The 57,671-nt window shown below is 71.4% G+C and carries 42 protein-coding genes and 2 pseudogenes (2 of these 44 only partly in view); 25 read left to right on the forward strand and 19 right to left on the reverse strand.

Annotated elements, in window-relative coordinates; translation table 11 throughout:
* Window positions 1–660, forward strand: the 3' portion of a protein-coding gene (locus AC07A4_RS09200; RefSeq protein ID WP_478595121.1) for an XRE family transcriptional regulator. Its footprint begins 348 nt before the window's first position; the window shows 660 of its 1,008 coding nt (coding positions 349–1,008); its start codon lies beyond the left edge, outside the window; the stop codon is at window positions 658–660.
* On the opposite strand, the gene AC07A4_RS09205 is transcribed toward AC07A4_RS09200, so the two are convergent.
* Window positions 644–1,432, reverse strand: a complete 789-nt coding sequence (locus AC07A4_RS09205; protein ID WP_478595124.1) for an NUDIX domain-containing protein — start codon at window positions 1,430–1,432, stop codon at window positions 644–646. The two genes, AC07A4_RS09200 and AC07A4_RS09205, sit on opposite strands and share 17 nt — an antisense overlap.
* 113 nt (window positions 1,433–1,545) lie before the next feature.
* Window positions 1,546–3,141, reverse strand: a complete 1,596-nt coding sequence (locus AC07A4_RS09210; RefSeq protein WP_478595127.1) for a hypothetical protein — start codon at window positions 3,139–3,141, stop codon at window positions 1,546–1,548.
* A gap of 1,171 nt (window positions 3,142–4,312) precedes the next feature.
* Between AC07A4_RS09210 and AC07A4_RS09215 the strand changes: the two are divergent.
* The 9 genes and pseudogenes from AC07A4_RS09215 to AC07A4_RS09255 all read left to right on the forward strand — a co-directional run bounded on the left by AC07A4_RS09215 (window position 4,313) and on the right by AC07A4_RS09255 (window position 17,023).
* Window positions 4,313–4,529: pseudogene (locus AC07A4_RS09215) on the forward strand (hypothetical protein).
* 1,516 nt (window positions 4,530–6,045) lie between these two features.
* Complete coding sequence (locus tag AC07A4_RS09220) at window positions 6,046–6,870, forward strand: zinc-dependent alcohol dehydrogenase (RefSeq protein WP_478595130.1); 825 nt, start codon at window positions 6,046–6,048, stop codon at window positions 6,868–6,870.
* Window positions 6,871–6,912: 42 nt separating this feature from the next.
* A complete protein-coding gene (locus AC07A4_RS09225; RefSeq protein WP_478595132.1) occupies window positions 6,913–7,311 on the forward strand; it encodes a 6-pyruvoyl trahydropterin synthase family protein in 399 nt (132 codons plus the stop codon).
* A gap of 12 nt (window positions 7,312–7,323) precedes the next feature.
* The gene (locus AC07A4_RS09230; protein WP_478595135.1) at window positions 7,324–8,010 is read left to right on the forward strand and encodes a RibD family protein; all 687 of its coding nucleotides are present in this window, start codon (window positions 7,324–7,326) and stop codon (window positions 8,008–8,010) included.
* A gap of 186 nt (window positions 8,011–8,196) precedes the next feature.
* Entirely contained in the window at window positions 8,197–8,508 is a 312-nt protein-coding gene (locus AC07A4_RS09235) for a trypco2 family protein (RefSeq protein ID WP_478595137.1), read from the forward strand.
* Entirely contained in the window at window positions 8,498–11,455 is a 2,958-nt protein-coding gene (locus AC07A4_RS09240) for a trypsin-like peptidase domain-containing protein (RefSeq protein WP_478595139.1), read from the forward strand. The genes AC07A4_RS09235 and AC07A4_RS09240 overlap by 11 nt, the downstream gene beginning before the upstream one ends.
* Window positions 11,456–11,744: 289 nt before the next feature.
* Window positions 11,745–13,481 (forward strand): hypothetical protein, encoded by a 1,737-nt coding sequence (locus AC07A4_RS09245; RefSeq protein ID WP_478595142.1) that lies wholly within the window; start codon window positions 11,745–11,747, stop codon window positions 13,479–13,481.
* 151 nt (window positions 13,482–13,632) lie between these two features.
* The gene (locus AC07A4_RS09250; RefSeq protein ID WP_478595144.1) at window positions 13,633–16,098 is read left to right on the forward strand and encodes an NB-ARC domain-containing protein; all 2,466 of its coding nucleotides are present in this window, start codon (window positions 13,633–13,635) and stop codon (window positions 16,096–16,098) included.
* 367 nt (window positions 16,099–16,465) lie between these two features.
* Window positions 16,466–17,023, forward strand: a complete 558-nt coding sequence (locus tag AC07A4_RS09255; RefSeq protein ID WP_478595146.1) for a hypothetical protein — start codon at window positions 16,466–16,468, stop codon at window positions 17,021–17,023.
* Here the strand turns inward: AC07A4_RS09255 and AC07A4_RS09260 are convergent.
* Window positions 16,986–17,378 (reverse strand): HGxxPAAW family protein, encoded by a 393-nt coding sequence (locus AC07A4_RS09260; protein WP_478595149.1) that lies wholly within the window; start codon window positions 17,376–17,378, stop codon window positions 16,986–16,988. The genes AC07A4_RS09255 and AC07A4_RS09260 overlap by 38 nt on opposite strands.
* A gap of 110 nt (window positions 17,379–17,488) precedes the next feature.
* Between AC07A4_RS09260 and AC07A4_RS09265 the strand changes: the two genes are divergently transcribed.
* Window positions 17,489–17,974: a MarR family transcriptional regulator gene (locus AC07A4_RS09265; protein WP_478595152.1), complete on the forward strand. Its 486-nt coding sequence runs from the start codon at window positions 17,489–17,491 to the stop codon at window positions 17,972–17,974.
* Between the two features lie 3 nt (window positions 17,975–17,977).
* Here AC07A4_RS09265 and AC07A4_RS09270 read toward each other — a convergent pair whose 3' ends face one another.
* Both AC07A4_RS09270 and AC07A4_RS09275 read right to left on the reverse strand, forming a co-directional pair.
* Entirely contained in the window at window positions 17,978–19,897 is a 1,920-nt protein-coding gene (locus AC07A4_RS09270; RefSeq protein WP_478595153.1) for an AMP-dependent synthetase/ligase, read from the reverse strand.
* Between the two features lie 112 nt (window positions 19,898–20,009).
* Window positions 20,010–20,618 carry a TetR/AcrR family transcriptional regulator gene (locus AC07A4_RS09275; RefSeq protein ID WP_478595156.1) on the reverse strand — a complete coding sequence of 203 codons (609 nt, stop codon included), beginning with the start codon at window positions 20,616–20,618 and terminating at the stop codon, window positions 20,010–20,012.
* 428 nt (window positions 20,619–21,046) lie between these two features.
* On the opposite strand from AC07A4_RS09275, the gene AC07A4_RS09280 reads away from it, so the two are divergent.
* Window positions 21,047–22,657, forward strand: a complete 1,611-nt coding sequence (locus AC07A4_RS09280; RefSeq protein WP_478595158.1) for an arabinofuranosyltransferase AftB family protein — start codon at window positions 21,047–21,049, stop codon at window positions 22,655–22,657.
* 9 nt (window positions 22,658–22,666) lie between these two features.
* On the opposite strand, the gene AC07A4_RS09285 is transcribed toward AC07A4_RS09280, so the two are convergent.
* Together AC07A4_RS09285 and AC07A4_RS09290 are read right to left on the reverse strand one after the other, a co-directional pair.
* Window positions 22,667–23,521 (reverse strand): ABC transporter permease, encoded by an 855-nt coding sequence (locus tag AC07A4_RS09285; protein WP_478595921.1) that lies wholly within the window; start codon window positions 23,519–23,521, stop codon window positions 22,667–22,669.
* Between the two features lie 116 nt (window positions 23,522–23,637).
* Entirely contained in the window at window positions 23,638–26,358 is a 2,721-nt protein-coding gene (locus AC07A4_RS09290; RefSeq protein ID WP_478595160.1) for an alpha/beta fold hydrolase, read from the reverse strand.
* Window positions 26,359–26,515: 157 nt separating this feature from the next.
* Here AC07A4_RS09290 and AC07A4_RS09295 point away from each other — a divergent pair, with 157 nt between their 5' ends.
* Entirely contained in the window at window positions 26,516–27,787 is a 1,272-nt protein-coding gene (locus tag AC07A4_RS09295) for a threonine synthase (protein ID WP_478595161.1), read from the forward strand.
* 55 nt (window positions 27,788–27,842) lie between these two features.
* Here the strand turns inward: AC07A4_RS09295 and AC07A4_RS09300 are convergent, their stop codons facing one another.
* The 7 genes from AC07A4_RS09300 to iolC form a co-directional block, all read right to left on the reverse strand.
* Window positions 27,843–28,910 carry an ATP-binding cassette domain-containing protein gene (locus AC07A4_RS09300; protein ID WP_478595163.1) on the reverse strand — a complete coding sequence of 356 codons (1,068 nt, stop codon included), beginning with the start codon at window positions 28,908–28,910 and terminating at the stop codon, window positions 27,843–27,845.
* Window positions 28,911–29,100: 190 nt separating this feature from the next.
* On the reverse strand, window positions 29,101–30,507 hold the full coding sequence (locus tag AC07A4_RS09305; protein ID WP_478595165.1) for an APC family permease: 1,407 nt from the start codon (window positions 30,505–30,507) through the stop codon (window positions 29,101–29,103).
* A 346-nt stretch (window positions 30,508–30,853) separates the two neighbouring features.
* On the reverse strand, window positions 30,854–32,365 hold the full coding sequence (gene mmsA / locus AC07A4_RS09310; protein WP_478595168.1) for a CoA-acylating methylmalonate-semialdehyde dehydrogenase: 1,512 nt from the start codon (window positions 32,363–32,365) through the stop codon (window positions 30,854–30,856).
* Window positions 32,366–32,378: 13 nt separating this feature from the next.
* A complete protein-coding gene (iolD, locus tag AC07A4_RS09315; protein ID WP_478595170.1) occupies window positions 32,379–34,256 on the reverse strand; it encodes a 3D-(3,5/4)-trihydroxycyclohexane-1,2-dione acylhydrolase (decyclizing) in 1,878 nt (625 codons plus the stop codon).
* The gene (gene iolB / locus AC07A4_RS09320) at window positions 34,253–35,056 is read right to left on the reverse strand and encodes a 5-deoxy-glucuronate isomerase (protein WP_478595173.1); all 804 of its coding nucleotides are present in this window, start codon (window positions 35,054–35,056) and stop codon (window positions 34,253–34,255) included. The genes iolD and iolB overlap by 4 nt, the downstream gene beginning before the upstream one ends.
* Before the next feature lie 31 nt (window positions 35,057–35,087).
* Window positions 35,088–35,966: a Cgl0159 family (beta/alpha)8-fold protein gene (locus AC07A4_RS09325; protein WP_478595175.1), complete on the reverse strand. Its 879-nt coding sequence runs from the start codon at window positions 35,964–35,966 to the stop codon at window positions 35,088–35,090.
* Complete coding sequence (gene iolC, locus AC07A4_RS09330) at window positions 35,963–36,955, reverse strand: 5-dehydro-2-deoxygluconokinase (protein ID WP_478595178.1); 993 nt, start codon at window positions 36,953–36,955, stop codon at window positions 35,963–35,965. The genes AC07A4_RS09325 and iolC overlap by 4 nt, the downstream gene beginning before the upstream one ends.
* Before the next feature lie 126 nt (window positions 36,956–37,081).
* Between iolC and AC07A4_RS09335 the strand changes: the two genes are divergently transcribed.
* The 4 genes from AC07A4_RS09335 (at window position 37,082) to AC07A4_RS09350 (ending at window position 41,321) form a co-directional block, all read left to right on the forward strand.
* Complete coding sequence (locus AC07A4_RS09335) at window positions 37,082–38,020, forward strand: sugar phosphate isomerase/epimerase family protein (protein WP_478595179.1); 939 nt, start codon at window positions 37,082–37,084, stop codon at window positions 38,018–38,020.
* Window positions 38,021–38,425: 405 nt separating this feature from the next.
* Entirely contained in the window at window positions 38,426–38,626 is a 201-nt protein-coding gene (locus tag AC07A4_RS09340) for a helix-turn-helix transcriptional regulator (protein WP_478595181.1), read from the forward strand.
* 104 nt (window positions 38,627–38,730) lie between these two features.
* Window positions 38,731–38,979 (forward strand): heavy-metal-associated domain-containing protein, encoded by a 249-nt coding sequence (locus AC07A4_RS09345; protein WP_478595184.1) that lies wholly within the window; start codon window positions 38,731–38,733, stop codon window positions 38,977–38,979.
* Window positions 38,980–39,074: 95 nt separating this feature from the next.
* The gene (locus tag AC07A4_RS09350; protein WP_478595187.1) at window positions 39,075–41,321 is read left to right on the forward strand and encodes a heavy metal translocating P-type ATPase; all 2,247 of its coding nucleotides are present in this window, start codon (window positions 39,075–39,077) and stop codon (window positions 41,319–41,321) included.
* Between the two features lie 538 nt (window positions 41,322–41,859).
* Here the strand turns inward: AC07A4_RS09350 and AC07A4_RS09355 are convergent.
* Window positions 41,860–43,158 carry a citrate synthase gene (locus tag AC07A4_RS09355; protein WP_478595189.1) on the reverse strand — a complete coding sequence of 433 codons (1,299 nt, stop codon included), beginning with the start codon at window positions 43,156–43,158 and terminating at the stop codon, window positions 41,860–41,862.
* A 178-nt stretch (window positions 43,159–43,336) separates the two neighbouring features.
* The gene (recD2, locus tag AC07A4_RS09360; RefSeq protein ID WP_478595191.1) at window positions 43,337–45,634 is read right to left on the reverse strand and encodes an SF1B family DNA helicase RecD2; all 2,298 of its coding nucleotides are present in this window, start codon (window positions 45,632–45,634) and stop codon (window positions 43,337–43,339) included.
* A 203-nt stretch (window positions 45,635–45,837) separates the two neighbouring features.
* Between recD2 and AC07A4_RS09365 the strand changes: the two genes are divergently transcribed.
* From AC07A4_RS09365 to AC07A4_RS09400, 8 genes are all read left to right on the forward strand, one after another.
* Window positions 45,838–46,887, forward strand: coding sequence for a LacI family DNA-binding transcriptional regulator (locus AC07A4_RS09365; RefSeq protein ID WP_478595194.1), 1,050 nt, complete (start codon window positions 45,838–45,840; stop codon window positions 46,885–46,887).
* On the forward strand, window positions 46,884–48,464 hold the full coding sequence (locus tag AC07A4_RS09370; RefSeq protein WP_478595197.1) for a sugar ABC transporter ATP-binding protein: 1,581 nt from the start codon (window positions 46,884–46,886) through the stop codon (window positions 48,462–48,464). The genes AC07A4_RS09365 and AC07A4_RS09370 overlap by 4 nt, the downstream gene beginning before the upstream one ends.
* 55 nt (window positions 48,465–48,519) lie before the next feature.
* A complete protein-coding gene (locus AC07A4_RS09375; RefSeq protein ID WP_478595923.1) occupies window positions 48,520–50,424 on the forward strand; it encodes an ABC transporter permease/substrate-binding protein in 1,905 nt (634 codons plus the stop codon).
* Between the two features lie 92 nt (window positions 50,425–50,516).
* Window positions 50,517–51,425, forward strand: coding sequence for a ribokinase (locus AC07A4_RS09380; RefSeq protein WP_478595199.1), 909 nt, complete (start codon window positions 50,517–50,519; stop codon window positions 51,423–51,425).
* Window positions 51,422–51,826, forward strand: a complete 405-nt coding sequence (gene rbsD, locus AC07A4_RS09385) for a D-ribose pyranase (protein ID WP_478595202.1) — start codon at window positions 51,422–51,424, stop codon at window positions 51,824–51,826. Before AC07A4_RS09380 ends, rbsD begins: the two co-directional genes overlap by 4 nt.
* Window positions 51,827–52,130: 304 nt before the next feature.
* Window positions 52,131–52,538 carry a DUF937 domain-containing protein gene (locus AC07A4_RS09390; RefSeq protein ID WP_478595205.1) on the forward strand — a complete coding sequence of 136 codons (408 nt, stop codon included), beginning with the start codon at window positions 52,131–52,133 and terminating at the stop codon, window positions 52,536–52,538.
* 105 nt (window positions 52,539–52,643) lie between these two features.
* Window positions 52,644–53,558 (forward strand): DNA-processing protein DprA, encoded by a 915-nt coding sequence (locus tag AC07A4_RS09395; RefSeq protein ID WP_478595207.1) that lies wholly within the window; start codon window positions 52,644–52,646, stop codon window positions 53,556–53,558.
* A gap of 194 nt (window positions 53,559–53,752) precedes the next feature.
* Complete coding sequence (locus AC07A4_RS09400) at window positions 53,753–54,343, forward strand: hypothetical protein (RefSeq protein ID WP_478595208.1); 591 nt, start codon at window positions 53,753–53,755, stop codon at window positions 54,341–54,343.
* Here AC07A4_RS09400 and AC07A4_RS09405 read toward each other — a convergent pair.
* The 3 genes and pseudogenes from AC07A4_RS09405 to AC07A4_RS09415 form a co-directional block, all read right to left on the reverse strand.
* Window positions 54,331–56,070, reverse strand: coding sequence for a UvrD-helicase domain-containing protein (locus AC07A4_RS09405; RefSeq protein WP_478595210.1), 1,740 nt, complete (start codon window positions 56,068–56,070; stop codon window positions 54,331–54,333). The genes AC07A4_RS09400 and AC07A4_RS09405 overlap by 13 nt on opposite strands.
* A gap of 305 nt (window positions 56,071–56,375) precedes the next feature.
* Complete coding sequence (locus tag AC07A4_RS09410; protein ID WP_478595213.1) at window positions 56,376–57,236, reverse strand: sugar phosphate isomerase/epimerase family protein; 861 nt, start codon at window positions 57,234–57,236, stop codon at window positions 56,376–56,378.
* Window positions 57,233–57,671 (reverse strand): annotated as a pseudogene (locus AC07A4_RS09415) (dihydrodipicolinate synthase family protein); its annotated part runs 686 nt beyond the window's last position; the annotation flags it as partial. The gene AC07A4_RS09410 and the pseudogene AC07A4_RS09415, both read right to left, overlap by 4 nt.

Consider the following 57,671-nt stretch of genomic DNA (forward strand, 5'->3'; position numbering starts at 1 on the left):
GCACTCGCCGGAGCGTCAACGCTGGCGGCGTGGCAGGCGATCGACTCCGGGGCGGTCGAACGCGCCTGGCGTCACTACGAACTCGCGAAGCGGGCGGCGAGGGACGCTGAGGCCCCGATGTATCTCGCCCACGCGATGGCAGAGCAGGCATACGTGCTCTGCGAGGCTGGCCGGCCGTCCCTCGGAGTCGACCTGGTCCGCGATGCGCAACGCACCCTTGCCCGAGACGGGTCCCCCCGGCTCCGGGCGTGGCTGTACGCGGCCGAAGCGGAGCTTTGCGCCCACGCTGGAATGCCTGATGACTGCCGAAGGGCGCTCGATGCGGCCGGGGCGAGCATCCCGTCCGACTCCGGGGACCGGGACCCGGACATGCTGAGCATCTTCCTGAACGGCGCGCACCTCGCTCGGTGGCGGGGCAACGTCCTTGCCCTGCTCGGAGACGGCGAGGCAGTGACCAGCCTGTACACAGCCTTGGAAGCCGCGGATCCGACCTTCGTCCGCGCCCAAGGCGGCCTTCACACCGACCTCGCTCAGGCCCACTTGGCGCGCGCAGAGTACGACGACGCGAAGACCCACCTGAGGCAGGCGCGACTGCTCGCCAGCCGCACCGGCTCAGTGCGGCAGCGCCGCCGCGTCGACCTCCTCAGCGAGCGGTTGTAGCTCCTTGCCGCCCACGGCTCGCCAGGATGTGGAGCAGGGCAACGAGGGTGCCGGATCCCATCAGTTCACCGCGAGCCATCAGCCCAGGGATGTCTGCGAGCGGAACCCACTCGATGTGGCCGGCCTCTTCCAAATCCGTCGGCGGACCGACCTGCTCGGCCTGGTGCCCAACGAAGATCTCGTGGGGCGAGTCGACCATGCCCACCATGGGCTGATAGGTGACGACGTGCTCCACCGACTTCGGCCGCCACCCGGTCTCTTCGACGACTTCCCGGAGCGCCGTGGCCGCGGGTTCCTCGCCTTCGTCCACGATGCCGCCGGGCAGCTCCCAACCCCACTGCTGAGGTACGAAGCGGTACCGCCACATCATCAGGACGCGGTCCTGCTCGTCCAGAACCGCGGTGATGGCCACGTGGTGAAGCTTCACGACATGGTGCTCGAAACGCTTCAGACCGGGCGGCTCAACGTCCCAAAGCTGCAGCTTGACCCATCGGTTGTCGTAGAGGTCCCGCTCGCCATGGATGCGCCACGGTTCTAGCCCTTCAGGCGCCTTGACGCCCACCGCGCCGGGCACTCGGTATGAGCTTCTGCCGCGTACCTCCAAGGCGCCTTCCGCCAGGAGCCGGGCCAGTACTTGCCGAAGTGCCGTCCGGCCGATGCCGAGTTCCTCCGAGAGCGTTCGCTCCGACGGCATCTTGTCGCCGGGGGCGTACTCGCAAGACGCGAGCCGCGCACGAATCGTCTCGTAGACCTTCGCTGTCTTCGGGCCCATCCGCAGAGCACTCTCCCATCCTGAGGTGGTGCGTACCAGCGTAGCGGCATGCGGTACCAAGGCATCGAGACCATGAGAAGGGAGCGTGTGCCGCCAAGAGCGGCACACGCTAATCAACCAGAAAGGTATTCAAGCACAGCAATTACTGCCGCGTTCCTGATTTGCCTGGCACGCTTCGTTCCTACGTAGTAGGCGCGCATGAAGGCTTGCTCGTCTGACCTCAGCACCTCCCCGATCTTTTGGAATCCCAACTCATTCAACTTGGTTCGCTGGAAATTCGTGATGTCGAGATGCTTGATTGATCTCTCAAGTTGACTTTCGAGGGCCTGATTCCCGGTCGAGTTCACCTTATCGAGCGAGAATTTATCGATCGGACGATAGGCGGGATTGTTGGCGCCGTACTCGATCATCCGCTTGACGTACAAGTGCTTTCTGACGTTCTGCCCGAACTTGATTGGCTCGGCATCCTGAGCAAAAAGGCACCCTAGGTTAACCATGTAGCGGGTCCCGATTTCGCCACGTGTTGCGCGCATGCCTGAATCACCTTCCTGTACGATTCCGCTATAGCACAGGAGCCGAAGAGCCTCTCGCACAGCTTGGGGGGCGTCTCGGTGAATCCAGAAGTAGGAAGAAGTCTGTGATGAACGACCGACATTCCTGGAATGGAGAGCGGGAAGCACAGTTTCCTCGATGAACGTGCGCCCCCAGTCGATTAGTTCGCGATGGCCAGGGTAACGCACTGCCAGGTTCGAATGCTCGCCCCAGATATCCCCACGATAATATTCGCGGATAGTTTCCTGTGTGTTTCTGCGATTGAAGGGGGCCCGCATGAGGAGAGTCTTGATCAGAATTCGAGGATTCCCAGCTGCAGCGTAAGCGAGGGTGTCGAAAACGTCACCGTTCGGTTCGATTTGCTTCCTGAGTGACCCATCCTGTTTGTACACGATAGATCGCATGGCATTTGCATACTCGGGGTCAGTGACCTGACGATCGACCGAAAGCACGTTTGCATCATGAGTGGGCTGGAAGGAATGCCCGTAGGATGTCGCCCCCGGGTACACAGCAGCTTTCACTGTCAAATACGGGCTGCGCAGATCTCGCATGAGCGTGAAAAATTGACGTTGTTGCTCAGGGATAAAAACGTGAGCCGCCTCGTCCACGAACAGAATTACTCGCTTGATGTTCGTGTAACGACACAGGTCCTCAACTGCGTCACGTAGCACCTCCGGGTCCGGGACAGAAACCGGAAGTTCTTCCTGCTTTTCCTGTTTCCAGGATGATTCGAAGATGGCCTGCACCTTCGCCATGCCGGCGTAATTGCCCAGGGCGGATGTTCCTTGGATGGCGGTGATTGCAGAGCCGCCTGGCAGTGTCAAACCAAAGGTTGACGCAGCGCGAAGGATGCTGGTGCATAGCTTCGCCATCATCCACAACAGAAAACTATCGGGAGTGTTTTGCCGGATCAGGCTCGCTTGGGCAAATGTGACGTAAACGGGCAAGATCTTCTGTGACGCAAAATCCGCTTTAATTTCAGCTTCGGCGGCGCGCATGAGGAAAGACTTCCCGACACCTCTGCTGCCTTTTAGGATGACTGGAGAGCGCCCCTTTAGGGAATCAATCAAAGAGCGATCTGTCTCAGTCTCAACGAGGAGGCCGAGGATTTCCTCAGGTGGAATGTCCTCAGTGCGGTAGAAGATTTCAGACTGCAACTTCAAGACCCTTCTACGGGGAGCCCAAGTGTCCTTCTGACAGATTTTAGATGAGAGAACCAATGTTCAAGCGTGTGGCCAAGTTCATCGTCATCCGCAGGCAGAAATTCGGCGGAGTACCGTCCGTAAAGCAAGAAGAGTACGGCCTGTCCCGCATTCCTTCCTGTTGCGACCCAATCCGCTAGCGACTCGCGCGAAAAGCTCATATCGACAGGAGTCGTTCTCGTTGCAGTCGATTTCCCATGGATGAATTGTGAGCAGTGTCGATATGATTTTGCTGCCATTCCTGCGTAGTCTTTAGCTTCATCTACTCCATCTTGCAAGAATTCTTGCATAAAGTCCGGCGCAAGAACGCCCTTCTCCTCATGGAGCGCCTCAGACCATGAGAAATCCCTTCTGTCTGATACCCACTGTCGGCGGTGGAGTTCGTTGGCAGAGAAGTAGACTGCGGCGAAGCTGAGTTCGAGGAAGGTCCTTAGGCCACTGAATGCGAGTCTATATAGCCCTGAGCATGCAGCGTACGTGGCGAATCCCAACTCTCGACGAGCATCGGAAATTTGCTGAGCTTCAGGCTTTCCCTACATACGTGCTTCCCAGAGCCCAATGTCTGCTTCGAGTTGCAAGATTTCCCCCAGTGTTGTGGCGCACTCGGAGGTGGATTGTCGGATCGCCTCGCTACTTAGCTGAGAAAGCTGCAAAAAGTGGCCAAGGATTCCCTGCTCATCGCCGTTTACTTCCTGCACTTGTCCCCCGTTGTTAGGTGGGCATGGGGCGCCTAGGCGCTACCCTTAGGCTAAGTGGGAGTAAACACCCTAACGCCTTGTCACGCAACGCTTTTCTCCTACTACTGTTGGTAATGTGCCAGGTCTGTCCGTGGTGCGCAGCCGGCAGGGAGGCTGCACCGTGCTCTGGCGGGTGCGATCCGTTGCGGCGGACGTTTTTCGTACCCATGTGCGGTCGCGTCTGAGCGTGACGTACCGGTGTCTGGCTGTCGGGCGTGCCTGCCGACGAGGTCGGACGACCGGAGCCGATCCTGGCGCGGAAACCGCCGCCCCTGTAGGTAGGCGAGCCTTGCTATATCGGATCTTGAGGGGACTGTAAATCTGCCGGCTTCGCCTCCAGCTCGAGCCGTCGCAGGCACTGCTCGGTGTGCCGTCGAGAGATCGCGGTCATGGGCGGCAGGTTCGCCCGCCACAATCCGCCCGTCATCAGGTGGTCTCGCGACCACCTCACCGAATAGCCCTCGGACCAGCCCGTCAAGTCGGCGCCAGAGGGGGCACTTCGACGGCCCCTCGCCACGGGCCGGCCCTCGAAAGAGATCAAGCAGATTTCACTGCGGCCTAGCTTCCGAGCCGTTGCCCTATGGGCGAGATTCAGCCAAACGGTGACGAACTCAAACCCGCAGGCAGCAGAAGCTCGTAGCTTCCAACGGATACTTGCAGCTACTCGCCGAAGTCCCTTGAGCGCCCGCGACTTCCTGCGCCGTTGACGCCGCTGACCAGCGAAGCCCTCGCCAATGGCGGAAGTGTGGCGCTCGCTGCGACATCGATGCGCGGACAGGGCCTAGAGTCGATTTATTGGCCCCAGATGGCCTGGATTCTATGCCGAGTGACTGTTGTCACATGAAGCATTCTGGGTGCGCCAATGCACGCTTTGGCTACGCCCAGACGCGCTATCGCTACACTCTGCGCCACTTTTGAACTCGAAGCCGGGAAATCAAGCACTTCGGACTGTGGGACGGTTAGGGGGTAGCGGCCCGAGGCCACGCACAGCGCAAAAGGAGCCCTACATCGGAAACGGTTCCTACGCCACTATCCGAGGGCTCCTTTGCGGCCACTCAACCATCACTCAGAGGACAGAGAGGAAGCACATGGAGAAGGGTAAACCTTGCGTCAGCAGCATGTCCACGAAGGTTCGATCCCTGATCGCACAGTTCCGCATCCGGAGCCTTCAAGATCTTGGCCTGGAGGCGCTCCGAGGTGCCGCCTACAGGGCTGGCGCCGGATTCGTCACGGTTCTGTTCTTCTGGATTCAGAGCCGACGGTAGCCGCAAGGTGATCAATGAACGGGCAGGCGCCGCAGAGCCTGCCCGTTCCGCCATGCCGAGGTGAATCACCCCAACTAGGCAGCGGAACACCGCCGTCTGGTGAATACGCGGTGGCGTTGACGAAGCGGCGCAACCGCTCCGCGCTTAACCCCCAGGTCACAGATGTAATTGCTCGGGAGCGGATCAGTTTCTTCTAAGCACTTGGCCGCAGGTTCGAGTCCTGCCGGGGGCGCTCTCGATCACGCAGCGTCCGCCCCTCCCAGCAGGAGGGTCGTTTCGCCGGTCATGGGAACGCTCACGCGTGCAGCGCAGTGACCTCGCGAGCCTGCCGCGAGCATCCCGCCGGGGAGCGCTTCAGCCCGGCCAGGAGCCGTTCCACACAGGCCTTGGCTTCCCGAAGCGAGTTCCGCCCCGCCGGGTGACCCACATGGGCCCGAAGAGGGCTGCCGCCGCCGAACTCGCGGAGGTGAGCGGCGCCGGGGAGGCGCCATGGCCCTGGGCACAACAGTCGCTGCGCGTGCGTCCCGCACCACCCTGGTCTCGAAAATCTGATCGTCTAGGATCGCAGGAACTGCTCACGTCGAGGTCGGGGCCGCGCGGTGCGAGTGACGGCCTGGTGAGGTGGGCCGAGGACTTGCCAGCCGCCGTTGGAGGGCCCACAGGCGGGTCCGGTAGCAGAGGATCATCGATGTCGAGCCTCATACGCTCCTTCTGGGTCATGAGCCCGGAAACGGGTGAGATCGTGAGTTCAGGCCCGCCTGCCCGCCTGCCCGCCTGCTAATACCGACGAAGTCGTAGTAGAGACGCTGTACTCGGCCATCAGCCGGGGTACGGAGTCACTAGTCTTTCGCGGCCAGGTGCCTACGAGTCAGTACGTGGCCATGCGCGCGCCCTTCCAGGAAGGTGACTTTCCCGGGCCGGTCAAGTACGGCTACCTCAATGTCGGTCAGGTGCGGGAAGGCCCGGCGGAGCTGGTGGGCCGGACCGTGTTCAGCCTGTATCCGCACCAGACCCGTTTCCGGGTTCCGGCTGGAGCGGTCACCCCGGTGCCCGCTGAGGTGCCGCCGGAGCGCGCCGTGCTGGCGGGGATCGTCGAGACCGCGCTCAACTCGTTGTGGGACGCGCCACCGCGGATCGGCGACCGGATCGCGGTGGTGGGCGCGGGCCTGGTCGGCTGCTGCGTGGCCGCTCTCCTGGCCCGCTTCCCCGGAGTCCGAGTGCAGCTCGTCGACGTCGTCCGGGCCCGCGCCGAGGTCGCCGCGGCTCTGGGCGTCGGCTTCGCCTCTCCCGAGCGGGCGGCAGACGGCTGTGATCTCGTCTTCCACGCCAGCGCCACCCAGGCCGGACTCCAGCGCTCCCTTGAACTGCTCGCTCCCGAGGGCTCCGTGGTCGATCTGAGCTGGTACGGGGACCAGACGGTGGCGCTTCCGCTGGGTGAGTTCTTCCACGCGCGGCGCCTGTCCCTGCGCAGCAGCCAGGTCGGTGCCGTACCGCCGGAGCGGCTCGGACGGCGTACGGCCGCTGACCGGCTTCGCCTGGCGCTCGATCTGCTGCGGGACCCGGTCTTCGACGTGCTGTTCACCAGCGAGTCGAGCTTCGACGAACTCCCGCGGGTCATGGCCGAGATCGCCGCGGGCGCACGCCCCGGGCTCTGCCACCGCATCCGCTACGACCCCCGCTGACGCGCGGCTGCCCCGCACCGACGACACCCTCCCGGAGAAGACATGTTCACCGTCACCGTCCGCGATCACCTCATGATCGCCCACAGCTTCCGCGGTGAGGTCTTCGGGCCCGCGCAGCGCCTGCACGGAGCGACGTACCTCGTCGACGCGACCTTTCAGCGCCCGCGGCTGGACAGCGACAACCTCGTCATCGACATGGACCTGGCGGCCAAGGAAGTGCACGGGGTCATCGAAGCGCTCTCCTACCGGAACCTCGACGACGATCCCGACTTCGCCGGAACCAACACCACCACGGAGTTCCTGGCCAAGGTCATCGCCGACCGCCTCGCCGCCCGCATCCACGACGACGCGCTCGGCCCGGGCGCCCGCGGCCTGACCGGGCTCACCGTGCGGCTCCACGAATCGCACATAGCGTGGGCCGACTACCACCGTGCCCTCTGACTGGCACCGGCCGTGGCCAGATCCCCCTCCCCGTACGTCGTGCTGTCGGCGGCGGTCTCCGTGGACGGTCGCCTCGATGACGCGTCCGCTGAACGGCTCGTACTCTCCAACCGTCTCGACCTCGACCGGGTCGACCAGGAACGCGCCGCGGCTGACGCGATCCTCGTCGGTGCCAACACCGTGCGCAGGGACAACCCGAAGCTGCTGGTGGCGAACGCCGACCGCCGCGCTGGACGGGTCGCCGCGGGGAGACCGGAGCATCCGCTGAAGGTCACCGTGACCGGGTCCGGCGAGTTGGACCCCGGTCTCGACTTCTGGCACTGCGGGGGCGAGAAGCTGGTCTTCACGGTGGACGGCGCGTTGCCCAGAGCCCGCCGCGTTCTGGGAGCCGTCGCCGACGTCATCAGCACGGGGCCCGTTCTCGACTGGCCCCTTCTCCTCGACGAACTCGGGCGGCGGGGAGTGGAAAGGCTTCTGGTGGAAGGCGGCGGCACGGTCCACACTCAGATCCTGGCGCGGAACCTGGCCGACGAACTCCACCTCGCCGTCGCCCCCCTGCTGGTGGGCGAGGCCACCGCGCCGGTGTTCCTGGCCCCGGCGCCCTATCCCGGCGGCACCACAGCCCGTATGAGACTCCTCGAGGCGCGCCCCATCGACGACGTCGTGCTGTTGCGGTACGCGCCGAAAGAGCGGACCTGATTCGCTTCATACCGCTCATCCCGTTCATCCCGGTCATACCGTTCACCCCGTTCACCTCGTTGATCCTGAAAGGGATTCCCCAAGAGCGGAAGGTGGAACTCCCGCTGCCCGAGGTTCAGTTGACCATCCATAGGTATGCTCGACTGTCAGGAGACCGGCCGGTGCGGGTTGAGGCGAGGGGTGAGAGTGGACGACGCGGTGGAACTGGAGGACATGATCGCCCAGTTGCGGAGCGCGCTCAGCCGGGCCATGGCGGACGGGCGGGGCGAAGGGCTCCGGTTCCAGGCGGAGAAGATCGAGCTCGAACTCACCGTCGGGGTGGAACGCAGCCGGGAGCCGGGGGCCAAGGTGCGGTTCTGGGTCTTCGACGTCCACAACTCCGCCCGTTCCACCCACGCGGCCACCCAGCGCATCACTCTCACCCTTCAGCCGGTGCGGGTGGACGCACCCGACCGCCCCGCGCTGATCTCGGGCGCTGAACTGCCCGATGAGATCTGAGTCCTCGGCCAGCGGGCCCGGGATCGACCCGCACCGCATCGCCGAGATCATCACCGAGTCCGGTCGCGGCAGGCGGCGCGGTTCCGGATACCGGATCGGTAGGGACCTGGTCCTCACGGCCGCCCATGTGGTCACCGGCGCGACCGAGACGGTCGTACGGTGCGATGCCGACCGGCCTGGAGAGTGGTCGGCGCAGGCGTCAGTGGCCTGGGCCGACCCGGACAGCGACCTGGCCGTACTGACCTTCGCGCCCCCGGAGAAGGCCCCCGTGATCGTCGAGGCGGCCCGGTTCGGGCGCGTCGCCGACGACCGGCACGGCGTGATCGGCGTGCACGCCGCCGGGTTCCCGCTGTGGAAGGGCCGCCGCCGCCAAGACGGCACGTACTTCCGCGAACTGCACCAGGCGGACGGAACCGTGGCGGCGCTGTCCAACCTGCGTACGGGCACGCTGGAGATGACCGTGGCACCGGCCGGGACCGATCCCGACCCCGCGACGTCACCCTGGGCGGGCATGTCCGGCGCCGCGGTGTGGGTCGGCAGCCGCATCATCGGCGTGATCGCCGAGCACCACCGCTCGGAGGGCGTCGGCCGGCTCACCGCGGCCCGCCTCGACCACGCGCTGCGCGACCTGGGCGCCACGGACCGCGCGACGCTCGGCCGACTGCTCGCGCTCCCGGACCCGGCGACGCTCCCCCTGGCCGCGCCTGGCGAGTCCCTGGACGCGCGGGCCCCAGGAGTGCGGGTGGTCGGAGTCCCGGTCGCGCACGGGATCGAGCTGTTCAAGAACCGCACACGGGAAAGCGACACGATCGCCCGTCAGCTGTGCGATCCCTCCATCCGCATGGTGACCGTCGTGGGACGGCGCGGCATCGGCAAGAGCGCGCTCGCCGCGAAGGTCATGGACCTCCTCGACCGTGGTGAATGGCCCGGCTCCGCCCAAGGGCCGCTCCCGTCCGGCCTGGTCAACCTCTCCACCCGCACGTCCGGGATCTCCCTGGAACGGCTCTACTTCGACTGCGCCCGCCTCCTCGGCCCCGAGCCGGAGGCTCACCTGCGCGAGGTCTGGGCCGCCTCCGGCACGACACGGGACAGACTGGCCGAACTGTTCTCGGCCATCGACGGGCGGCTGATCGTCATCCTCATGGACAACCTGGAGGATCTGCTCGGCGACGACGGCCGCCTCAGGGACGAGGAGCTGGCGGTCTTCTTCGACTGGCTGTTCCGGGCCCGCGCCACCCCGCGCCTCCTCGTGACCAGCCAGGTACCCGTGCGCCTCGCACCCGAACTGCGCCGCTTCGCCACCGAGGTGACGCTCTCCGAGGGGCTTCAGCCGGCCGAGGCGGCAGCCCTGCTGCGCGAGCTCGACCGGGACGGCAGCCTCGGCATATCCGACCTGTCCGACGGCGAACTGCTGCGCGCCGCGGTCCGTGTCCACGGCGTCCCGCGCGCCCTGGAGCTGCTCGTCGGCGCGGTCGCCGAGGACACGTCGCTCCTGCCGAGCCTCAACGACGTACTGAAGGACTTCACCCGCCGCCACGACGTCGTCACCGACCTCGCCCAGGATCGGTACGAGCGTCTCGACGAACCGGCGCGCGCGGTCCTCGGCGTCCTCGCCGCGCTGCGCACCCCCGTGGAGCAGCGCGTGGTCGAGGACATTCTGGACGGGCTCGATCCGCACCTGCCGGTGGGGTCCGTCCTCACGGCGCTCGTCCGCGTCCGCCTGGTGTCCGTCGACCGGGCGAGCCGGACGGTCGCCCTGCACCCGCTGGACGCGGACATCGCCCGCGACCAGATGCCGTGGCACGGACCCTTCGGGAGGCAGTCAGTGGAACGGCGGATCGCGTCCTGGTACGCGCGTCAGGCGAAGCCGCGCGGTGCGTGGCGCACGCTGGAGGACATCGAGCCGTACCGGCGGCAGTTCGACCACCTCGTGAGCGCCAACGACCACGAGGGCGCCGCGCGGGTGCTGACGGAGATCAGCGGGTGGCTCGTCTGGCACGGCTCGGTACTCGCCGCGGTCACGATGCACCTCGCCGTCGACGGGCACATCACCGACGAACGGGTACGCCTCGCCCACACCGTCGCCTACGGTCATGCCCGGCTCAGCGCGGGGCCGATGGAGCAGGCGGTCGAGCTCTTCACCGAGGCGGTAGCCCTGGCCGAACACCTCGGCGAACGGCCCGCGCTCCAGCACGCCCTGTTCGGGCTCGGCGACGCCCATCGGCAACTCGGCGACCAAGGTGCCACCGTCTCACCGCTCGCCCGCGCCGCCGAGCTGGCACATGAACTCGGCGACACCGAGAACGAAGTACACGCGCTGCTCTCCCTCAGCCTCGCCCACAGCTACCTCCGCGACGGGCAGCAGGCACTGGACGGCGCCGACCGGCTCGCCGCACTGGCCGCCGCGAGCGGCGACCCGCTCACGGTCGCGCGCGCCGGCAACGCGCGCACCATCGCCCTGCTCACCCTGGGCCGCTGGCGGGAGACCGTCGCCAGCGGAGCCGAGACAGCCCGCGCCTACCGCGCCGCCGACAGCCAGGAAGCGATCGCCTACGCGCTGAACGCACAAGGCCTCGCCCACATCGCCCTCGCCGACCCGGGCCAGGCCGCCACGGTCCTGGAAGAGGCCCGGCACGAGGCGTCGCGGATGGAGAACCCCCGCGCTGAGGGCGTCTGCCTGCTCAACCTCTCCTGGGCGTACTGGTGCGACGGGCGATACGAGCAATCAGCCGCCGCGGCGGACCGCGCCCGGACCGCCCTCCACATCGCCGGAGCCGCCCAAGCGGCAGCGGCCCTCGCCCTGGCCGAGGCGGCCCGTGCCCTGCCCGGCGCCCCGGAGGCCGCCGCCGAGTCCCTGACCCGCGCGGCCGCCGCCCTCGACGGCAACGCCGAGGTCGTCGCCCCTGCTTGGCTCACCGAGCGTGCCGAACGACTACGCCAGGACTGAAGCCCCCCGCGCGCCACCGAGCGGCGGAGGCAAGGACGCCCGCGAGGAGCGCGGCTGAGCCGAACGGGGCGGGAGTCGCTTCGGACGGCGTCCTCGCCGTCCGCGGCAGGCTCGCCCCGTACGGTTGTCCCGGACACCCAAGCCCACAGCCACATCTGAAGGGTTGCGAGCCAGCTTGAGATGCGCTACTGACCATAGCCGCGAGCCGCGAGCCGCGAGCCGCGAGCCGCGAGCCGCGAGCCGCGAGCCGCGAGCCGCGTAGCCAGCGCCGGACGCTCGGGGGGCCGGGGTGGCCGCGCGCTTCGCTGACATCCCGTTCCTACGGGTCCCCGTAGGTGAGGACGCCCATCGCTGGCGCACCTTCTCCGGCGAGCGCACGCTCGTCGTCGCGGCCCGCACGCTCACCTCGACGATCCGCGTCCTGGAGGTGCTGCCCGCGCTGCTGCGCGGCGATACCCGGATCACCGTGGTCTTCGCGCACGACCCCGGGTCCGCCTTCAGCGACGGCTCGTTGGATCTCCTGCACGACTCGGGCTGCCGGGTCATGCCCTGGGAGCAGCTGCCGCGGGTCGAGGCCGATCTGATTCTCAGCGCCAGCGAGCACGTCGACCTGCCCGCTGGGCGCTGCCCGGTTCTGGTCCTTCCCCACGGGATCGGCTTCCAGAAGTACGTTCCGGACTCCCGCGCCCCGCGCGACCGCCTCTCCGGCGTCGTGCCGGACGAGCTGCTCGAAGCGGGGCGGGCCTGGATGGCCGTCTCGCACCCCGACCAGGAGCGGCAGCTCGTCGCCGCCCACCCGAAGTCCGCCGGGCGCACACTGCTCGTCGGTGACCCCTGCCTCGACGAACTGCTCGTGAGCGAGGACCGGCGGGAGGACTACCGGCGCGCTCTGGGGGTGCGGGGCGGCCAGCGGCTTGTGATGGTCAGTTCGACGTGGGGGCCGACCTCGCTCATCGCCCGGTACCCCGAGCTGCCCGCGCGGCTCCTGAGCGAGCTGCCCTGGGACACCCACCGGGTCGGCCTGATCCTGCACCCCAACGTGTGGTCGGGCCACGGGGCGTGGCACATCCGGACGCTCCTGGCCGCCGCCCTCGACGCCGGTCTGCTGCTCATGCCGCCCGTGCACGACTGGCGGCCCGCGCTCGTCGCCGCCGACGCGGTGATCGGCGACCACGGCTCCGTGCCCCTCTACGGAGCCGCGCTCGGCAGGCCCGTGGCCCTGGCCGCGCACGGGAGCGAGGCCGTGCCCGGCACCGCGAGCGCCGATCTGGCCCGGTGCGCGCCGCGGCTCGACACGGACGGCGCGGGCGGGCTCCTGGCGCAGGTCGACGACCTCGTACGGGCCCCCGCGGCCCGTCGTGACCAGTACGCGGCCGTGGCCGCCCGCGCCTTCGAACGGCCGGGTGCCTCGCTCGCCCGCCTGCGTGAGGCCGTCTACGACCTGCTCGGCCTTTCGCTGCCGCCGACCGACGCGCCGCGCTCCCGCGTCCTCGCCGCCCCGGCCAATCCCGCGGCTCCGGTCACCTCGTGGATCGTGGGCACCCGGCTGCGCGCCGAGGGCGCTCCCCGCGGCCGCCTCACCGTCGACGTCAGCCGTTTCCCCTCCTCCGTGGCCCGGGAGCGGCCCGAGACCGAACGGTCCTTCTGGCACCTCGCGGTCAGACCGGGCGAGGAACGCGACCCCCGTCTGACCGAGAGCGCGTCCGTCGTACTCGGCTCCGCTCCCGCCCCGGACCTCGCCGCCGCACGGCGCTGGGCACGCGACACCTTGGCGAGCTGGCCCGGCGGCGTCCTCGCCGCGAACGGGCTGAGCTCCGGGGTGTGCCTGGTGAGCCCTCGCGGCGGGGACGCCGTGGAGGTGTCCTCCCCCGACGCTCCCGTCGCCGATCCAGCGCTGGCCGCCGCCGCGGTCTACGCCTGTCTGCGCGCCGACGTCCCTCCGTACGGGATCGACGTGGTGCTGTGCCTCGACGGTGCGGACGCCGCCCCTGAGACGCGGCTGCGCCTGCGTGCCGTCACCCCGTGAGGACCGCGGCCTCGGTGTTCTTCGGGGACCTGATGCCAAGGCGACGGTGGCCCCTCTACGGTGGTCATCGGTACGAGAGGCACGCGAGGCATGAACGGCACGCGAGGCACGGCTTGGTTCGGCGGCACCGTCGGCATGTGAAGGGGGCCCTGTGACGATCGAGGTGGCGGCCATCGCCGCGTCGGGTGCGACGAGCACGGTGGTCGGACTCGCCGTCACCGAGGCGTGGACCCAGGCGCGCACGCGCCTCATGGGCCTGTTCGGCCGACGTCGCGCCCAAGGTGCCACCGAAGACGACCAGGAACTGCGCACCGCCATCGAGCAGTTGGCCGCGTCGCTGCAGTCGGACAGCGCGCACGCCGTGGGCGACTGCGCCGATCAGCTGCGGCGGCGGCTGCGCCACTCCTTGCGGCAGGGCTCCGAGACCGCCAGGGAACTGGTGGATCTCTTAAGCGAGATGGGTGGCCTGGAAGGCGAATCCGTCCCGGGGAGCACCGGAGCGCAGGGAACGGCGGCCTCTTCCGCCGACTCCTCGATCTCGTACCACGTGCCCGAAGCCCTCCGGCGCCCGGGGCCGCCCTCGCAAGTGCCGGCCCTGCGCCATCACTTCGTCAACCGCTCGGCCGAGCTGGCCGTTCTGAACAGGCAGCTCGATCGCGACACCGAGCCCTCGCATGTGGACGTCCGTGTCCTCGCCGGTCCTCCGGGGGTGGGGAAGTCGGCGCTGGCCCACTATTGGGCGCACGCGCGCCAGACCCGCGAGCGCTTCTCCGACGGCCGGATCTACGTGGACTTCGCGGCGCTGCGCCGGCACGCGGACGCGGGTGCGGACGTCACGGAGGCCGTCGGCCACTGTCTGCGGTCCCTCGGAGTGGCCGATGCCCTCCTGCCGCCGTCCCTCGCCGAGCGCACCGCGCTCTTCCGTGACCGGACCGCTGACCTGCGCGTCCTGCTCGTACTCGACGACGTGTCCGCCCCCGCCCAGGTGCGGGCCCTGATCCCGAACGGCCCGGGCAGCGCCGTACTCGCGACGAGCACGTCCAAGCTGGGTGAACTCTCCCTGGACGGCGCCCACCCCTTGCCCCTCGAACCCCTCACCGAGGCCGCCGGACTGCTGCTCCTGGCGGACCGGTGCGGTCAGGAGCGCGTGAGTGCCGATCCCGAAGCCGCCAAGAGGGTGGTCGGCCTGTGTGCGGGCCTGCCGGTCGCATTGCAGGTGGCCGCGGCCCGGCTGGTGAACGATCCCCGCCTCACGCTGGGCGCCCTCGCCACCGAACTCACGGACGACGCACGGCGGCTGTCCGCGCTGAGCGTGGGCGGCGAGTCCCCGGTGTCCGCGGTCCTCGACTCCGCCTACCGGCAGCTGCCCGCCGACCTGGCCCACGGCTACCGGCTCCTGGGCTGCGTCCCCGGCCAGACGTTCGACGCGGCGACCGCCGCGGCGGCCATCGGCCAGGGCCTGGAACCGGCCCAGGTGCTGCTCGACGTCCTTGATGACATGAGCGTGCTGGAGCTCACGGAGGACCGCCGGTACCGGTTCCACGGCCTCGTCCGCCTCCACGCGCGTGCCAGCGCGGACGCCGAGGAGCCGCCCGGCACCGGGCTCGCGGTGACGGAGCGCGTCCTGACGCACTACCTGGCCCTGACGGCACTCGCGGACCTCTCGGTGCGCGCGGACCGCCTGCGCGTCGCCGACCCGCGCGACCTGACGGCAGGACGGCCCGATCCGTTCGCCGCACGGAGCGGGCCGCGCCCGCTGGACTGGCTGGAGGCCGAGCGCGCGAACCTCATGGCCGTCCTGCGCGCGGCGGACGAACCCTCACTGCACACCCCCGGCTGGCAGCTGGCCGAGTGCCTCACCGTCCTTTTCCTGCACCACCGGCACCTCGGCGACTGGCGGGAATCCCTGGAGCTGGGCGCGCGCTACGCGGCCGCCGCGGTGTCCCCTGCCGCCGAGGCGCGGCTGCGCAGCCTGCTCTCCCGCCCCCTGATGGACATCGGCGAACACGACCGCGCCCACCAGGAGTTGACGTCCGCGCTCTCCTGCGCGGAGATCGCCGACGACGACGTGCTGCACGCCTCGGTCCTCGAGTTCTCCGGCCGGTACTGGGACCGCTTCGCCCCGGACCGGGCCGTAGCGGCCTACCGGCGCTCCATGGAGCTCAACACGCGGGCCCAGGAGCCGCGCGGAGCGGCCATCGCCGCGTTCTTCCTCGGCCGCGCCCTGGACGCGCGCGGCGACCACGAACAGGCCCTCGGCACGCTCCGCCAGGCCCGCGCCGAGCTGCTCTCGCTCGCGGCGCCCGACCCGCGCATGGCCGCCCGGGCCACCGCCGCGCTCGGCCGCGCCCTCGACCACCTGGGCCGGACCGGCGAAGCCGTGCCGACGCTGCGCGAAGCGGCGCGCACGCTGGAGCGTCTTGAGGCGTACGCCTATGAGGCCGAGGCCCTGCTCGACCTCGTCTCCATCGCCGAACGCCCCGGCGCCGACCGCTCCGCCCTGCGCGACGACCTGGCCAGGGCGGTCACCATCCACACGGAGATGGGGAGCCCGCTGGCCCAGAGCCTGCGCGAGCGGCTGCGCTCCTTGGAGGGGCCAGGCACGCGTACGGACTGAGACGGCCGGCTTCGGGCGCCCCTTCACTCAGTTCCGTTGATTCGGAACGCAAACTCGCACCCCCAGGACGCTCCCGCGAGGGCGTTACCGCTGAGCATGCATAAGCAAAGTGTACGAGAATCAGCCATTCCCCAGGAGCGGACTCCCCCATTCACTGTTCCGTTTCGCCGTGCCCACACGAGCTTCACATCAACCGGGCCTCAAGCGCTCCCCCGCCGGGGACATTCCGGTCAAGGTCACCTTCAAGCCAGCCGTCATGCATCGCTCTCAATTAGCAGATGCGAAAAGATCTCGATCGCTCATACGGTGAGCAGGCATTCGCAGCTGCGATGCACATGAGCCCCGCACCGCCACAGGAGGAATTCAAATGCGGAAGATCCTCGCCGGTTCCGCGGTCGCGTTCAGCGTCATGGCCGGGGGAATCGCGTTCGCGGGCCCCGCCCAAGCCGCGGGAACGTGCACCGACGCGGTCAAGAACGACTTCTCCGTCACGATTCCGGGCCCGAGGCCCGACTTGACCTTCTACGTCAAGAACTGCGCGGACGTCAGCAACAACAAGGTCACCGGCCACAGCATGACCTCGTGGCGGCCGGTCGACCCCCAAGGGCACCTGGACGAGAAGCGGTTCACGAGCTTCGTGGTCACGACGAGAATCGAAGCGCGGAAGGACGCGCACCCGCCCTTCGACGAGGACAAGGTCATCACGTCCAAGAGCTGTGATCTGACGGCCCTGGTGAACAAGCACGTGGACTACACCGGCCAAGAGGACGACTACGAGAACCCGCCGAACCGGTGCGCCGCCCCGGCCGCCGCCTTCGACAAGGATCTGTGGTGGTCGACGGACACGACGATCACCTATGACATCGCGGGGGACGAGAAGGGCCCGGTCACGCAACAGGTCGACGGCTCGCCTCTGCTGCACTGACCGTCACGTCGGCCGCCGGGCGCCGGGTGCCGGGGAGGCCGGCGCCCGACGCGCCCGACCACGCCCCCCGGCGCCCCGCGAGGCGGCAGCCGACACAGCCCGGATGCCCCTCGCGGGCCGTGTGGTCGCGCAGCCGCATGGGCTGCTGGGACGCCGGTCTCGGGCCCGGGGCCTTGCCCCAGCCCGTCAGGTGCAAGGCCCAGGTGACGAGCGCCGCCAGGGCCATCACGGCGAGCCCCAGCCAGATGCCGGGGCGCCAGCCGGTCAGGCCCACTCCCGAGATCAGCGCCCCCACCGTGGCCACCGCGCAGCCGGTCCAGCCCGCGATCGTATGGCCGTCGTCGTGTGTACTCACGTGTCGCGCCCTCCCCGTATCCGCCGGGGCACGGCGTGGCCGCGCCGCCGGTATCAGACGTAAGATGCCTTAGCGAGTAAGCAATTTATCTCACGCACTAAGGGATTTCAATGGAGGGCAAGCGCCGCCCCGGCGCGTCCGCGCAGGACGTGGTCAACGCGCTGGACGACCTCGTCGCGACGAGCGTCGTCGGCCAGCAGGAGTTCGCCCGCAACCTGGGCCTGTCCGTCACGGACCTGATCTGCTTCGCGTACGTCCTGCAGGCCGGGGACGACGCGGTCACCGCGGGGGAGCTCGCCACGCGCGCGCACGTGACGACGGGCGCGGTGACGGGCATCCTCAACCGCCTGGAGCGCGGCGGGTTCGTGGCCCGGCGGCCCGACCCGGCCGACCGGCGCCGGGTGCGCGTCGTCGCCGTACCGGCCGCGTCCGAGCGGGTGCGGGAGATCTACGAGCCGTACTACGCGCGCCTCATCGCGCTGTTCGACGACTTCACGCCGGACGAGATCGCCGTGATCGCCGCCTGGTCCTCGCGCGCGAGCGCCCTCGCGCGGACGTATCTGGAGGAGTCGTGCGAGGAGCCGGACCAGCCCTGACGCTCAGCCGCGGTACAGGGCCTCGATCTCCTTCTCGTACGCCTGCTCCACCGCCTGGCGTTTGACCTTCAGGGACGGTGTGAGCAGGCCGTTCTCCTCCGAGAACTCCCCCGGCACCAGGACGAACCTGCGGATGGACTCGGCGCGCGACACCGCCTCGTTGGCGTGGTCCACGGCCTTCTGCACGTCCTTGAGGAGCTGGGGGTCCTCGCACAGCTCGGACGGCGGGGTGTCCCGGGGGCGCTTGCGGACGGACAGCCAGTGGGCGACGGCCTCCGGGTCGAGGGTGACGAGCGCGGCCACGTAGGGGCGGTTGTCGCCGACGACGACGCACTGGCCGACGAGCGCGCGCCCGCGCAGCCGGTCCTCCAGGACGGCGGGCGAGACGTTCTTGCCGCCGCTGGTGACGATGATGTCCTTCTTGCGGCCGGTGATCGTGAGGTAGCCGTCCTCGTCGAGGGAGCCCAGGTCACCGGTGGCGAACCAGTCGCCGCTGAGGGCGGCGTCCGTGGCCTCCTGGTTGTTCCAGTACGAGGTGAAGACGATGCCGCCCTTGATGAGCACCTCGCCGTCCGCCGCGACGCGCACGGCGGTGCCCGGCACGGGCAGGCCCACGGTGCCGGGGCGGGGCCGCAGGGGCGGGGTGATCGTGGCGGCGGCGGTGGTCTCGGTGAGGCCGTAGCCCTCGTAGATGATGATCCCGGCGGCGTAGAAGAACAGGTTGAGGTCTTTGTCGAGCGGGGAGCCGCCGCTGATCGCGTAGTGCAGACGGCCGCCGACCTCTTTGCGGATGCGCCGGTAGACGAGCAGGTCGTACAGCGCCCAGGCGAGGTAGAGGCCGACGGACGGGCCGCGTCCGGTGCCGAGGAACCTGTTCAGGTACGCCTCGCCGAAGCGCACGCCGATCCGCTCGGCGCGGTCGAAGGACGCGCCGCGGCCGATCTTCTCGGCGGTCGCGCGCCCGGTGTCGTGGATCTTCTCGAAGAGGTACGGGACGCCGACGACGAACGTCGGCCGGAACGCGCGGAGTTCGGGCCGCAGATCCTCCGGCTTGATGCTCGGGCAGTGGCCGAGCTCGATCCGGGCCAGCAGGCAGGCGATCTGGATGCTGCGGCCCAGGATGTGCGCGAGCGGCAGGAACAGGAGCGTGGCCGCCTTCTTGCCGGTGATCCGCTGGAACACCGGGTACAGCAGGTCCACGGTGTTCGCGGCCTCGGCGTGCAGATTGCCGTGCGTGAGGACGCAGCCCTTGGGGCGCCCGGTGGTGCCCGACGTGTAGCAGAGGGTCGCGATGGAGTCGGGGGTCAGGGCCTCGCGCCGCTCGGTGACCTCCTCGTCGCCCACCCGCCGTCCAAGGGCGGGGAGTTCGAGGACCGCGCCGTCGTCGATGGTCCTGATGGCGGGACGCGCGTCCAGGTCCGCGACCGCGCGCCGCGCCGTCGCCGCGTTCTCCGGGGTCTCGGCGAACAGCAGGGCCGCGCCGGAGTCCCGCACGATCCACTCGATCTGCGCCGCCGACGACGTCGGGTAGACGGGCACGGTCTGGCCACCCGCCGCCCACACCGCGAAGTCCAGGACCGTCCATTCGTAGCGCGTACGGGACATCAGGGCGACGCGGCCGCCCGGTTCGAGCCCCGCCGCGATCAGGCCCTTGGCCGCCGCGGTGACCTCGCGCGCGAAGGCGGCGGCCGTGACCGGGCGCCACTGGCCCGCCTCCTTGCGGCGCAGCACCACCGCGTCGGGCGCCTCGGCGGCGTTGGTGAAGGGGATGTCGGCCGTGGCGGCCCGCGTGGCCGCGGCGGCGAGGGCGGGGGCGCGGGCCTCGCGGACCACGCCGTCCGCGTCCCGGACGAGTTCGACCTTGGCGCGGTCGGCGAGCTCACTGTGGCGGCCCGCCTGTCTCAAGTCCTTGCGTACGCCCATGACGGCTCCCCAGGGGTGTGTACCGTGGGGTCAACTTACCGATGCGTAGGGAAAGTTCAATGGGTCGCGCGGAAGTCCGCGGACCCGGCCGGGAGTGGGTGGGTGGGCCGCGTCAGCGGCGTCCCGGGGTCCAGACCTCGCCCTCCAGAACCCGGCCCATCCCCACCCACACCATGTTCATCAGGCGCAGGGTGACGCCCTCCGGGGACTGGTCCGGGTTGCGGGCCATCCAGTCGGTGAGCGAGTCCGCGGCGCCCACCAGGGCGTGGGCCACGAAGTCGGCGTCGCTGTCGTTGAGGGGCGACGTCGGCGCGCTCTCCTCGATGCCCGCCCGCACCAGCGCCGCAACGTGCGCCATCACCGCGCGCCGCGCCTCCGCGACGGCGGCCGCGATGGGCTCGCTGAGCTCGGCGGCCTGGCGGTGCAGCACCACCCAGCTGTCGCGGTGCTCCGCCACGAAGGCGAAGAAGGCCAGCAGGCCCGCGTACAGGCGGGCTTCGGGGGCGCCGGTGGTGGTCGCGGGCGCGTCCTGGGCCGCGGTCTCGAAGGCGGTGACCAGGCGGGCCGCCTCGCGGCGCAGGCAGGCGAGGAACAGGCCCTCTTTGGAGTCGAGGTAGAGGTAGACCATCGGCTTGGAGATTCCGGCGAGTTCGGCGATCTCGTCCACCGAGGCGGCGTGGTAGCCGCGTTTGGCGAAGACGGGGAGTGCGGTGTCGAGCATCTGCTGTTCGCGTTCCTTGCGGGGGACGCGGCGCTTGCGTGGGGGGTGTTGGTCGCGCGGGGTGTGTTGCGCGCGTGGAGTGTGTTGGTCGCGTGGGGCGTGTTGCTCGCGTCTGTCCGGCGTTGCGGCCACCGCTGTCAGCCTCCTTGGTCCAGGCCTACCTTACCTGGGGGTAAGTTCGGGGTGGCGGGGGTGGGGGGTGGGTTGGCCTGCCGGCGGCCCCCGAACCCGCCCCTTTCCCGAAACCAGGGGCTGCCGCCCCTGGCACCCCGCCTTATCGGCCTTCGGCCTCGTCCTCAAACGCCGGACGGGCTGGAACCGCGTTCAAGCCCTCGCTGGCCTGCGCCGAAGTACGGTGCATGACATCTTTGCGTGCTTCCGTCCGGAATCCCGGGTCCGTCGCCGGACGGCGCCTCGCGGTGTGTCTGGTGCCCGCGCTTGTGATCGCCGTGGCCGGGTACCAGCGGCGCTGGATGTCCGACGACGGGCACATCTATGTGCGGACGGTCCGTCAGGTCCTGGCGGGGCACGGGCCCGTCTTCAACGCGGGCGAGCGCGCGGAGTCCTCCACCGGGACGCTGTGGCAGTGGCTCCTTGTGCTCGCCGGGCTGCCCGGCGTGGACGTCGTCACCGCCGCGGTGTACGGCGGTCTGCTGCTCACCGCCGCCGGGTTCGCGCTGGCGGCGTGGGGTGCCGTGCGGCTGCACGCGGGGGCGACGGGGGGCGTGGGCGGTGTGCTGCCGCTCGGTGCCCTCGTGCCGCTCGCCCTGCCGCCCGTGTGGGACTTCGCCACCTCCGGGCTCGAAACGGGGCTCGCCACCTGCTGGCTCGCGGGCGCCTGGCTGCTGCTCGTGGTCCGTCCGCACGGCATCGCCACCGCGTTCGTCCTCGGGCTCGGTCCCCTCGTGCGGCCCGATCTGGCCCTGGTGTCCGCCGTGTTCCTGGGCGCGCAGTGGCTGAGCGCGCGCCCCTCGCGCCGCGGCGCGCTCGCCGGTGCGGCCGCCGCGGGGGCGCTGCCGGTCGCGTACGAGATCTTCCGCATGGGCTACTACGGGCATCTGATGCCGCTGCCTGGTGTCACCAAGGAGGCTTCGGCCAGTCTGTGGGGGCGCGGGGTCGCCTATCTCGCCGACTTCGCGGGGCCCTATCTGCTGTGGCTGCCCGCGCTGTTCGTCCTCGCCGCCGTGCTGCCCTCGGGGCGGGCGCGGCCGTCGCCGCCGCTCGTCCCGGCGCTCGCGCCCGTCGTCGCGGGAGTGCTGTGCTGGGCGTACGTCATCAAGGTCGGCGGGGACTTCATGCACGGGCGGATGTTCCTGCCGGGGCTCTTCCTGCTGGCCCTGCCCGTGTTCGTGGTGCCCGCCACGCGCGCGTGGGCCCTCGCGTCGGGCGGCGTCCTCGTGTGGGCGGTGGCGTGCGCGGCCGCGCTGCGGATGCCGTACGAGGGCCTGGTCGGGCCGCGCGGCATCGCCGACGAACGCGGCGTCTACGTGTGGCAGAACGCCGCCGCGCATCCGCTGCGGCACGGCTTCGCCGGGTTCGAGGGCAACGCGGCGTACGCGCGCGACGTCCGGGCGGCCGCGCGGAGCGGGGCGCCGACGCTGCTCCTGGCCCGCACCCGCACCACGTCCGGCTCCCCGTCGGTGACCGGCGCCTACACCACCCTCGGTCTCAACGGCACCGTCGTCCCCCTCGACGGGGCCGCCCTCGACCCCATCGGCCTCGCCTACCCCCTCGCCGCGCACTCCGAGCGGATCGCCCACGCGCGCGTGGGCCACGACAAGCGCCTGCCCGACGAGTGGATCGTCGCCGACCGGGGCGGGCACGGCCTGCCCGCGGGGGTGGACCCGGCGCGGGTGGCCGCCGCGCGCCGCGCTCTTGGCTGCGGGGCGCTCGCCGAGCTCCGCGCGGCCACCCGCGCGCCCCTCACGGCGGGGCGCTTCCTGCGCAACGTCACCGGGTCCCTGGAGCGCACCTCGTTCCGCTTCCCCAACGACCCGGTGCGCGCCGAGCGGGAGCTGTGCCGCCGGGGCGGGAGCTGACCCGGGCGGTCAGGACACCACGTCCTTGCGGGCGAAGCCCCGGAACGCCAGGGCGAAGAGCACCAGCGCGTACGTCACCGACAGGGCCGTGCCCTGGATCATGCCCGCCCACTCGGGGGTGGGCTGGAAGACGTCAGCCCAGGCGAACTGCCAGTGCGCGGGCAGGAAGTCGCGCCAGCCGCCGAGCGCCGTCACCGCGTCCAGGACGTTCCCCGCGATCGTCAGGCCGACCGCGCCGCCCACCGCGCCAAGGGGCGCGTCCGTCCGCGTCGAGAGCCAGAACGCGAGGCCCGCGGTGACCAGCTGCGAGGCGAAGACGTACGCGACGACGACCACCAGGCGCTGTGCGGCGGTGCCCGCGCCGAGCGTGCCGCCGGTGGGGATCTCCAGCGGCCCCCAGCCGTACGCCGCCGTGCCGACGGCGAGCGCGACCAGCGGAAGCAGCGCGATCGCGGCGGCGCTCATGCCGAGGGCGACGACCAGCTTGGACCACAGCAGGCGGGCGCGCGGCACGGGCGCGGCGAGCAGATAGCGCAGGCTGGACCAGCCCGCCTCGGAGGCCACGGTGTCCCCGAAGAACAGCGCCACGGGGATCACGAGCAGGAACCCGGCCGACACGAACAGGCAGGTCGCTGCGAAGTTCACCCCGGACGCCGTGGCCGTGTCCATCAGCGTCACCTGGTCGTTGCGGCCGCCCGGCGAACCGGCGACCGCGAAGGCGAGGAGCAGCACGAAGGGCAGCAGGGCGAGGATGCCGCCCATCACCAGCGTGCGCCGCCGCTTGAGCTGGCGGATCGCCTCGACGCGCAACGGCAGCGTGCGGCCGGGGCGGTATCCGGGGGCGGTGGCCCTCGGTGCGTCCACCGCCGCGCCTCGCGCGGTAGCGGGAGCTTCGTCCGCCGCGCCTCGCGCGGGGGCAGGTGCTTCGCCCGCCGCACCCCGCGCGGTGCCGGTCGCCTCGGCTGTCTCTTCCGGTGCCGTCACGCCGCACCTCCTCCGATCAGGGTCAAGAACGCGTCTTCCAGGCGGCGGTGCGGGCCCAGCGACTCCACGGGGACCTCCAGGCGGACCAGTTCGGGCAGCAGCGCCGCCCCCGTGGCCGCCGGGCCGCCGTCGAGCCGCACCAGGAGCCCGCCCTCGGCGCGGACCGCCGACGCCACGCCCGGGAGCGACGCCACCTTCTCGACCAGCGGGTCCGGCACGTCGGCGGCCAGGCCGACGAGGAGCGTGTCCCCGGCTCCCACGATCTCGTCGACCGGGCCCGCCTGGACGAGGCGGCCCCGGTCCATCACGACGAGGTGGGTGCAGGACTGCTCGACCTCGGCGAGGAGGTGGCTGGAGACGATGACCGTGCGGCCGCCCGCCGCGTACCGGATCATCACCTCGCGCATCTCGCGGATCTGGGGCGGGTCGAGGCCGTTGGTCGGCTCGTCCAGGATGAGCAGGTCGGGCAGGCCGAGCATGGCCTGGGCGAGGGCGAGGCGCTGGCGCATGCCCTGGGAGTACGTCCGCACCGCGCGGGCGAGGGCGTCGCCGAGCCCCGCGATCTCCAGGGCCTCGTCCAGGTGGGCGTCCTCGGCGGGGCGGCCGGTGGCACGCCAGTACAGCTCCAGGTTCTCCCGCCCCGACAGGTGCGGCAGGAACCCGGCGCCCTCGACGAACGCGCCGACGCGGGACAGGACCGGCGCACCCGGGCGGATCGCCCGGCCGAAGACACGGATCTCGCCCGCGTCGGGCCGGATGAGGCCCATCAGCATGCGCAGGGTGGTGGTCTTGCCCGCGCCGTTCGGCCCGAGGAGGCCGAGGACCTGGCCCTTCTCGACGCGGAAGGACAGGTCGCGGACCGCGTACCGGTCGCTGGACTTCGCGTAGCGCTTGCTCAGGCCGGTGATCTGGAGCGGGACGCCCGCGAGGGCCGGGTCCGGGGCGGGCGCGGTGACGCGCCCGCGGCCGAGGACGAGCAGGGCGACGGCGACGGCCACGCCGGCGAGCGGCAGCCACCACACCCAGGCGGGCAGCGGCGCGGCGGCGGTCGTCACTCCGGGGGCCGTCGGCACCTTCAGGGGGCCCTTCAACGACACCGTGTACGCGGCCGGTTCGGCCGGTGAGGCGTAGCCGAGGTCGGTGGCGGCGAGCACCAGGCGCAGCCGGTGGCCCTTCTTCAGCTCGTGGTCGACGGCGGGCAGCGTCAGCTCGACGTCCTTGCCGTCGACGGCGCCGTCGATCCGCACGGGGGCGACGAGTTGCGCGGGCAGCACCTGCCGGGCGCCGCCGGGACCCACGTCGTACACCTTCCCGAAGAGGACCGTGTCCTCGCTGTCGGCCTTCACGCGCGCCCGCACGGTGGGCGCTCCGGTGATCCGCAGGTCCTCGGTGAGCGGCTTCGACTCGAACGCCGCGTACTGCCCGGGGAAGTCGAGGGAGACGCCGATGCCCAGCGAGGACAGCCGGTCGAGGCCGCTGTCGCCGCCGACCGCGCCGAGGCCCGGCAGTGCGGACACGGCGGGCGGCGCGGCGCCCGGCGGGTTCTCGAAGGTCTGCGGCCGCCCGCCGAGCGGCACGTCGCGCACCCCGGCCGCGAGGCCGGGGTAGCGGTCGGCGCTCGCCCCGCGCAGCGTCGCCGAGCCGTCCGTGGAGTCGATGCCTCCGGTGCGCGTGACGCGGAAGGCGGGGCCGGTGTCGGTGCCCTTGTCGTCCTTCAGGTAGCGGTCGAACCAGGCGGTGACGCGGTCGCCGACCCGGTCCGTCTCCCTCGCGCCGCCGTCGTGGCCGCCCGCGATCCAGTCGACCGCCACGGGCGCGTCCTGTGCGCGGATCGCCTTGGCCATGGCGTCGGCCTGGCCGAGCGGGAACAGCGAGTCCCGCTGGCCCTGCACGATCAGCGCGGGCACCTTGATCCGGGTGCCGACGGCGGCCGGGCTGCGCTCGGCGAGCAGCGCGCGCGCCTTCGCGTCCGGCTTCCCGGACACCGCGACGCGCTCGTACATCGCGCACAGCCTCGGCTGGAACCGGTCGCAGCCGCCTCCGGCGCCGAGGAACATCCCGGCCCACTGCTTCTTGAACACGCCGTTCGGGAACAGCGCGTCCGCCAGGTTCCAGTACGTGATCACCGGGGCGATCGCGTCCACCCGCTCGTCGTGCCCGGCGGCGAGCAGCGCGGCCGCTCCGCCGTACGAAGCGCCGGTGACGCCCACGCGCGGGTCGCCCGCCTTGTCGAGGCGGACCTCGGGCCGCTTCGCCAGCCAGTCGATGAGCCGGGAGACGTCGGCGCCCTCGCCCTTCGGGTCGTTCAGGCCGATGCGTCCGGTGGAGTCGCCGAAGCCGCGCGCGGACCAGGTGAGGACCGCGTATCCCGCGCGGGCGAGGTCCTCGGCCTGGTCCCGGACGTCGTCCTTGCTGCCGCCGAAGCCGTGCCCGAGGAGGACGGCGGGGCGCTTGGCGGCGGCGTCGCCCGCGGTGAAGTACGAGGTGTCGATCTTCACCGGGCGGCCGTCGTCGCTGCCCGTGGTCAGCGTCCGGTCCGAGCGGCGCACGGCGGGTCCTTCGTCCGACGCGAGCGCCGAAAGCGCTCCCCAGGCGCCCGCGCCGACGAGGACCGCGAGGACGGCCACGGCGGCGAGCAGCCGCCGCGGCGCGCGCAGCGCGGACTTCCAGGCTCTGGCCCGGCGCGGCGCTCCGGCCCGGCGCAGTCGTAGATCCATGGCGTCAACGGTACGGGCGGCCGCTGACAACCGAGGCAGCCCCTAGGGGGAACCCCGTGGCCTCCTCGGGGAGTACGCCCGGCTCCCGGCTACGCCCGACGCGGTAGCGCGCCACGGCCACGGCACAACATGTCAGGGGCGCCTAGGCTGTTGACCCATGACATCTCCGGAGTCCTCCGACTCGCCCGGCTCTCCCGGCTCTCCCGGCTCGCTGGAGTCCCTCGCCACCGGCCAGCGCTCGCTCGGTGACCCGGCCGTCCGCTTCCCGCTCTGGCCGCCGTTGACCGAGGGCTGCCCCGTCACGAGCACGGAGGCCGTCGCCTACCCCGTAGAGGTCGATTACGCCTACGACGGGCTCCCCGAAGGCTTCTTCGCGCCCGCCACCGCCGCCGCGCGGCCGCGCGGACACGAGCGCTGGGCGCCGCTCCTGCCGCCGCTGCACGCGCCCTCCCTCGCCGAGGGCGGCACGCCCCTGATCCCCCTAGAGGACGGCGTGTGGCTCAAGGACGAGTCCCGCAATCCGACGTGGAGCCACAAGGACCGCCTCAACCGGATCACGGTGAGCGCCGCCGTCGGCGTCGGCGCGCCCGGCGTCGTCGTCGCCTCCTCCGGCAACCACGGCGCCTCCGCCGCCGCCTACGCGGCGCGCGCCGGGCTGCCGTGCGCCGTCCTCACCTCGCCGGACGCGCCGCCCGCCGTCGACGCGTTCCTGCGCGGCTACGGCGCCACCGTGCTGCACGTCCCCGCCGACGACCGCTGGCCGCTGATGCGCCGCATCGTCGAGCGCACCGGCTACCACCCCGTCAGCAACCTCACCCCCGCCGCGCACACCGGGCACGGGTTCGGGCCCGAGGGCTACAAGACGCTCGCGTACGAGATCTTCACCGACCTGGGCACCGTCCCGCGCGCGGTGTTCGTGCCGACCGGCTACGGGGAGCTGCTGTTCGGCGTCTGGAAGGGTTTCGCCGAGCTGGTGCGGCTCGGGTGCGCGCGGCGGGTGCCGCGCCTGTACAGCTGCGAGCCCGCCACCGGCGGCCCGCTCGCCGCCGCGCTGCGCTCCGGGAGGCCCGCCGCGCGCGTGGCTGTGGGGCCGACCGCCGCGTACGCCATCGACTGCCCGGTGGGCGGCGTCCGGGGGGTCGTCGCGCTGCGGGAGAGCGGGGGTGCGGCGCTGCTCGTCGGGGACGAGGAGATGGCCGCCGCGCGGGCCCGGCTCGCGCGGGCCGGGGTGTGGGCGGAGCTGTCGGCGGCGGCCGGGTTCGCCGGGTTCCGGCAGCTGGGCCGACGGGCGCGCGACGCGGAGGGCCCTGTGGTGTGCGTATCCACGTCGAGCGGCTTCAAGGACCGCGACCTGCTGGCCGGGGAGGCGGCGCGGGACGTGGTGGACGCCGGGGACTGGGGTGCGGTGGCGCGGCGCCTTGGGCTGTAGGCCCTGCCCGGAGCGGCGGACCCGTTCTCGCCGCCACCGCTCCTAGGTCTCGCCGCTACCGCTCGTCAGTCTCGTCGGTGAGCGCTTCGTAGACGTCGTCCAGGGCGAACGCGCCGTCGAGGGCGAACCCGTCGTCGTCCAGGGCGAACCCGTCATCGAGCGCGAGACCCTGCCCCGCTGCCTCTTCCCCGTCCCCGGCCTCGTCACCGTCGCCCTCCTGGACCTCGACGACGGCCCGCACCACGCTGACCTCGCCGTCGCCCGCCCGGGGGCGGTCGAGGGGGCCCTCCTGGCGCGCGGTGTAGCCGAAGAGGCCGTCGGCCGCTTCGAGGGCGTTGGTGTCGGCGAAGACCAGGCGCGGGCGCCCTTCGGACACGCGGCGCAGGAACCCCTCCGCCGTGTCCTCGGCGACGATCCTGCCGCCGTCGAGGAGGGCGACGCGGTCGGCGAGGCGCTCGGCCTCCTCCAGGTACCGGGTCGTCAGGAAGACCGTGACGCCGTCCGCGGCCAGGCCGCGGATCACGTCCCACAGCGTCCGGCGTTCGTGCGGCTCCAGGTCCGCCGTCGGCTCGTCGATGAGGAGGACTCCCGGCCGCCCCATGAGGCTCATCGCCAGGTCCAGTCCGCGCAGCGCGGCACGGGGGAGTTCGTCGGCCCGCTGGTCGGCCGCGCCCGCCAGGCCGCAGCCCAGCAGCAGTTCGTCGCAGCGCCGCCGCGCCTCGGCGCCGTCCAGGCCGTGGGGCTCCGCAGCCCGCAGGAGGTTCTCCCTGGCGGTCAGGGTCCCGTCCGCCGCCGAGGAGCGGCCCATGACGCCGACCGGCGCACCAGGGGCCGCCGCGGCTTCCTGAGGCCCCCCGTCGGCGCTCACGCGCGCGGAGAGCAGTTCGACGACCGCGGTCTTGCCCGCCCCCGCCGGGCCGAGCAGCGCGAAGACCTCCCCCTGGAGGACGCTCAGCTCGACGCCGTCGAGGACCGCCGCGTCACCGTGGACCGCGTCACCGTGGACCGCGTCGCCGTGGACCGCGTCGCCCTGGATCGCCGCGTCGCCGTGGACCGTGGTCAGACCGCGGGCGGTGAGGGCCGGCTGGCCGGCGGAGGGGGTGACTCCCCTGAGCCTTTTCATGACGGTCTGCTCTCCTCCGGGATGTGCACGCATCGGAGGAGCCCACCCACCGACCCATACGGACACCGCACGCGAATACCTCGACGCGAGCACCGTAAGAGAAGCTTCACACACCGTGCAAGTCGCTCTTGAACAATGTGCAAGCTTGCGGTAAGCCCCGGCCCGGGACTGGTCCGGGGCTGCTCCGGGACTACTCCCCCGGCACGCTCACCAGCCAGCGCGTCGCCGCGCGCGGCCTCAGGTACAGCGCCCAGTACAGCGTGGCCACGCCCACGATCCCGCCGGTCCACAGCAGGTACGGCGTCTCCTGGCGGCTCAGCACGTAGGCGAGGACGGCGATGAGGACCACCGGAACGCCGGGCCACAGCGGCATGCGCCAGGCGGGCGCCGCGCCGTGGGAGCCGCGCCGGGCGAGCAGCGCGGCCACGGCCACGAGCAGGTACATCCCCGTCACGGACACGCCCGTCACCCCGTACAGCGTGTCCAGGTTCACGAAGCAGAGCCCGGCGCCCGGCAGGCCCACGAGGAGGGTCGCGACCCACGGCGAGCTGAAGCGGCCGAGGCGGGAAAGCGCCGCGTTCACGGGCGCGGGCCAGGCCTTGTCGCGCGCGGATGCGTACAGCACGCGGGAGTTCTGGATGACCATGACGATGCCCGCGTTGATGATGGCGAGGGCCACGCACAGGCTGATGAAGGTGCCGACGCCGGAGCTCGACCAGGCCGCGACCATCCCGCTGATGTCGCCGCGGGTGAGCGCCGCCAGGTCCGGCGCGCCCATGGTGATCGCGGCGACCGGCACGAGCAGCACGACCGCGGAGATGCCGAGCGTGAGGAGCACGGTGCGGGCGACGTTGCGCCGGGGGTTCTCCATCTCCTCGGAGAGGTAGACGGCCGTGGAGAAGCCCTGGGTGACGAAGAGCGCGATGGCGAGCCCGGAGACGATCAGCATGGCGGTGACCGCGTCGGGGCCGCCGCCCGCGCCCGCCACCTCCAGGCTCACCAGGCTGTCCGCGCCGCGTTCGGCGTGGGCGAAGCCGAGGACCGCGACGACGCCCGCGGCGACCACTTCGAGGACCAGGAAGATCCCGGTGATCCAGGCGTTGGCCCGCAGGTCGAGCAGGCCCGCGAGGGTGGCCAGGAGCATCACGCCCGCGCCCGCGTAGGCGGGTTCGATCCGCACCAGGGGCGCGAGGTAGTCGGCCGTGCCCATGGCGATCACGGGCGGCACGATCATCACGACGAGCAGGGAGAGCACGAACACGAGCCAGCCCGCGAGCCGTCCGGCCATCGTGGAGACCATCGCGTACTCGCCGCCCGCGCTCGGGATCAGGGTGCCGAGCTCGCAGTAGCAGAACGCGACGCCCACGCACAGCAGGGCGCCGATGGCGATGGTGAGGGCGGCGGCGGTACCGAGCGAGGAGAAGAGGTCGGGCACGACGACGAAGAGCGTGGAGGCGGGCGTGACGCAGGACAGCGTGAGCAGGGTGCCGCCGACGACGCCGATGGACCGCTTGAGCTTGCGCGGCCGCCCGTCCGGATCCGAGGTCGCCTCCGGGGCGAGGGACGCGGGCGGCGGCGTGTGCAGCGTTTCGGTCATACGGCGGATCCGATCGGCTCGTACCAGCGAAGAAGAGGGGGCCGGCGAAGAAGAGGGGGGGTGGAGCCGTCAGGAAACCCCCGCGTCAGGAGAACGTCAATGGCCGCTCACCTACGGATTCCGCACCCCCGGAGATCAGTAACTCGCCATTGAATCCCAGACGTTGAGCCCCATAGGTATCAATTAGCCAGAGAGTCCCCACAGCCGCCTTGGATAGCAAGGTCAAAAACGATAAGGACCTTCCTCGCGCCTTTTCTCCCCTCCGTACGGGAACCGCAGCCATTCCCCCAAAAAAGAAACGAAGCCGTCCGCAGGGCGGACGGCTTCGTTCAGGGCGTGACAGCGGTCAGTGATTGCGCGGGAACCCCAGGTCCACCCCGGCCGGGGCGTCCGACGGGTCCGGCCAGCGCGTCGTGACGACCTTGCCGCGGGTGTAGAAGTGCGTGCCGTCGTTGCCGTAGATGTGGTGGTCGCCGAAGAGGGAGTCCTTCCAGCCACCGAAGGAGTGGTAGCCCACCGGCACCGGGATCGGCACGTTCACGCCGACCATGCCCGCCTGGACCTCCAGTTGGAAGCGCCGCGCGGCGCCGCCGTCCCGGGTGAAGACCGCGGTGCCGTTGCCGAACGGCGAGGCGTTGATGAGGGCCAGCCCCTCGTCGTACGTCTCCACGCGCAGCACACAGAGCACCGGGCCGAAGATCTCGTCCTTGTACGCGTCCGCCGTCACCGGGACCCGGTCGAGCAGCGACAGGCCGATCCAGTGGCCGTCCTCGTAGCCCTCGACGGTGTAGCCGGTGCCGTCCAGGACGACCTCGCTGCCCTGCGCCGCCGCGCCCTTCACGTACGACGCGACCTTGTCGCGGTGGGCCGCGGTGATGAGCGGGCCCATCTCGGAGGCCGGGTCGTTGCCGGGGCCGATCTTGATCTTCTCGGCGCGCTCCTTGATCTTCGCGACGAGTTCGTCGCCGACCGCGCCGACGGCGACGACGGCCGAGATGGCCATGCAGCGCTCGCCCGCCGAGCCGTACGCGGCCGAGACGGCGGCGTCGGCGGCCGCGTCCAGGTCGGCGTCCGGAAGCACCAGCATGTGGTTCTTGGCGCCGCCGAGGGCCTGGACGCGCTTGCCGTTGGCGGAGGCGGTGGTGTGGATGTAGCGGGCGATGGGGGTGGAGCCCACGAAGGACACCGCCGCCACGTCCGGGTGCTCAAGGAGGCGGTCCACGGCCACCTTGTCGCCGTGCACGACGTTGAACACGCCGTCCGGAAGGCCCGCCTCCGCGAGCAGCTCCGCCACCCGCATCGAGGCCGACGGGTCCTTCTCGCTGGGCTTCAGGACGAAGGTGTTGCCGCACGCGATGGCGAGCGGGAACATCCACATCGGCACCATGGCCGGGAAGTTGAAGGGCGTGATGCCGGCGACGACGCCGAGCGGCTGGCGGATCGAGGAGACGTCCACGCGGCTCGCGACCTGCGTCGACAGCTCGCCCTTGAGCTGCACGCTGATGCCGCACGCCAGGTCGACGACCTCCAGGCCGCGGGCGACCTCGCCGAGGGCGTCGGAGTGCACCTTGCCGTGCTCGGCGGTGATCAGCTCGGCGATCTCGTCGCGGTGCGCGTCGAGGAGCGCGCGGAACTTGAAGAGGATGGACGTGCGCTGGGCGAGCGAGGACTGGCCCCACGTCGCGTACGCGGCCTTGGCGGCGGCCACGGCCGCGTCCACCTCGTCCACGGACGCGAACGCCACCCGGGTCGTCACGGCGCCGGTGGCCGGGTCGGTGACCGGGCCGTACGTACCGGACGCGCCCTCGACGCTCTTGCCGCCGATCCAGTGGTCGACGGTCTTCGTCGTGCTCGTCATGCCAAGAACTCCTTCACAGATGGCGGCGCCGGGCTGCGACGTGCCGGTCGTACTCCTCGCGGGCCTTGACCGCCGACGGGCGGGTCGCGGTCTCGGCCACGGGCACATCCCACCACGCCTGTGCCGGGGGCGGGCCCGACACTGTGTCTGCCGTTTCCGTCTCCACGTAGACACATGTGGGACCGTCCGCTTCGCGTGCTTCGCGCAGGGCCGCGCGCAGCTCGTCGACGGTCCGCGCGCGCCGTACCGGAAGCCCGAGCGAGGCGGCGTTGGCGGCCAGGTCCACGGGCAGCGGGCCGCCCGTGTACGTGCCGTCGGGCGCCCGGTAGCGGTAGGCGGTGCCGAAGCGCTCGCCGCCCACGGACTCCGAGAGGCCCCCGATGGAGGCGTAGCCGTGGTTCTGCAGGATCACCACGTTGATGGGGATGTTCTCCTGCACGGCCGTGACGATCTCGGTGGGCATCATCAGGTACGTGCCGTCGCCGACGAGCGCCCACACGGGCCGCTCGGGCGCGGCGATGGCCACCCCGATCGCGGCCGGGATCTCGTATCCCATGCAGGAGTAGCCGTACTCGACGTGGTACTGGCGCGGCGAGCGGGCCCGCCACAGCTTGTGCAGGTCGCCGGGGAGCGAGCCCGCCGCGTTGATGAGGACGTCGTCGTCGGAGACGAGCGCGTCGAGGACGCCGAGGACCTGCGCCTGGGTGGGGCGCGCGTCGGGTTCGTCGGCCTCGTAGGCAGCGTCTACGCGGTGCTCCCAGCGCTCCTTGTCGTCGGTGTACTCGGCGGCGTAGGCGGCGGGGACGCGGAACCCGGAGACCGCGTCCGTGAGCGCCTCAAGCCCCGCGCGGGCGTCGGCGACGACCGTGGTGCCCGCCATCTTGTGGGCGTCGAAGGCGGCCGCGTTGAGGTTCACGAAGCGCACCCCGGGCGCCGCGAACAGCGTGCCGGAGGCGGTGGTGAAGTCGGTGTAGCGGGTGCCGACGCCGATGACGAGGTCGGCGGTGCGGGCGAGTTCGTCGGCCGTGGCGGTGCCGGTGTGGCCGATGCCGCCGACGTCGGCGGGGTGGTCGTGGCGCAGGGAGCCCTTGCCCGCCTGCGTGGACGCCACGGGGATGCCGGTGGCGTCGGCGAAGGCGCGCAGGGCGTCCTCGGCCGCGCTGTGGTGGACGCCGCCGCCCGCGACGACGAGCGGCCTGGAGGCGGCGCGCACGGCCCGCGCGGCGGCGGCGACCTCGGCGGGGTCGGGGGCCTGGCGGCGCACGGACCACACGCGTTCGGCGAAGAACTCCTCGGGCCAGTCGAACGCCTCGGCCTGGACGTCCTGCGGCAGGGCGAGCGTGACGGCGCCGGTCTCGACGGGGTCCGTGAGCACGCGCAGGGCGGCGAGCGCCGCCGGGATCAGGGCTTCGGGACGGGTCACCCGGTCGAAGTACCGCGAGACGGGCCGCAGGCAGTCGTTGACGGACACGTCGCCCGCGTAGGGCACTTCGAGCTGCTGGAGCACCGGGTCGGCGGGGCGGGTGGCGAAGGTGTCGCCGGGCAGCAGCAGGACGGGCAGGTGGTTGACGGTGGCGAGGGCGGCGCCGGTGACCAGGTTGGTGGCGCCGGGGCCGATGGACGTCGTCACGGCGTGCGTGGACATCCGCCCCGACTGCCGGGCGTAGCCGACCGCCGCGTGCACCATGGCCTGCTCGTTGCGCCCCTGGTGGAAGGGCATCTCGTCGCCGTACTCGACGAGCGCCTGGCCGAGCCCGGCGACGTTGCCGTGCCCGAAGATGCCCCAGGTCGCCCCGATGACGCGGTGCCGGGTGCCGTCGCGCTCGCTGAACTGCCGGGACAGGAAGCGCACGAGGGCCTGCGCGGTGGTCAGGCGGACCGTGCCGGTCATCGGTACCCCTCCGTGTGGTCAGGGTGGAAGCAGATCTTCCACTCTCGTTGGTCCCCCGGTCCCGCCATGACGTTCAGGTAGTACATGGCGTGGCCGGGCTGGGCGATGGAAGGACCGTGCCAGCCGTCGGGCACGAGCACGGCGTCACCGGAGCGGACCTCGGCGAGCACGTCGGTGCCGCCCTCGCGGGAGGGGGACACCCGCTGGTAGCCGAAGCCGTGCTCGCCCTCGATCTCGAAGTAGTAGATCTCCTCGAGCTCGGCCTCGACGCCGGGGCGGTGCTCGTCGTGCTTGTGCGGCGGGTACGAGGACCAGTTGCCGCCGGGCGTGATCACCTCGACGGCGATCAGGCGGTCGCAGTCGAACGTGTCCGCCGCGGCGAAGTTGCGCACCTGGCGGGCGCAGGTGCCGCTGCCCCGCTCTTCGACGGGGACCTCCGGCGCGGGGCCGTAGCGGGCGGGGAGTCGGCGCTCGCACTTCGCTCCTGCCAGGGCGAAGCGGCCTCCCACGCCGGAGGCGATCTGGATGTGGGTATCGCGGGGAACGTAAGCGAAGTCACTGGCTCCGCTGAACACGCTCTCCCGGCCCAGGAGTTCGATGATCTCGCCCTCCGCGTGCACCGTACCGCCGCCGGTCAGCGGGAGCACGATCCATTCACTCTCTCCGGTGGCGAAGGAGTGCAGTCCGCCGGGCGGCAGTTCGACGACGCGCAGGCTGGAGTGGGTCCATCCGGCGCGCTCGGGGTCGATGGCGAGGGCGTAGGGGCCCTCGGCCGCGCTTCCCTTCGGTACGTACGTCATGCGGGCATCCTTCCGGGTGCGTACCCCACGGCTACAGCAGACCCACGGCCGTGTCGACGGCGCCCGCCACGTCGCCGTCCGGCGGGTAGAGCAGGGTCCGCCCGGCGACCAGGCCGTACACGGTGGGCAGGCGCAGGGCGCCGCGCCACTTCTCGAACGCGGTGTCCGTGTCCGTGCCGCCGCCGAGCAGCACGGCGGGCAGCGTCGAGGCCTCCATGACGCGCGCCATGTCGTCGGGGTCGTCGGTGACGGGCACCTTCAGCCAGGTGTACGCGGAGGTGCCGCCGAGGCCGGAGGCGATGGCGAGGGACCGGGTGACCGCCTCCGCGCTGAGGTCGTTGCGCAGCCCTTCGGGTGACCTGCGGCACAGGAACGGCTCGACGAACACCGGCAGCTGACGCTCCGCCATCGCGTCGACGGCGCGTGCCGTGGCGTACAGGGTGGCGAGCGAGCCCGGGTCGTCGTAGTCGACGCGCAGCAGCAGCTTGCCCGCGTCGAAGCCGAGCCGCTCCAGGTCCTCGGGGCGGTAGCCGGTGAAGCGGTCGTCCAGTTCGAAGGCGGCGCCGGCGAGCCCGCCCCGGTTCATGGACCCCAGCACGACCTTGTCGTCGAGCGCGCCGAGCAGCAGCAGGTCGTCGAGGATGTCGGCGGTGGCGAGCACGCCGTCGACGCCGGGCCGCTCCAGGGCCAGGCACAGCCGCTCCAGGAGGTCGGCCCGGCCGGCCATGGCGAGGGGGTCCTTGCCGACGCCGAGCGCGCCGCGCGCCGGATGGTCCGCCGCGATGATCATCAGCCGTCCGGAGGGGCCGAGCAGGGGCCGCCGGATCCTGCGGGCCGCGGCCTCGGCGATGGCCTCGGGGTGCCGCGCCCGGGTCCGCACGAGCGCGGAGACGTCCACGGCGGCGCTCATCGGACCTCCCCCGCCGTCAGCGCGTCCGCCACCTCGGCGGCGTACGGCATGGCGGAGGAGCACTCAAGGCGGGAGGCGACGATCGCGCCCGCCGCGTTGGCGTAGCGGACCGTCCGCTCCAGGTCCCAGCCGGAGAGCAGCCCGTGGCACAGGGCCCCGCCGAAGGCGTCGCCCGCGCCGAGCCCGTTGAGGACCGTCACCGGAAGCGGCGGCACCTCGGCCACCGTCCCGGCCCTGTCCATGGCGAGCACACCCTTCGGTCCCTGCTTGACCACGGCGAGTCCGACGCCCGCGGCGAGCAGCGCCTCGGCGGCGGCGCGCGGTTCGCGCTCGCCGGTGGCGATCTCCACCTCGTCCACGTTGCCGACGGCGACCGTCGCGTGCCGCAGGGCGGCGGCGTAGTGGGGGCGGGCCTCGTCCGGGTCGCGCCAGAACATGGGCCGCCAGTCGAGGTCGAAGACCGTGGTGGCGGCGGCGGGGCGGGCGGCGAGCGCGGCGAGGGTCGCGCCCCGGCTCGGCTCCTCGCACAGGCCGGTGCCGGTCATCCAGAAGATCCGCGCCGCCGCGATCGCGCCGAGGTCGAGCTCGTCCGCGCGGATCTCCAGGTCGGGGGCCTTGGGCTGGCGGTAGAAGTACAGCGGGAAGTCGTCCGGCGGGAACACCTCGCAGAACGTGACCGGCGTCGGCAGGCCCGCCACCTCCGTGGCCCACCGCGCGTCCACGCCGAACTCCCGCAGCTGCTCGCGCAGATACTCCCCGAAGGGGTCCTGTCCCGTCCGCGTGACAACGCCCACGCGCCGCCCGAGCCGGGCGGCGGCCACCGCCACGTTCGTCGCCGAGCCGCCGAGGAACTTCCCGAACGTCGTGACCCGCGCCAGCGGCACCCCGCTCTCCAGGGGGTACAGGTCCACGCCGATCCGGCCCATCGTGATGACGTCGTACGGATCGGCGCTCGCGTCGGCGTACGGATCCGGGTGCGGATGGGTCACCCTGCACATCCCTTCGTGGTGGCTTCCCTCAGGTCTAATCCCGCCCCATGAACCCTGTCAACATTTTGTCCTTACATTCGGACTACTGCTTGACACTGTTCTCGGCCGACGGCGAGGCTTGCGGCCATGGCGCAGCAGACAGAGCCGCAGACAGAGCCGTCGCGAGGCTCCCCGTTGTCCCGCATCCGCATCGGCTCGGCCCCCGACTCCTGGGGCGTGTGGTTCCCCGACGACGAGCGGCAGGTGCCGTGGAGCCGCTTCCTGGACGAGGTCGCCGACTGCGGGTACGAGTGGATCGAGCTCGGCCCGTACGGCTATCTGCCGACCGACCCCGCCCAACTGGCCGAGGAGACGCGGCGCCGGGGCCTGAAGGTCTCCGCGGGCACGGTCTTCACCGGCCTGCACCACGGCCCTGACGTCTGGGACAAGACGTGGGAGCACGTGTCGTCCATCGCCGCCCTCACCCAGGCCATGGGGGCCCGGCACCTCGTCGTCATCCCGTCCTTCTGGCGCGACGACAAGACCGGCGAGGTCCTGGAGGACGCCACGCTCACGCCCGGGCAGTGGCGCCAGCTGACCACCCAGACCGAGCGCCTGGGCCACGAGGTGCGCGAGCGCTACGGCCTCGACATCGTCGTCCACCCGCACGCCGACACCCACATCGACACCGAGGAGAACGTCGCCCGCTTCCTCGACGCGACGGACTCCGGGCTCGTGTCGCTGTGCCTGGACACCGGCCACTACGCGTACTGCGGCGGCGACAGCGTCAAGCTCATCGAGACGTACGGCGAGCGCATCGGCTACCTCCACCTGAAGCAGGTGGACCCCGCCGTCCTCGCCGAGGTCCGGGCGCAGGACATGCCGTTCGGGCCCGCCGTCGCCCGCGGCGTGATGTGCGAGCCGCCCGCGGGGGTGCCCGCGCTCGAGCCCGTCCTCGCGGCGGCGCAGCGGCTCGGCGTCGACCTGTTCGCCATCGTCGAGCAGGACATGTACCCCTGCGAGCCGGACCGGCCGGAGCCGATCGCGCGCCGGACCCGCGCGTTTCTCCGCCGCTGCGGAGCGTAACCGCCGGACGCGTCCAGCGGCCCCGGGGCGCCCTCTTCTCCCACCCGCCCGCCCTCCATCGCGCTGACGCGCTCGTCCTCAAACGCCGGACGGGCTAGAACTTGCCGGCTGCGGCAAGTTCTAGCCCGTCCGGCGTTTGATCGGGAAGGGCGGGCCTGGGGCGCACCGCGAGGGCACGTTCCGTGAGCGCACTCCTCGCCCCCTGCCCCACTCTCGTCACAAATACCGCCCTCCCGTCACACATGTCCCACGTACGCGGGTTTCCCGTCACAGCCAGTCGACAGGCGCTCCCCCACGGTCACTCTCCGTCGTTCACGGGGCACAGGCTGAGTGACACCAGTGCCGCGCCCAGCTCCCCCGTCGGCCGCTCCGGCCGCCCTGGGCACGCACAGGGAGGAGCCACTGATGACCGACCGCAGGCTCTGGTCGTACAAAGACATCGCCGCGCACATCCGGGTCCAGCCGGACACCGTGCGCTCCTACCGCAAGCACGGCCTCCTCCCCGAGCCCGACCACGTCGAGGGCGGCAAGCCGTACTGGTACGCGGACACCATCCGGGCCTGGGTCGCCTCGCGGCCCGGCAACCGCACGCGCAAGAACGACTGAACCCCGTCACCCCCACCGCACCCACCGCTCCCCCCTCTTGGAAAATACCCCCTAGGGGTATAGAGTGAAGTCATTCATCCGCGCGCTTCACTGAGGAGAACGACATGACCGCCAACGCCCAGACCTCGCAGACCGGCGCCATCACGACGGTGTACGACGTGAAGGGGATGACGTGCGGCCACTGCGAGGGCGCTGTCAACGGCGAGATCTCCGAGCTCGCGGGCGTCAGCTCCGTCCAGGCCGTCGCCGCCACGGGCAAGGTCACCGTGGTCTCCGCGGCCCCCCTCGACGAGGAGGCGGTCCGCGCCGCGGTCGACGAGGCCGGTTACGAACTGGTCGGCACGGCCGCCTGAGCCACCCTCGCCCCACGGGCCCCGCGGCACGCCACCAGCGCCGCGGGGCCCACCCGTCGTACCGTCGTACTCCCGTACGCAGCGAAAGAGCCGTCATGAACACCTCCGAGGTCGAACTCGCCGTCGGCGGCATGACCTGCGCCTCCTGCTCGGCCCGCATCGAGAAGAAGCTGAACCGCATGGAGGGCGTGACCGCGTCGGTCAACCTCGCCACGGAGAAGGCCAAGGTCGCCTACGCCGACGGGATCGAGGTCGCCGACCTCGTCGCCACGGTCGAGAAGCTCGGCTACACGGCGCGCGAGATCGTCCCGCCGCGGCCCGACGCGGCCCCTCAGGCGGCCCGCCCCACCACCGCCGACCTGACGGAGGCCGATCAGCTGCTGCGGCGCCTGCTGGTCTCCGCCACGCTCGCCGTCCCCGTCATCGTGATGGCGATGGTCCCCGCGCTCCAGTTCGAGTACTGGCAGTGGCTGTCCCTCACGCTTGCGGCGCCTGTCGTGGTGTGGGGCGGGGCGCCCTTCCACCGGGCGGCGTTCGTCAACGCCCGGCACGGCGCCGCCACCATGGACACCCTCGTGTCGCTCGGCACCCTCGCCGCCTTCGGCTGGTCGCTGTGGGCCCTGTTCTTCGGGACGGCGGGCGAGCCGGGGATGCGGCACGGCTTCGACCTGACGATCGAGCGCGGCACCGGCTCATCGGCGCTGTACCTCGAAGTCGCCGCCGGGGTGGTCACGTTCATCCTCCTCGGCCGCTATCTGGAGGCCCGCTCCAAACGCCGGGCGGGCGCCGCCCTGAAGGCGCTCCTTGAGCTCGGCGCCAGGGACGTCACCGTCCTTCGTGACGGCACTGAAAAGAACGTTCTAGTCAGCGAGTTGATGACCGGGGACCGGTTCCTGGTGCGGCCCGGCGAGAAGATCGCCACCGACGGGCGGGTCGTCGAGGGCGCCTCCGCCGTCGACGCCTCGATGCTCACCGGCGAGTCCGTGCCCGTCGACGTCGCCGCCGGGGACGCGGTGACCGGGGCGACCCTGAACGTCGGCGGGCGGCTCGTCGTCGAGGCCACGCGCATCGGCGCCGACACCCAACTGGCCCGCATGGCGCGGCTCGTGGAGGACGCCCAGAACGGCAAGGCCGCCGCCCAGCGCCTCGCCGACCGCATCTCCGCCGTATTCGTGCCCGTCGTCATCGCGCTCGCCGTGGCCACCCTCGGCTTCTGGCTCGGCAACGGCGTGGGACCCGCCGCCGCGTTCACGGCCGCCGTCGCCGTACTGATCATCGCCTGCCCGTGCGCGCTCGGCCTTGCCACGCCCACCGCGCTGATGGTCGGCACCGGGCGCGGCGCGCAGCTCGGCATCCTCATCAAGGGCCCCGAAGTCCTGGAGTCCACCCGCCGCGTCGACACGATCGTCCTGGACAAGACCGGCACCGTCACCACCGGAAAGATGACGCTCCAGGAGGTGCACACGGCCGAGGGCACCGACGAGAAGGAGCTGCTGCGGCTCGCGGGCGCCCTGGAGCACGCCTCCGAGCACCCGGTGGCCCGCGCCGTCGCGGCGGGCGCGGCCCGGCGGCTGGGGCTCGACGCGGCCGCGCTCCCGGCGCCGGAGCACTTCGTGAACGCCCCCGGGACCGGGGTGCGCGGCACCGTGGACGGGCACGCGGTGCTCGCCGGGCGCGAGCGGCTGCTCACCGAGGCCGAGGTCACCGGCCTCGACGCGCTTGCCGGTGCCGTGGAGCGGGCCGAGGCGGCGGGCCACACGGTCGTTCTCGTCGCCTGGGACGGCGTCGCGCGCGGGGTGCTCGCGGTCGCCGACGCGGTCAAGGACACCAGCGCCGACGCCGTGCGCGCGCTGCGTCGACTCGGCCTCGTGCCCGTGCTGTTGACCGGTGACCACCGGGCCGTCGCCGAGACGGTCGCGCGCGGGGTCGGCATCGAGACCGTGTACGCGGACGTGCTGCCCGAGGACAAGGCGGAGGTGGTGCGGCGGCTGCGCGCCGAGGGCCGGGTCGTGGCGATGGTCGGCGACGGCGTGAACGACGCGGCCGCGCTCGCCACGGCCGACCTGGGCCTGGCCATGGGCACCGGCACGGACGCCGCCATCGAGGCGAGCGACCTGACGCTCGTACGGGGCGACTTGAGGGTGGCGGCGGACGCCATCCGGCTCTCCCGCAGAACGCTCGCCACCATCAAGGGCAACCTCTGCTGGGCCTTCGGCTACAACGTCGCCGCGCTGCCGCTCGCCGCCGCCGGACTGCTCAATCCGATGATCGCCGGAGCGGCCATGGCGTTCTCGTCCGTGTTCGTTGTGACCAACAGTCTCCGCTTGCGGTCTTTCACATAGCCCCGCGATCCTTCACACTGTCTTCGCGGGACCCTCACCTCGGGGTCGGATTACCCTTTTGGGCCGTCTTGCGTATGTACAGGACATATGCAAGAGACGCAGATCACAACGATCAGAACGTAACCATCAGGGGGGCTCACGAGTCTAAGAGGGCGACACCAGAGGGATCTTGGGGGATCCCTAAGGTGTCTGGGGACATCTTGGGGGATGTTCCCGGAACGCGTTGGCCGGGGCACGTGCACCGGGGAGCTTTGAGCGGCCCTCCCGATGTCGTACGCGTCCCGGCAGACCGCAACCACACACTCCCGGCCGGATCCCGTGGGGGGAATCCGCACCGGGGCACAGGAAAACGCCCCGACCGTCGACCCGTGGGGGGATCGACGGCGGGGCGTTTTTCATGACATGGGCGCCATCAGCGCCCCGTCAGGGGCGCGGGGAACTGCGCGACCAGCCACGACGAAAGCCGCAGCCGCATCTGCCGAGCAACCAAGCAGACGCGACCGCGGCTTTCGTCGCGAAAGAGACCGAGGTCCAGGAGCTACCGGGACTCCACCGGGACGAAGTCCCGGAGAACCTCACCGGTGTAGATCTGGCGCGGGCGACCGATACGAGACCCCGGCTCCTTGATCATCTCGTGCCACTGGGCGATCCAGCCCGGCAGCCGGCCAAGGGCGAACAGGACCGTGAACATCTCGGTCGGGAAGCCCATGGCCCGGTAGATCAGGCCGGTGTAGAAGTCGACGTTCGGGTAGAGGTTGCGCGAGACGAAGTAGTCGTCGGAGAGCGCGTGCTCCTCCAGCTTGAGCGCGATGTCGAGCAGCTCGTCGGACTTGCCGAGGGCCGAGAGGACATCGTGCGCGGCGGCCTTGATGATCTTGGCGCGCGGGTCGAAGGACTTGTACACCCGGTGGCCGAAGCCCATCAGGCGGACGCCGTCCTCCTTGTTCTTCACCTTGTTGATGAAGGAGTCGACGTCGCCGCCGTTGGCCTGGATGCCCTCCAGCATCTCCAGGACCGACTGGTTGGCGCCGCCGTGCAGCGGGCCCCACAGGGCGGAGATGCCGGCGGAGATCGAGGCGAACATGTTCGCCTGCGAGGAGCCGACCAGGCGGACCGTCGAGGTCGAACAGTTCTGCTCGTGGTCCGCGTGCAGGATGAGGAGCTTGTCGAGGGCCGAGACGACGACCGGGTCGAGCTCGTACTCCTGGGCGGGGACCGAGAAGGTCATGCGCAGGAAGTTCTCGACGTACCCGAGGTCGTTGCGCGGGTAGACGAAGGGGTGGCCGATCGACTTCTTGTAGGCGTACGCCGCGATCGTCGGCAGCTTGGCGAGCAGCCGGATCGTGGAGAGGTGGCGCTGCTTCTCGTCGAACGGGTTGTGGCTGTCCTGGTAGAACGTGGACAGCGCGCTGACCACGGAGGACAGCATCGCCATCGGGTGGGCGTCACGCGGGAAGCCGTCGAAGAAACGCTTGACGTCCTCGTGCAGCAGGGTGTGCTGGGTGATCTCGTTCTTGAACGTGGCCAGCTCGTCGACCTTCGGCAGCTCGCCGTTGATCAGCAGGTACGCCACCTCGAGGAAGGTGGAGCGCTCGGCCAGCTGCTCGATCGGGTAGCCGCGGTAGCGCAGGATGCCCTGTTCACCGTCGAGGTAGGTGACGGCGGACTTGTACGCGGCGGTGTTGCCGTAGCCGCTGTCCAGGGTCACCAGACCGCTCTGCGCGCGGAGCTTGCCGATGTCGAAGCCCTTGTCGCCCACAGTGGACTCGATCACCGGGTAGGTGTACTCGCCGTCGCCGTACCGCAGTACTACAGCATTCTCGTTGTGCTCGCTCACGTCATCCCTCACCGACGTTGTGCCTCTTCTTCGAGGTGCCCTGACTGTCTCTACCATCCCCCATTTGGCCCTGGAGAGTGCACTCGGGGTCGACCATTGGGCCTATTGGCGGCACTCAGTGCCGCCAACCTGCTCATCCTGCCCCCTTCGCCCTGGTTCCGAAAGTGGTGTGTGACCTTTACGACTCAAATGATCGATCAAAGTCTGGATGGTGTTGACGTTCACGCGCGGGGCGGCCCGCGAGACGGTGGTCCAGGGCCGTGAAGCGCCTGCCCGCGGACACCGTGCGCACCGCCTGGCCCAGCGCCTTGCGCGAACCGACCAGCACGACCAGCCTCTTGGCGCGGGTCACCGCCGTATAGAGCAGATTTCGCTGAAGCATCATCCAGGCGCCGGTGGTGACCGGAATCACCACCGCTGGATACTCACTTCCCTGGGAGCGGTGGATTGTCACCGCGTAGGCGTGGGCGAGTTCGTCGAGTTCGTCGAAGTCGTATCCGACCTCCTCGTCCTCGTCCGTCAGGACCGTCAGGCGCTGTTCGTCCGGGTCCAGGGCGGTGACCACGCCCACCGTGCCGTTGAAGACGCCGTTCTCGCCCTTCTCGTAGTTGTTGCGGATCTGAGTGACCTTGTCGCCGACGCGGAAGACGCGGCCACCGAAGCGCTTCTCGGGCAGGCCGGGGCGGGCGGGGGTGATGGCCTGCTGGAGCAGGCCGTTCAGGTTCCCCGCGCCCGCGGGGCCGCGGTGCATGGGGGCGAGGACCTGCACGTCCCGGCGCGGGTCGAGACCGAACTTGGCGGGGACGCGGCGCGCGGCCACGTCCACGGCGAGCCGCCCGGCCTCCTCGGTGTCCTCCGCCACGAACAGGAAGAAGTCGCTCAGGCCCTGGGTGAGGGGCTGTTGCCCCGCGTTGATGCGGTGGGCGTTGGTGACCACGCCGGACTCCTGCGCCTGGCGGAAGACGCGCGTGAGCCGGACCGCGGGCACCGGGCTGCCCTCGCTCAGCAGGTCCCGCAGGACCTCGCCCGCGCCGACGCTCGGCAGCTGGTCCACATCGCCCACGAAGAGCAGATGGGCGCCCGGCGGCACGGCCTTCACCAGCTTGTTGGCGAGCAGCAGGTCCAGCATGGACGCCTCGTCCACGACCACCAGGTCCGCGTCCAGGGGGCGGTCCCTGTCGTACGCGGCGTCGCCGCCGGGCTTCAGCTCCAGGAGGCGGTGCACGGTGGAGGCTTCGGCGCCCGTCAGCTCGGCGAGGCGCTTGGCGGCGCGGCCCGTGGGCGCGGCGAGCAGCACCTTGGCCTTCTTGGCGCGGGCCAGCTCCACGATGGAGCGGACCGTGAAGGACTTGCCGCAGCCGGGCCCGCCGGTGAGGACGGCGACCTTCCGGGTCAGGGCGAGCCGGACGGCCTCCTCCTGCTCGGGGGCGAGCTCCGCGCCCGTGCGCCGGGCGAGCCAGGCCAGGGCCTTGTCCCAGGCGACGTCCGCGAAGCCCGGCATCCGGTCGTCAGCGGCGCGCAGCAGGCGGGACAGCTGGGCGGCCAGGGACAGTTCGGCGCGGTGGAAGGGGACCAGATAGACGGCCGTGACCTCCGGGCCGCCGTCGGGCCCGGGGACCGGCTCGCGGACGACGCCCTCGTCCTCCCCCGCGAGCTCGCCGAGGCAGTCGATGACCAGGCCCGTGTCCACCTGGAGCAGCTTGACCGCGTCGGCGATGAGGCGCTCCTCGGGCAGGAAGCAGTTGCCCTGGTCGGTGGATTGCGAGAGCGCGTACTGCAAGCCCGCCTTGACGCGGTCGGGGCTGTCGTGCGGGATGCCGACGGACTGGGCGATGCGGTCGGCGGTGAGGAAGCCGATGCCCCAGACGTCGGCCGCGAGGCGGTACGGCTCGTTCTTGACCACGGAGATGGAGGCGTCCCCGTACTTCTTGTAGATCCGCACGGCGATGGAGGTGGAGACGCCGACGCCCTGGAGGAAGACCATGACCTCCTTGATGGCCTTCTGCTCCTCCCAGGCGGCGGCGATCTTCTTGGTGCGCTTGGGGCCGAGCCCGGGGACCTCGATGAGCCGCTTGGGCTCGTGCTCGATGACGTCGAGGGTGTCGACGCCGAAGTGCGTGGTGATGCGGTCGGCCATGACCGGGCCGATGCCCTTGATGAGCCCGGAGCCCAGATAGCGGCGGATGCCCTGGATGGTGGCGGGCAGGACCGTCGTGTAGTTCTCCACCGTGAACTGCTTGCCGTACTGGGGGTGGGAGCCCCAGCGGCCTTCCAGGCGCAGGGACTCGCCGACCTGCGCGCCGAGCAGCGAGCCGACCACCGTGAGCAGGTCACCGGCGCCTTTGCCGGTGTCCACGCGCGCGACCGTGTACCCCGTCTCCTCGTTGGCGTACGTGATGCGCTCCAGGACGCCCTCGATCGAGGCCATCCGGGGCGCGGGCACACCCGGGGTGCCCCGCTGGGCAGCAGTCGACATGGTCCGACGCTACCGCCGGGCACTGACACCGCGTCCAGGGCCCCGCGCGGGGCGGGGCGGCCGGAGGAGACGGTGCGGCGGCCGGGGCGGTACGCGGCGGGGTCACGATCTGGTTTCGGCCACCTGTCAAGGGGTTGTCAAGACGTCGTGTAATCGATTCCAATCCCTCGTGTAATCGATTCCACAAGGAGGTGGCATCGGCGGTGGCAAGCGTTGGCATCAAAGACGTCGCGGCCCGGGCGGGCGTGTCCGTCGCGACGGTGTCACGGGTCCTGAACGGGCACGCGTCCGTCAGCCCCGCGGCCCGCGGCCGGGTCCTCGAGGCCGTGGAGGCGCTCGGATACCGGCCCAACGCGCTGGCCCGGTCGCTGCGCACCGATCAGACGCGCACGCTCGGCCTGATCATCAGCGACGTCCTGAATCCGTACTTCACCGAGCTGGCCCGCTCCGTCGAGGAGGAGGCCCGGGCGCTCGGCTACAGCCTCATCTTCGGCAACGCCGACGAGCGGCCCGAGGTCCAGGACCACCACGTCCGCACCCTCCTGGACCGCCGCATCGACGGGCTCCTCGTCTCTCCCGCCGACGGCGGCTCCCCGCTGCTCCTGGACGCCGCGCGCGCGGGCACCCCGATGGTGTTCGTGGACCGCTGGATCGCGGGCGCGGACGTGCCCGTCGTACGGGCGGACGGGCGCGGCGCGGTGCGCGACCTGGTGGCCCATCTGCACGGGCTCGGGCACCGCAGGCTCGCCATCATCGCGGGCCCCGCCGCCACGACCACCGGCAGCGAGCGCGTGGCGGCCTTCCGCGAGGCGCTCGCGGAGTACGGCCTCGAGCTGCCCGCCGCGTACGTCGGGCAGGGCGACTTCCAGGCCGCGAGCGGGCGCCGCGCCACCGAGCGCTTCCTGGCCCTGCCGACGCCGCCCGACGTCGTCTTCGCCGCCGACAACCTGATGGCGCTCGGCGCGCTCGACGCCATCCGCGCGCGCGGGATGCGCGTTCCGCACGACATCGCGCTCGCCGCGTTCGACGACATCCCGTGGTTCGTGCACACCGACCCGCCGATCACGGCGGTCGCCCAGCCGACCGGCGAGCTCGGCCGGGCCGCCGTCCGGGCCCTGGCCGACCGCATCGAGGGCCGCCCGGCCCCGTCCGTGACGCTGCCCGCGCGCCTGGTCGTCCGCCGCTCCTGCGGCGAGGCGGCCCCGCCTGGGCCCCCTGCCGAAGAGACCTCCGCTGGAAGGAGCAACCAGTGAGCCACGACGAGGAGTTGCTGCGCGTCGAGGGCATCCGCAAGGCGTTTCCCGGCGTGGTGGCGCTCGACGGCGTCGACTTCGACCTGCGCGCGGGCGAGGTGCACGTGCTGCTCGGCGAGAACGGCGCGGGCAAGTCCACGCTGATCAAGATGCTGTCCGGCGCCCACCAGCCCGACGCGGGGCGCATCCTGGCCGGGGGCGAGGAGGTCCGCGTGCACGGCGCGCAGGACGCCGAGCGGCTCGGGATCGCCACCATCTACCAGGAGTTCAACCTCGTCCCCGACCTGACGGTCGCCGAGAACGTCTTCCTGGGCCGCCAGCCCCGCCGCTACGGCCTGATCGACCGCAAGAAGATGGAGGCCGACGCGGCCGTGCTCCTCGCGCGCGTGGGCGTCGACGTCTCGCCGCGCGCCCGCTGCCGCGACCTCGGCATCGCCCGCCTGCAGATGGTGGAGATCGCCAAGGCGCTGAGCCTGCACGCGCGCGTGCTCATCATGGACGAGCCGACGGCCGTGCTGACCGCCGAGGAGGTGGAGAAGCTCTTCACCCTCGTGCGCGCCCTGCGCGAGGACGGCGTCGGGATCGTCTTCATCACCCACCACCTGGAGGAGATCGCCGCGCTCGGCGACCGCGTGAGCGTCATCCGCGACGGCAGGAGCGTGGGCCAGGTGCCCGCCGACACGCCCGAGGACGAGCTGGTCCGCCTGATGGTGGGGCGCTCCATCGAGCAGCAGTACCCCAGGGAGCGGCCCGCGCTCGACGACGGCGGCGACGTGCCGTTGCTGAAGGTGCGCGGGCTCACCCGGCGGGGCGTGTTCCACGACGTCGGCTTCGAGGTGCGCGCCGGTGAGGTCGTCGGCGTGGCCGGTCTCGTGGGGGCGGGGCGCACCGAGGTGGCGCGGGCCGTCTTCGGCGCCGACCCCTATGACGCGGGCTCGGTGGAGGTCGAGGGCAGCCCGGTGCCCCCGCACGACGTGTACGCGGCGATGACCGCCGGGATCGGGCTCGTGCCGGAGGACCGCAAGGGCCAGGGCCTGGTCCTCGACGCGTCCGTGGCGGACAACCTGGGCCTGGTGACGCTGCGTTCGGCGACCCGCGCCGGGCTCGTGGACCGGGCCGGGCAGAGCGCGGCGGCGGAGCGGATCGCCGGGCAGCTCGGGGTGCGCATGGCGGGCCTGCACCAGCACGTGCGCACGCTGTCCGGCGGCAACCAGCAGAAGGTCGTCATCGGCAAGTGGCTCCTTGCCAAGGCGCGGGTGCTGATCCTCGACGAGCCGACGCGCGGCATCGACGTCGGCGCGAAGGTCGAGATCTACCAGCTCGTCAACGAACTCACGGCGGCCGGGCACGCCGTCCTGATGATCTCCAGCGACCTGCCCGAGGTGCTCGGCATGAGCGACCGGGTCCTGGTGCTGGCCGAGGGCCGCCTCGCGGGCGAACTGGCCGCCGCGGACGCGACGCAGGACGCCGTGATGGCGCTGGCCGTCGGCAGCGCCGCCGCCCTTGAAACGCCCATCGAACAGCACGACACCGCCCCTGCGGGGGACGCGGAGGAGGGTTCCCGTGGCAACCACTGACACCCGTCCGGGCAAGCCGGGCAGCGACGCCACCGGCGGCGCGAGCGGCCTCGACCTGCGGCGGCTGCTGCTCGACAACGGGGCGCTGACCGCGCTCGTGGCCCTGGTGGTGGCGATGTCGCTGCTGTCCGGCGACTTCCTGACCACGCAGAACTTGCTGAACGTCGGCGTGCAGGCGGCCGTGACGGCGATCCTCGCGTTCGGCGTCACCTTCGTCATCGTCTCCGCGGGCATCGACCTGTCGGTCGGTTCGGTGGCGGCGCTCTCGGCGACGGTCCTGGCCTGGTCGGCGACGAAGGAGGGCGTGCCCGTCTGGATCGCGGTGCTCCTGGCCGTCGCCACCGGCATCGCCTGCGGCCTCGTCAACGGCGTGCTCGTCTCGTACGGGAAGCTGCCGCCGTTCATCGCGACGCTCGCGATGCTGTCCATCGGCCGCGGCCTGTCCCTGGTGATCTCGCAGGGCAGCCCGATCGCGTTCCCGGAGTCCGTGTCCCGCGTCGGTGACACGCTCGGCGGCTGGCTGCCGGTGCCGGTGCTCGTGATGGTCGCGATGGGCCTGGTGACGGCGCTGATCCTGGCGCGTACGTACATCGGCCGCTCCATGTACGCGATCGGCGGCAACGAGGAGGCGGCGCGTCTTTCGGGGCTGCGCGTCAAGCGGCAGAAGATCGCGATCTACGCCCTGTCCGGCCTGTTCGCGGCCGTCGCGGGCATCGTGCTCGCGTCCCGCCTGGTGTCCGCGCAGCCGCAGGCCGCGCAGGGTTACGAGCTGGACGCGATCGCCGCGGTCGTCATCGGCGGGGCGAGCCTCGCGGGCGGCGTCGGCAAGGCGTCGGGCACCCTGATCGGCGCGCTGATCCTGGCGGTGCTCCGCAACGGCCTCAACCTCCTTTCGGTGTCGGCGTTCTGGCAGCAGGTGGTGATCGGTGTCGTCATCGCGCTCGCGGTGCTTCTCGACACGGTGCGCAGGAAGGCCGGGGCCGCGGCAGGCACGCCGGGGGGCAGTACGTCATCGGGCGCGGGCGGCAAGGGGCCGCAGGCGTTGAAGTACACGGTCGCGGCGGTGGTCGCGGCGGCCGTCATCGCGGCGGTGTCGCTGTGGAACCCGGGCGGTTCGGGCTCGTCGAAGAAGGTCGGCCTGTCCCTGTCCACCCTGAACAACCCGTTCTTCGTGCAGATGAAGGAGGGCGCGCAGGCCGAGGCCAGGAAGGCGGGCGTGGACCTGACCGTCACCGACGCCCAGAACGACGCCTCCCAGCAGGCCAACCAGCTGCAGAACTTCACCAGCGGCAACATGAAGGCCGTCATCGTCAACCCGGTCGACTCCGACGCCGTCGGCCCGGCCGCGCGGGCCGCCAACAAGGCGGACATCCCCGTGGTCGCCGCGGACCGGGGCGTGAACAAGGCGGACGTCGCCACGCTCGTCGCCTCCGACAACGTGGCGGGCGGCAGGCAGGCCGCGAAGGCCCTCGCCGCCGAGCTCGGCGGCAAGGGCACGGTGGTGGTCCTCCAGGGCACGGCGGGCACGTCCGCGAGCCGCGAGCGCGGGCAGGGCTTCGCCGACGGCATCAAGGCGTTCCCCGGCATCAAGGTCGTCGCCAAGCAGCCCGCGGACTTCGACCGCACCAAGGGCCTGGACGTGATGACGAACCTGCTCCAGTCGCACCCGGACGTCGACGGCGTGTTCGCCGAGAACGACGAGATGGCGCTGGGCGCGGTCAAGGCGCTCGGTGGCAAGGCCGGCCATTCGGTGTCGGTGGTCGGCTTCGACGGGACGCCGGACGGCCTGAAGGCGGTCGCGGACGGCACGCTGTTCGCGTCGGTGGCGCAGCAGCCCAAGGAGCTGGGCCGGATCGCGGTGCGCAACGCGATCGCGGTGGCGGACGGCGAGAAGGTGCCGTCGCTGGTGAAGGTCCCGGTGAAGGTGGTCACGGACCGGAACGTGAAGGACTTCCAGTGACGGCGGGGGCGACACGGCCCCGTACGGTGGGAGTTTGACCAGCGTGACCAGGGTGTGTGACCGGTGTGAACAGCGCGAAAGGCAGAACAGGGATGCGTGAGTACGACCTGCTGGTGGTGGGGTCGGCCAACGCCGACCTGGTGACGGCCGTGGAGCGCCGTCCTGGCGCGGGCGAGACGGTCCTCGGCTCGGACCTGGCGGTCCATCCGGGCGGCAAGGGCGCGAACCAGGCGGTCGCCGCGGCCCGGGTCGGGGCGCGGACGGCGCTGCTCGCGCGGGTCGGTGACGACGCGTACGGGCGGCTGCTCCGCGACGCGCAGGAGTCGGCGGGCGTGGACACGTCCGGGGTCCTGGTGGGCGGCGCGCCGACCGGGGTCGCGCTCATCACGGTCGATCCGTCGGGCGACAACAGCATCGTGGTGGCGCCGGGCGCCAACGCGCGCCTGACGCCCGCGGACGTACGGGCCGCGGCGGGCCTGTTCGCGGCGGCGCCGGTGGTGTCGACGCAGCTGGAGATCCCGCTGGAGACGGTGGCCGAGGTGGTCCGGGCGCTCGCGCCCGGGGCCCGTCTTGTCCTGAACCCCTCGCCGCCCGCGCCGCTGCCGCGCGAGGTCCTTGAGGCCTGCGATCCGCTGGTGGTCAACGAGCACGAGGCGCGGGTGGTCCTTCAGGGCGCGGGCGCGCCGGTGCCCGAGGAGCCGGAGGAGTGGGCGGCGGGGCTGCTGGCCCTGGGGCCGCGTTCGGTGGTGGTGACGCTGGGGGCGAAGGGGGCGCTGGTGGCGTGGGCCGGGGGCGCCGAGCGGGTGCCGTCGGTGAAGGTCGACGCGGTGGACACGACGGGGGCCGGGGACGCGTTCACGGCAGCCCTCGCGTGGCGGCTCGGCGCGGGCGAGGACCTGGCGACGGCGGCGCGCTTCGCGGTGAAGGTGGGCGCCCTCGCGGTGACGCGGGCGGGGGCGCAGGTGTCGTATCCGACGGCCGCGGAGGTCGCGGCGCTGTGAAGCGGTCGGGGGTGTTGAACCGTCATCTCGCGGGCGCGCTGGCCGAGCTGGGGCATGGCGACCGGGTGCTTGTGTGTGACGCGGGGCTGCCGGTGCCGGTGGGGCCGCGGGTGGTGGATCTGGCGTTCGTGGCGGGGGTGCCGTCGTTCGCGCAGGTCCTCGACGGGCTCCTTGCGGAGCTCGTGGTGGAGGGCGCGGTGGTGGCGCGTGAGGTGCGGGAGGCGAATCCGGAAGCGGCGGGGCTGTTGGAAGCGCGGTTTCCGGGGGCGCCGGGTCCGTTTCTGGAGCTGGTGTCGCACGACGAGCTGAAGGTGCTTGCGGCGGGGGCGCGGCTCGTGGTCCGTACGGGTGAGGCGCGGCCGTACGCGAATGCGCTGCTCAGCTGCGGCGTGTTCTTCTGACCCGGGGATGACCCGGGGATGACCCGGGGATAGGCCCTTGACCTGCGGCGTTTTGCGTTGGAGGCGTTTTTGGGCGGGATGCGTTTCGAGGGGGCCCGGTCCGTCGACCGGGCCCCCTCGGTTTCCCCACCCTCTGTCCGCGCTCCCCTTGGATCCCCCCAGATCCCCCCTCCGGAGCGCATGACACCCACTACGACCCGTTACCCCCGGGAAGGGTTGCACGGCTCCGGAAAGTTAATCCGGAAGATTTCAGCGGGACGATTTCAGCGTGCCGACGAACCGGGTCGGACGTAGCTTTCCGTACATGAGCGACACCTCATTCGAAGCCGACTCGTTCGAAGCCGACGTCCTCAACGAGCTGGGCGACGACAAGCTCCAGGAGATCGCCTCCGTCCTCGGCACGGACGCGGCCGGAGCGCGGGACGTCGTCGGCACCACGGCCTCCGCCCTGTCCGCGCCCCTCCAGGAGGAGGCGGCGGGCGGTGCGCAGGAGCCGCCGCTGGAGGGCGTCGCGACACTGGGCGGCGGCCTCGGCGGTCTCCTCGGCGGCGGCATGGCGGCCGGGGCGCTCGGCAAGCTGAGCAAGCCGGTGGCAACGGCGGTCTCGAAGAAGACCGGCCTCCCCGTGGCCACGGTGACCCGCGCGATCGACATCCTGATCCCGGTGGTCCTCGCGGTGCTCAGCAAGCGGGCGGCGGGCGGCAAGAAGTAGCGACGGTCACTCCCCTGCCCCCGGCTCCTCTCCGGCTCCGCTACCCCGAACCATCGGTTGCCGTTCAGCCGCTGAATGTCACTGGCGGGCGATAGCCTCGCGCTCATGAAGGAACGGGAATGGACGGAGCGCGCGGCTACGGTCGCGCTGCTGTGGCGTGCCCCGTCGGAAGCCGCCCGAAGACAGCTCACGCAGCGCGCGTTCGAGGTGGAGAGCTCCCTGAGCGTGCTCCGTGCGGAGCTCGGCCAGCCGACCTTGCTGGACGATCCCGTGGACGTGGCCCTCGCCGAAGCCACGGAGCTGATCAGGGCCTGGGAGCGGGACGGCCTCTCCTTGGTGACATTCCTGGAGCCGCGTTACCCGGCCCGCCTTCGAGGCGTGCACGACATGCCCGGGCTCCTCTTCACCGAAGGCTCCGTCATCCCGGACGATCAGGGCATCGCGGTGGTGGGCTCGCGGGAAGCCAGCCGGACCGGGCAGCGGGTGGCGTATCGCATCGCCCAGGAGCTGGCACGGCGCGAGATCACCGTCGTCAGCGGCCTCGCCGCCGGGGTCGACAGTGCGGCTCACCGCGGTGCGCTGGACGCTGGGGGCCGCACGGTCGGCGTGATCGGCACGGGCATCCGCCGCGCATACCCCCCGCAGAATCACGCGCTGCACCGTCAGATCGCCGCATCCGGCCTGCTGCTCTCCCAGTTCTGGCCGGACGCGGCACCGGACCGGCACACGTTCCCGGCTCGCAACGCGACGATGTCCGGCTACTCGCAAGCCACCGTCGTCGTGGAAGCCGGTGAGCAGAGCGGTGCCCGCATCCAGACCAGACAGGCGGTGGAGCACGGGCGGCCGGTGATCCTGCTACGGAGCGTCGTCGACAGCACCCAGTGGGGCGCGGAGTACGCGCGGCGGCCGGACGTCCACATCGCCGAGTCGGAGGAAGGCGTGCTCGCCCACGTGGACGGGCTGCTGGCCCGCCCCGGCCACCTGGATGAGCTACTCGGCCGTCTGGCGGCCGGCCGGTGACGGAATCCGATCTGCACAAGCAGTTACGGCCGTTGATCAGGGACCGCCTCGGAGCCCTCATGCGCAACCCGGTACGAGAGCGGGGCATCACCTGTACGACCTGCCTGGCGCCCGTGCGACAAGGCTGCCACGTCTGCTGGGAGTGCCGCCGCCACGGACAGAGCGGCTGGCCCCTCGCACACCGGGTCGTCCCCTTGACCTACTCCGTGGAGCAGCGGCAGGCGGACCGCGACATGTACCAGTACAAAGCCTCGGGGTCCCGGTGCCTTGCCGCGGCGAACGACGCCCGGCAGCGGCTGTCACTGCTCATCGCGGGATTCACCCTGTGGCACGCCGACTGCCTCGACGCCGTGGCCCGGCTCCCCGTCACCGCCTTCGTGGTGGTCCCCTCCCTCAAGGGACGCCGAGGACCTCATCCGCTGGAAGCCCTGGGCTCCTACCTCCCTCAGGCGTGGCACCCCGCCGGCCTCCGGGCGGTACTGACGAACCCCGACCGACGTGAGCGCAGAGCCCTGAACCCCGCGCACTTCACCGCACCCGACTCCGCCGAGGTCGGCGGGCGTCACGTCGTGGTCCTTGAGGACACCTGGGTGACCGGCGGCCACGCCCAGTCGGCCGCCGCGGCGTTACGCACCTCGGGTGCTCGCGAAGTGACTGTCCTCGTCCTGGCCCGCCGCCTGGCCGCCGCGTTCCCGCCCAACGTGCCCTTCCTCGCCGAGTACGTGGACGACGGCCAGGAGTACAGCGTCGACACCTGCCCGGTCACGGGCGACTACTGCCCCTGATCTCCCCGTGGCCCGGCCTGCCGCAGCCCGCCCAGCCAGAGGGTGTCCCGGGCGCGCGTCATGGCGACGAACAACCGGCTGCGGGCCAGGTCGTCGTCCATCGAACCGGTGTAGCCCGGCAGCAGGACGTGCTTGAAGTCGAGCCCCTTGGCCTTGACGTACGTTCCCAGCTTCACCGCCGCCACAGGGGTCCCCGTGTACGCGTCGAGCAGGCAGACTGGTGTCCTCGCCTCCTGGAGCACCCGGCGGTAGCGGGCCACCTCGGCGCCGGTCGTGCACAGGACCGCGGTGCCCGCCAAGTCGTCCACGGTACGCACCTCGTCGAGGAGAAGGCCGTCGAGCTCTTCCAGATCGGACGCCGTCGCTGTGGTCACCCGCCCGTCGTGGCAGACGAGTTCCACGTCCCGTCTGCCGTGCCCGGTCGTGCCGTCCAGGTCCTCGAAGGGGACGTCGGCGACCACGTCGAGTGCCCGTTGGAGAATCTGTGGGGCATTGCGGTAGTTCCGGCGGAGCACTTGCCCGCGATCGCCCCGGATGTCGATGCCGATGTCGCCCAGACGGAAGCCACCGGGGTAGATGTTCTGCTGCCCGTCCCCGATGAGCAGCAGCCCGTTGGGGCCGTCCCCGGCAAGAGTGTGGAGGATCTCGATCCCCAGCTGGGGCAGGTCCTGCGCCTCGTCGACGACTATGGAGGTGTAGGGCCCGGGTTCGGGCTCCGCCCGCAGGGATTCCAGGGCCAGTGCGAGGATGTCGTGGAAGTCGTGCGCCCCCTCGCTCGCAAGGCGGCGCTGGTACTCCTCGTACAGCTGCCACACCAGCTCGCGTTCCTCGGCCCTGACCTGGATGTGGCGCCCCCGGCCGCGCCGTCGCACGGCGCGGTAGCGCGCGAAGTCCGTGACCCCACGCCCCTTGATCACATACTCGATCTCATCGCTCCAGTACCGTCCTGAGGCGTCGAGCTGACCGAGGCGGGTGCTCCTGCCCGCCCGCGCCCAGGCCAGGTTGTAGAGCGTCTTCGCCCGGTCGTTGTCGAGCCCGTGCCGCACTCCGCGGGACTTGAGGAGGTCGAGCACGAAGGGATAGAACCTGCGGAAGTCGACCCTGTCCGCGACCCACGGCGCCATCTTCGCGAAGAACGTCTCCTGCACGCGCGGCAGGTTGTTGGCGTACGTTACGTACAGCACACGCCCACTGGTGCGCTGCGCCAGATACGCGGCGCGGTGCAGTCCCACGACCGTCTTGCCGGTCCCCGCCGGGCCGCTGATCCGCGCGGGTCCGGCCCAGTCGCGCCGGACCAAGGGCAACTGGCCGTTGTCGAGGTAGGTCATCCACGCTTCCATGGGCGCCGCGTGGGCCGCCTCCACGGCCGCGTCACGTACCTCTTGGGCGGCGAAGAGCGCCCCTTCGGCATGGTCGCCCGGAGGTTCCTGCGCGTTCAGCCGCCCCGTAGGGAGCGCGCAAGGCTCGTAGTCCTTGAGCGCCCCGGTGAGGTGGTCGGCCAGGTGTCTGCACAAGGTAGGCCTGAAGCGCTGTGCTCCGCTCACCAGCTTCATGAGCCCGCTGATCCCGTCCCCCGTCACGGACAGGCTGAGCGGCACGACGGCCGCGGGCGAGGCGTTGAAGTCGTCCACGGCCACGACGACGGGTTCGGCCGCGACAGCCGACCGCGCCGAGTCCGTCTCCGTCCGTCCGATCGTCAGCGCGAACACGCCTGACGTGGAAACCATGACCGCGTCGAGGACGCGGCCGGGCGGACGTGCCGGCCACTGTCGGTGCACCAGCAATCGGAAGCCACGCATGCTGGACAGCGCCAGCAGATTGGCGAGCACCCGACGCTCGTCGGCTCCCGCTCCCGGCCATTTCTCGTCGGCGTGAGCACGTGCGGAACGCCAGACCCGCAACTCCGTACGGTCCCGGTCCCTGGACAATGAGCCCCCCTTTTCCAATCGCACACTCGATTGCCTGAAGGAGCGAGGCTAGGTCGCGTGACGAAGCCGCGGGCCCGGCTTCCGGACGCCCGTCCAGAAGTGACCTACATTCCGCCACCCGTGGCTTGGACCACGTGTTCCACGTATCGCTCCAGCGTCTCCGCGAGCACCTCCCGGCCGTCCCTCCGCCAGATCTCCTCGTTGAAGAGTTCGACCTCGACCGGTCCGGTGTAGCCCGCCGCCTCCATCAGGCCGCGCCAGTGGCCGAAGTCGACGGTGCCGTCGCCGAGCTGGCCGCGGCCGGTGAGGACGCCGTGGGGCAGGGGCGTGGTCCAGTCCGCGAGCTGGAAGGCGTGCAGGCGCGCCTCGGCGCCCGCGCGGGCCACGGCGGCGGGCGCCCGGTCGTCCCACCACAGGTGGTAGGTGTCCACGCACACGCCCACCTGGTCGGCGGGGAACGGCGCGGCCAGGTCCAGGGCCTGGTCGAGGGTGGAGACGACGCAGCGGTCGGCGGCGTACATGGGGTGGAGGGGTTCGATCGCCAGGCGCACGGCGCGGGCGGCGGCGTAGGGGGCGAGCCCGGTGAGGGCGTCCGCGACGCGGGCGCGCGCCCCCGGCAGGTCACGGGCGCCGGGCGGCAGGCCCCCGGAGACCAGGACGAGCGTGTCGGTGCCGAGGGCCGCCGCCTCGTCGATCGCCGCGCGGTTGTCGGCGAGGGCGCGGGCGCGCTCCGCCGGGTCCTCGGCGGTGAGGAAGCCGCCCCGGCACAGCGTGGTGACGGTCAGGCCCGCGGCGCGCACCAGCTTGGCCGCCGCCTCGACGCCGTACTCCTGTACGGGCCCGCGCCACAGGCCGACCCCCCTGACGCCCAAGTCCGCGCAGGCCGTGACCAGTTCGGGCAGCGACAGCTGTTTGACGGTCATCTGGTTGACGCTGAGGTCACCGGGGGCGTGCGGGCTCGTCATGGGGTCGCTCCGTGGACGGCGAGCAGGGCGCGCAGACGGTGCTCCGCCAGGTCGGGGTCGGGGAACAGGTCCAGGGCCGCGGCGAGTTCGTACGCCCTGGACAGATGCGGCAGCGAGCGTGCCGACTGGAGGCCGCCGACCATCGTGAAGTGCCGCTGGTGGCCCGCGAGCCAGGCCAGGAACACCACGCCCGTCTTGTAGTAGCGGGTGGGCGTCTCGAAGAGGTGGCGGGCCAGCGGGACGGTGGGGGCGAGGATGTCGCGGAAGGCCGCCGTGTCGCCCGCGTCCAGGGCCCGCACCGCCCGTGCCGCCAGCGGGGCCAGCGGGTCGAAGACGCCGAGCAGGGCGTCGCTGTGGCCGTGGGCGTCGCCCGCGATCAGCTCCGGGTAGTGGAAGTCGTCGCCGGTGTAGCAGCGCACGCCCGGCGGCAGGCGG

This window comes from Streptomyces sp. NPDC043996 (assembly GCF_056435225.1).

What these genes read in the sequence shown, in the direction of transcription:
- AC07A4_RS09205 (WP_478595124.1), bottom strand. Translation starts at nt 1,432, where the DNA reads ATGGGCCCGAAGACAGCGAAGGTCTACGAGACGATTCGTGCGCGGCTC.
- AC07A4_RS09225 (WP_478595132.1), top strand. Translation starts at nt 6,913, where the DNA reads ATGTTCACCGTCACCGTCCGCGATCACCTCATGATCGCCCACAGCTTC.
- AC07A4_RS09240 (WP_478595139.1), top strand. Translation starts at nt 8,498, where the DNA reads ATGAGATCTGAGTCCTCGGCCAGCGGGCCCGGGATCGACCCGCACCGC.
- AC07A4_RS09255 (WP_478595146.1), top strand. Translation starts at nt 16,466, where the DNA reads ATGCGGAAGATCCTCGCCGGTTCCGCGGTCGCGTTCAGCGTCATGGCC.
- AC07A4_RS09265 (WP_478595152.1), top strand. Translation starts at nt 17,489, where the DNA reads ATGGAGGGCAAGCGCCGCCCCGGCGCGTCCGCGCAGGACGTGGTCAAC.
- AC07A4_RS09270 (WP_478595153.1), bottom strand. Translation starts at nt 19,897, where the DNA reads ATGGGCGTACGCAAGGACTTGAGACAGGCGGGCCGCCACAGTGAGCTC.
- AC07A4_RS09275 (WP_478595156.1), bottom strand. Translation starts at nt 20,618, where the DNA reads ATGCTCGACACCGCACTCCCCGTCTTCGCCAAACGCGGCTACCACGCC.
- AC07A4_RS09290 (WP_478595160.1), bottom strand. Translation starts at nt 26,358, where the DNA reads ATGGATCTACGACTGCGCCGGGCCGGAGCGCCGCGCCGGGCCAGAGCC.
- AC07A4_RS09295 (WP_478595161.1), top strand. Translation starts at nt 26,516, where the DNA reads ATGACATCTCCGGAGTCCTCCGACTCGCCCGGCTCTCCCGGCTCTCCC.
- AC07A4_RS09300 (WP_478595163.1), bottom strand. Translation starts at nt 28,910, where the DNA reads ATGAAAAGGCTCAGGGGAGTCACCCCCTCCGCCGGCCAGCCGGCCCTC.
- AC07A4_RS09305 (WP_478595165.1), bottom strand. Translation starts at nt 30,507, where the DNA reads ATGACCGAAACGCTGCACACGCCGCCGCCCGCGTCCCTCGCCCCGGAG.
- mmsA (WP_478595168.1), bottom strand. Translation starts at nt 32,365, where the DNA reads ATGACGAGCACGACGAAGACCGTCGACCACTGGATCGGCGGCAAGAGC.
- iolD (WP_478595170.1), bottom strand. Translation starts at nt 34,256, where the DNA reads ATGACCGGCACGGTCCGCCTGACCACCGCGCAGGCCCTCGTGCGCTTC.
- iolB (WP_478595173.1), bottom strand. Translation starts at nt 35,056, where the DNA reads ATGACGTACGTACCGAAGGGAAGCGCGGCCGAGGGCCCCTACGCCCTC.
- AC07A4_RS09325 (WP_478595175.1), bottom strand. Translation starts at nt 35,966, where the DNA reads ATGAGCGCCGCCGTGGACGTCTCCGCGCTCGTGCGGACCCGGGCGCGG.
- AC07A4_RS09335 (WP_478595179.1), top strand. Translation starts at nt 37,082, where the DNA reads ATGGCGCAGCAGACAGAGCCGCAGACAGAGCCGTCGCGAGGCTCCCCG.
- AC07A4_RS09340 (WP_478595181.1), top strand. Translation starts at nt 38,426, where the DNA reads ATGACCGACCGCAGGCTCTGGTCGTACAAAGACATCGCCGCGCACATC.
- AC07A4_RS09345 (WP_478595184.1), top strand. Translation starts at nt 38,731, where the DNA reads ATGACCGCCAACGCCCAGACCTCGCAGACCGGCGCCATCACGACGGTG.
- AC07A4_RS09350 (WP_478595187.1), top strand. Translation starts at nt 39,075, where the DNA reads ATGAACACCTCCGAGGTCGAACTCGCCGTCGGCGGCATGACCTGCGCC.
- recD2 (WP_478595191.1), bottom strand. Translation starts at nt 45,634, where the DNA reads ATGTCGACTGCTGCCCAGCGGGGCACCCCGGGTGTGCCCGCGCCCCGG.
- AC07A4_RS09380 (WP_478595199.1), top strand. Translation starts at nt 50,517, where the DNA reads ATGCGTGAGTACGACCTGCTGGTGGTGGGGTCGGCCAACGCCGACCTG.
- AC07A4_RS09390 (WP_478595205.1), top strand. Translation starts at nt 52,131, where the DNA reads ATGAGCGACACCTCATTCGAAGCCGACTCGTTCGAAGCCGACGTCCTC.
- AC07A4_RS09395 (WP_478595207.1), top strand. Translation starts at nt 52,644, where the DNA reads ATGAAGGAACGGGAATGGACGGAGCGCGCGGCTACGGTCGCGCTGCTG.
- AC07A4_RS09405 (WP_478595210.1), bottom strand. Translation starts at nt 56,070, where the DNA reads ATGGTTTCCACGTCAGGCGTGTTCGCGCTGACGATCGGACGGACGGAG.
- AC07A4_RS09410 (WP_478595213.1), bottom strand. Translation starts at nt 57,236, where the DNA reads ATGACGAGCCCGCACGCCCCCGGTGACCTCAGCGTCAACCAGATGACC.